Origin of the sequence: Flaviaesturariibacter aridisoli (genome assembly GCF_004343705.1) — a bacterium.
GTDB classification, from domain to species: domain Bacteria; phylum Bacteroidota; class Bacteroidia; order Chitinophagales; family Chitinophagaceae; genus Flavisolibacter; species Flavisolibacter aridisoli.
Map to the genome: position 1 here is coordinate 1 of NZ_SKFH01000013.1, position 57671 is coordinate 57671.

The following is a 57671-nucleotide window of genomic DNA, read 5'->3' on the forward strand; positions in this document are numbered from 1 at the left end:
CGTGAGCCGTGAGCCGTGAGGCGTGAGGCGTGAGGCGTGAGGCGTGAGGCGTGAGGCGTGAGGCGTGAGCCGTGAGCCGTGAGCCGTGAGCCGTGAGGCGTGAGGCGTGAGGCGTGAGGCGTGAGGCGTGAGGCGTGAGCCGTGAGGCGTGAGGCGTGAGGCGTGAGGCGTGAAGCGTCAGCGCTGACGTCTGGTAACGGAAGAACGGATGCCTTTGGCATCCGTTCTTCATTTCCGGGCATTGCGGGCTCACGGCTCACGCCTCACGCTCCGGCCGTGGCCTGCTCGCGCCGCTCCTGGTGCAGGGGCAGCACGATCACAAAGGTGCTGCCTTCGCCTTCTTTGCTGTGGGCGGTGATCACGCCGTTGTGGCGGTCGATGATTTTCTTGGTGATGGCAAGGCCGATGCCGGTACCCTCGTACTTCTCGCGCGAGTGGAGGCGCTGGAAGATGGTGAAGATCTTGTTGGCGTACTGGTCGTCGAAGCCGATACCGTTGTCGGAAATGATGAGGCGCAGGTAGGGCCCGTCTTCCACGGGTGGCGCGGCTACGTCCGGCATCGAAATGCGCTCGCAGCGCAGGCGGATATGTGGCGTCACGCCGGGGCGGGTGAATTTGAGGGCGTTGCTGATGATGTTCTGCAGTACCTGCCGCAGTTGGCCGGGCACGGCTTCCAGCAGGGGCATCCGGTCCACGTCTACCTGGGCGCCCTTTTCTTCGATGGACAGCTCGAGATCGCTGAGCACCTCTCCTACGATGGCGTTGAGGTCCACTTGTTCAAAAAAATGGTTCACTGACAGGCGGGAGTAGGCCAGCAGGTCGTTGATCAGCTTGGTCATCCGCGCCGAGGAGTTGATGATCCGGGTGATATAGTCCATGGCCCCTTCATCGGCGCCGCCGAGGTAACGGTCGCGGATGATGTTGCTGAAGATGTGGATCTTCCGCAGGGGTTCTTTCAGGTCGTGGGAGGCTACCGAGGCAAACTGGAGCAGCTCGGCGTTGGAGCTTTCAAGGTCGGCATTGCTGCGCGTCAGCTCCTGGGTGCGCTCGGCCACCTTTTGCTCGAGGATGTCGTGGAGGCGCTGCAGCTCGCGGTTCTTTTCGTGCAGCTGGCGTTCGGCTTCCTCGGCGTGGCTGACATCCACGAGCGCGCCTACCATGCGGTAGGGAACGCCGAACTCGTCGGAGATGACGGCGCCGCGACCCGAAATGCTGGCATACGACCCGTCTTCTTTCTGAAGGCGGAAGCGGGCAGTCCAGTTGCGGCCGGTGTTGATGGACTCGTGAATGCTGTGTTCCACCATCGTCTTGTCTTCCGGGTGGATGTAGTCCATCCAAAGCGTCGGACGCTGGATCTGGCCGTCGTGGAATTCCGCACCGATGAGGCGGTAGAATGTTTCGCTCCACCACATTTCATTCTGCACGAGGTTCCAGTCCCACACCATATCGTTGGTGCTGGCGGCGATGAGGCGGAAGCGTTCTTCACTGGAGGCCAGTTCGGCCGTGCGGTGCGTTACTTTTTCTTCAAGCGATGCGTTGAGCAACTTGAGGTTTTCCTTGGTGCGCACGAGCTCGTGGTAGTTGCGGCGCAGCTTTTCTTCCGCTTCTTTTTTCTCGGTGATGTCGGTCCAGCTGAGCACAAGGCCATCGGGCATGCGCACGCCCACTACTTCGTACCACACGGGATTACCAGCCTTTTGCAGCATCAACTCGGTGTGGAGGCTTTTGTCGGTTTCCACCACTTCCACGCATTTGCTGAAGAGTCCCGTGTGGGCGATCTCGGGGAGGTGGGCGCGGAGTGAGCCGTTGAGGTATTCGTAATTGCGCTTGCCCATGAGCGTGTCGGCGGCATGGTTGGCGGCTTTGCAGGTAAAATCGATGATATGCCCGTCGAGGTCGCGCACGGCGGAAAGGGCCAGCACGGCGCTGAGCGACGCATTGAATACACCCTTGATGATATGGTGCAGCTCGCGGGTGGCGGTGATGTCGAAAAAGGTGATCACCACGCCGTCCACAAGGTGGTCGCGGCGGATATAGGGCAGGATGCGCATCAACACCACGCGATCGCCATTGGTGTTGACTTCCTTTTCAATCTGCACCTGTTTTTCGAGCACACGCTTGACGTCCTCCATGAGGTTCTCGTCGCGCACGTTGGTCGAAATATGCTCGATGGGGCGGCCCACGTCGGAGTCGATCAGGTTGATGAGCTGCACGGCTGCCGGGTTGAATTTCCGGATACGGCCGTTGCGGTCTACAAACACCTGCCCGATCTCGGTGGAGCGGAAGTAGTTGTTGAGGTCGTCGTTGAGTTCCAGCAATTCCTTGATCCGGAGCTGGTGCTCGGTATTAAGTGTATGGAGTTCTTCGTTGAGCGATTGGAGCTCCTCGTTGGAAGACTGCAATTCTTCATTTGCCGAAAGCAATTCTTCGTTGCTCGACTGCAGCTCCTCGTTGGTGGTCTCGAGGCTTTCGACAGCCATCTGCAGGTTCATCCGCGTTTCTTTCAGCTCGTCTTCGAGCTCGGCCAGGTACCCCGCCGTTTCGGGGTCGCCGGGCACGGACACCTCGCCGTGGCTGCGAAACTGCACCGCTTCGTGGCCTTCCCCGAACACGATCATGATAAGGCCGTCGGGTTTTGCCGGCGGCTTGATGATCAGTTGCACGGGGCGGTCCTCGCTGTCCGGGCGCGGGCGCACCTGCAGCGCCACCTTGGTGCCCTCCTTCAGGGCCTTTCGCAGTCCCGAGTTGAGGGCGATGGCGAGCTCGGGGCCGACCATCTTCAATACGTTGAGCGTGACGATCTTTTTCGGCAGCGACAGGTAGTGCCGGAAATCGCCGAGGCCTTCCTTGATCTCGTAGTTGCGATCTACGTATACGGCGGCGTAGCGGTATTCGTCGGTCAGGATGTTCCGGAAGTCTTCGGCCAGCTCGCGGGCCGTGGTGTTTTCCTTTACGATATTGCTCACGCGGCTTTCGCGCAGCGGGCGCGACGTATCGTACACCTGCTGGGTGGGCTTTTCATTGCCGGTCTTCCGGTAGATCTTCCACTTGCTGCTCACTTCCTGCAGCGACGAGCTGATCGAGGCGGGGATCTCGCTGGGGCCGAGAAAGAGGATGCCGCCGGTATTGAGACCATATTGAAGGGTCGAAAAAACGCGGCGCTGCAACACGTTGTTCATATAGATCAGCATGTTGCGGCAGGTAACGATATCGTTCTTGATAAAAGGCGGATCCTTCAGGATGTTGTGGCGGGCAAAGACGATCTGCTTGCGCAGGGCGGCATTCACGTGGTAATGCGAGCCCTGCTTGGTGAAGTAACGCTCCAGCAGCTCGGGCTCGATGTCGGCGAGCAGTGGCGCCGGGTAGCTACCGCGCGCGGCGGTCTCCACCGCTTCGATGTCGATGTCGGTAGCGAAGATCTTGATCTCCAGGTCGCGGTCGATACGGCGGAGGTGCTCGTTGATGAGGATGCCGATGGAGTAAGCCTCCTGGCCGGTGCTGCAGGCCGTGACCCAAACCTTCAGCACATCGCCTTCGCCTTTGGATCGGATGATCTCCGGAAGCACTTCCCGGGCGAAGATGTCGAAGGCCGCGTGGTCGCGGAAGAACTTCGTGACGCCGATGAGAAATTCCTGTCCCAGCGCTTTGCATTCCTCGCCGTCGCGGCGCAGCTGGTCGAGGTATTCGGTGAAGTCCTTGATACCCACATGGTGCATGCGGCGGAGGATACGGCGCAGGATGGTGGGCGATTTATAGTTGTGAAAGTCGTAGCCGCAGCTTTTTTCGATAAGGGTCAGCACTTCGGGCAGCGAGGCCTCGTTGGGACGGCCTTCGTTGACGCGGCGGCCGGGTTTCTCGCGGGCGTGGTTCATAATTTCCTCGGGCATCTGCCCGGGGCTCAGCACAAAGTCGGCATAGCCGGCGGCGATCGCGCTGTTGGGCATTCCGTCGAACTTGGCGCTGTGGGGGTCCTGCACGATGATGAGGCCGCCGTGCTGCTGCACAGCTTCGATGCCCCGGGTGCCGTCGGTGCCGGTGCCCGAGAGGATGACGGCGATGGCCCGCTCGCCCTGGTCTTCGGCCATCGATTTCAAAAAGATGTCGATGGCGGTATTGATCGAATTGTCGAAATGCTTTTCGCTGAGCTGCAGGCGCCCGTCTTGCAGTTTCAGCAACTTGTCGTTCGGGATAACGTAGACGCTGTTCGGCTCGAGCTGGCGGTCGTGGACGGCTTCGTACACCTTCATTTTGGTGTGCTTCGACACCAGCTCCACAAGGAGGCTTTTATAATCCGGAGAAAGGTGCTGGATAATGACGAACGAGCAGTTCGAATCCGGCGGCATGTGGTCGAAAAACTCATGAATGGCTTCCAGTCCGCCTGCGGAGGCGCCGATCGCAACAACGAATTGTTCCTGTGTTTGCGTAGGGGGTATGATGGGCTCTCGATCCATTGCTAAGGGTGCACTAAATTAAGGTAATTGTTATACCTGTGCGGTTTTTAGCGTGTACTCCAGCAAAAACTGGCGAAAGGTTTCCGCAACCTGCTCTTCCGTATCGGTCCACTCGGGCGCCGTCCCGTTCACCGTCTGTTGCCACACCTGGAAGGAATGGCGTGGGTGGTATCGTCTTCCATCGCTCTCGAAACGGACCGTTTCGTTGGGATTGCCGCCCCAGTCGATACGGCGGACCGCTTCCTTGCGGAAGGCCAGGAGGTATTGACCGCGTTCCGCGCGAATGGGCAGGGCGAGCAGCCCCGATGCGGCTTCGGCAAACCGGTCGCCGCCATCGTACACGGCGGTGATGCTCGGCTGCTGGTACAGGCGGTTGATGCCGTGGGTCTGCAGCCAGTACACGAGGTCCTGCACATCGGCGGGCGCCGGCGTACTGCCCCAGGATTGCACCGAGCGTTGCTGCACCAGTGCCACCCCGTCGGCCTGCAGGAGGTCGAGGAGGGATTCGGATTGCTGACCGAGGCCATCGCCCAGGTTGCCGGCGGCAAATACCGATTCGGTCACGCGCGCGATACCCGCATGCCCTTCGGCCTTGCGGAAGGCAGACTGTGCATCTTCCACCGCGCCGATCTTAGCGGTGATAAAGGTCGATAGCATCTCAAACACCGAGCACTCCTGGTAGCTGAGGTAGCGCGGCGACCGGTGATGGCAGGCAATGAGGCCCCAGAGCTTCCCGTTTTTCAGGATACGGGTAGACATGGAAGCGGTCACCTGCATGTTGCGCAGGTACTCGATGTGCACCGAGGCCACGCTCCGCAGGTTGCTGTTCGAAAGGTCAGTGAAGGAATGCGTCAACGGGTTCAGTACCGGGTATAGCCGGATCGGTGTATAGTCTACGTTGGGAATAAGGCGGTAGGGATTTTTCCGGTACAGCTCGCGCGCCTGCTTCGGAATATCGGAGGCCGGGAAAAACTGGTACAGGTAGCTTTCCATACCGGCTTCCTTTTCCTCGGCGATCACCTCGCCGTTCCACTCTTTGTCGAAGCGGTAGATCATCACCTTGTCAAAGCCCGAGAAGGCTTTGAGCTCGCGGGCGATGATACGGCTGGCTTCCACCACGCCTTCGGCGCTTTCGATCGCTGCTATGGCGTATTTGAGCGGTTCGTACAGGTCAACGAAGGTGGCCTGCTCGTCTTCGAGCTTTTCCACTTCCATCAGCACGTAGCCGTCCACCGGCTCCACGATGAGCAGGCATTTATGCCCGTTTAGGGTGACGGTGAGCGGGAACTTCCCGTCGCGCACGGAAGCGAGGCGGGCGGCAAGGCGTTCGAGCTGCGCAGCGCTGATGCGGTCGTGCAGGGTGCTGCCGGCCAGTTCTTCGGGCTCGATACCCAGCAAGGTGGCGCTGTTCTCGCTGCATTGCAGGATGCGCCAGCTACCGGATTCGACTACCAGCAATACGCCGTGCGGCTGCACCAGGTTGGTCTGGTTCAGGGGCACGCGCCCGCAAAATTCAGAGTCGAAGTTCATGCCGTTGTTACGGGCGCCGGGAGGTGTTGTTGAAGCCAAAGGTCGAAGGATTGAAAGGTGAGGAATGCCGACTGCCGGATGTCGGAATAAGGCAGGCGGGCCGAAGCCTGCGCGAAGGCGGCGAGAAAGGCCGTCCAGTAGGGACCCGTTTGCGCGCCGTAGCCGGCAAAGAAGCGCAGCGGCGCGCCGGGAAGTTGCTTCTCGAGCATGCGGCAGATGATGCGGCCGCCGAGCGTGGAGCCTTCCAGCACATAGAGGGCGCCCCAGGCGGCAGCTTCGCCGTCGATGGGCGGCAGCTGGCCGGGAACATCCGCAAGGCCGGGCGCGGGCTCGCCCAGGGCGGCCAGGTCTTCGAGCAGCCAGGAGGCCTTCCGGCGGCCGCCGAGGTCGGGCAGCCGGGCCAAAGTCAGTTGCTCCGCGATGCGGGTTTCGAGCGGCTGGTAAAATCCATAGAAGGCACGCAGCAGACGCGCATACGCCTTGCCGTGAGTCAGGTTTTCCAGGATCGGGAGGAGGCGGGCTTCAAGGGCTTCATGTACTGCCCGTGTATCTTCCTTCAGTTGAAGGGCAACGGTGGATTGAGGGTCAGGGTGAACCATTCGATAAAAGTAAGTAATGGAGGGCAAAACGGCGGGTCAATCAATGTTAAATACAAAGCGGCCCGGGCGCCTATCTTTGCGCGGCACCTGTTAAATGCCCCTGCTGTATGGAAGAAAAAACGCCCGCGCCCCTGCGTGCACTCGTCGATAAAACGAACGCCCTGCTCGAAACCATTCATCTCGGCGGCGGCAAGAAAGCCATCGCCAAGCAAAAAGAAAAGAACAAGCTCACTGCCCGCGAGCGCATCGACTACCTCGTTGATAAAGGCCGTCCCTTTGTAGAGATCGGCGCCTTTGCCGGCTACGGCATGTACGAGGAGTACGGCGGCTGCCCGGCCGCCGGCACCGTGGCGGGCGTGGGTTACGTGAGCGGCCGCCAGTGCGTGATCGTGGCCAATGACCAGACCGTGAAGGCCGGCGCCTGGTTCCCGATCACCGGCAAGAAGAACCTCCGCCTCCAGGAGATCGCGATGCAGAATCACCTGCCCATCATTTACCTCGTAGACAGCGCCGGCGTATTCCTGCCGATGCAGGATGAGATCTTCCCCGACAAGGAACACTTCGGGCGCATCTTTTACAACAACGCGCAAATGAGCGCGGCCGGCATCGTGCAGATCGCCGCCGTCATGGGTGCCTGTGTGGCGGGTGGCGCATACCTGCCCATCATGAGCGATGAAACGCTGATGGTGGAAGGAGCCGGTTCCATCTTCCTCGCCGGTCCGTACCTCGTGAAGGCCGCTGTCGGCGAAGACATTGACGCCGAAACCCTCGGGGGCGCCGTTACGCACACCGAAATATCCGGCATCGCCGACTATAAGTTTCCCACCGAGCAGGAATGCCTGGACCAGGTGAAGAAGATCATCGACAAGCTCGGAGCCCAGAAGAACGCCGGCTTCGACCGCGCCGAAGCAAAGGCCCCTGCCCTGCCGGCTGAAGACCTGTACCGCCTCGTGGCGCCCGACAACAGCCGGCCCTACGATATGGTGGACGTGATCAAGCGGATCGTGGACGCATCGGAATTCGAGGAGTTTAAAAAAGATTACGGCAAAACGATCGTGTGCGGCTATGCACGCATCGACGGGTGGGCCGTGGGCATCGTGGCCAACCAACGCAAGATCGTCAAGAGCAAGAAGGGCGAGATGCAGATGGGCGGCGTGATCTACAACGACAGCGCCGACAAAGCCGCGCGCTTTATCCTCAACTGCAACCAGAAGCGGATCCCGCTGCTGTTCCTGCAGGACGTTACCGGCTTCATGGTCGGCTCGCGCTCCGAGCACAGCGGCATTATCAAGGACGGCGCCAAGCTGGTCAACGCCGTGGCCAATTCGGTGGTGCCCAAGATCACCATCGTGGTGGGCAACTCGTATGGCGCGGGCAACTACGCCATGTGCGGCAAGGCCTACGACCCGCGTTTCATCTATGCCTGGCCGGGCGCCAGGATCGCGGTGATGGGTGGCGAGCAGGCCGCCAAAACGCTGCTGCAGATCCAGGTGGCGAGCCTGAAGGCCAAGGGCGAAACGATCTCCCCCGAAGTGGAGTCTGAATTGCTGCAGCGCATCAAGGGACGGTACGAAGAGCAAACGACGCCGTATTACGCCGCGGCGCGTCTTTGGGTGGATGCGATCATCGACCCGGTGGACACGCGCCGCGTGGTTTCCGAAGCGATCCACGCCGCCCAGCAGGCGCCGGTAGAGAAGGAATTCCGCACCGGCGTTTTCCAGGTTTAAGCGGGCAACCGGGTGAGAAAAAGCACGTATCTCTTTTGAGGGGGTTTCTCTTTTTTTCTTATTTTCACGCCCAAACCTACTAACACGTTTATGAGAAAATTCACGATCTGGCATATGGGTCTGTATGCCTGTCTGAGCGTAGTGCTGCTGGCTTCCTGTAAGAACGACTCCGACATTGCCGCTATGCCTGCGGTTCCCGATCAGTCCTTTACGGAGGAATTCGACACACTCAGCGCGGCCCTGCACCGCGGATGGATGGTTTACAACGGCTCCTCGCCGGTCGGTTCGGCCGTGTGGCAGGATGGCGGCGACCTCCTCCCCTGGTTTCAGCCCTACTCCAACAACGGTTCCAACGCGGGCTTCGTAGGCGCCGGCTACCTCTCCACGTCGGGTGGCTCGACCATCATCGCCAACTGGCTCATCTCGCCCCCGGTGACCCTGCAGAACGGCGACTCCATCACCTTTTACACGCGCTCTTACGTAGACGATATCTCCACCGGCGGCCTCGTTGATTCCACCGACTGGGGCAACCACATGGAGCTCCTTGCTTCTACCAAAGGCGCCAACGCGCAGCCGGGTGCCGGCAACTCGTTCGGCGACTTCAACAAGGTGCTGGTTGACATCAACCCGTACTTCTACGACGCATCGCATACGGTTACCTACTACGACAACCACACGGATCCTTCGCTGTACAACCCGCTGGCGTATCCCATCCGCTGGACCCGCTTTGTGGGTGTGGTGCGCGACCTGGATAAGCCCACAACGGGCCGCTTCGCGTTCCGCTACCACCTGATCGGCGGCGGCAATGCCGGCTACGGCTCGGGCGTGGCTGTGGACAAAGTAGAATACAAAAGCGCATCCCGCGCCTCTAACTAACCAAACTAACAACGCGACATGAAAAAGAATATATTCCTGGGTACGGCCGCCTTTGCCGCATTGTGCACCCTGGCGATCTCCTGCGTGAAAGACCCCGTTCAAGCCGAAGCGGCGCTGCCCCAGGGCAACGTGGTTTGGGACCTGCACGAATCGTTCGACTCCGTTGGCAAACTTACTTCGAAAGGCTGGGTGATCAAAAACCTCAGCGAGCCGATGGGCTCCACCGGCTGGCGCCAGGGCCGCTACGAATCCGCCCAGGGGATGCAGTATAAATTCAACGGACCCGTTCCCTATATCGGCTTCCCCGCCTTCCGCGCCAACACGGCTCCCACCGACTTTATTTCGGTAGACGTATCGGCCGTCAACGGCACCGGCAACCTGAGCGCCTGGCTCATTTCGCCCCAGATCCCGATGAAGAACGGCGACACGCTGATCTTCTACACCCGCACTGCCGACGACGCCAATTATCCCGATTACACCCGCGACCGCCTGCAGGTGCTGGCCAACTTCACCGACGGCACCGCCAACGTAGGCAGCAGCTCCACCTCCACCGGTTCGTTCACGACCGTTCTGGCCGACATCAACCAGAACTACATCGAGAACTTCAACGGCGGCTACCCCGAGGTTTGGGCCCGCGCGCGCATCGTGATCAACAACATTCCGAACGGCGTTACCAGCACCGGCCGCTTTGCCTTCCGCTACGTCGGCAACGACGCCGGCCTGCAAGGCCCCAACTTCGCCTCGATCATCGGTATCGACGAACTGACCTACAAGCACAAGGGCGAATAAACGCCCCGGCAACATACCCGAAGGCCCCGGCATTCCCGCCGGGGCTTTTTTGTGCGCCGCTTTTTCTACCTTCGCCCGGCAACAATGAAAGCCACCCCGCTCCTCGCCTTTTTCTTCATTCTGACCGCCTGCGGCGGCGGCGACCGCGCGGTAACACCCGCCACTTCCGGGCCTGCACCCACCGTTGCCCCGGCAACTGCCGACCCGGTGCCCGCGCGCCTTGACAGCTTTCGCCGCCTGGCGCGTCCCGGCGACCTGGTTTTGCGCCTCGGCGAGGATATGGTGAGCTACTCGATCCGCTACCTGTCCGAACGCGATCCCTCCTACTCGCATGTTGGCCTCGTGCTGGAAAAAGACGGCGCCTTGCAGGTGGCGCATATAGGCCCCTACGCCGGTGGCCGCGATACGCTGCAAAGCGAGCCGATCGATTCCTTTCTCAGCCCCGCGCACAACCTGGCGGCCGGACTGTACCGCTTCCGCATCAGCGATGCCGAGCGGGCGCGCTTTCTGCGCAATGTCGCCGGCTACCGGCAACGACGTGTGCACTTCGATTACGCGTATGACCTCGCCACGAACGACAAACTCTATTGCTCCGAGCTCATAGCAAAATCGCTATCGCCCGCTACAGGTAACCGCCTGCAGTTTGCGGCACAACCTGTACCCCCCTCCATGAAGCGGCTTATCGGCGCGTACCTGGCCGGCACCATCGGCGACTCCGCGCGCATCGGCACGGGGCGCTACATTCCGCTCGACGAATTATACCGCAGCGCCGTCTGCGATTCCATCCTGAAAATCTCGCTGCGTTCCACCCCATGAACACTCCCCCCATTATTATGTATACCGACGGCTCTGCCCGCGGCAATCCCGGCCCCGGCGGCTACGGCGTAGTGCTGATGAGCGGCCCGCACCTCAAGGAGCTCGCGCAGGGCTACCGCCGCACGACGAACAACCGTATGGAACTGCTGGCCGTGATCAAGGGCCTGGAAGCGCTGAAGCGCCCCGGTCAGTCCGTGACCGTGTACTCCGACAGTCAGTATGTAGTGAAAGCGGTGGAGGAAGGCTGGCTGCGCAACTGGATCCGCATAGGCTTCAAGGGCAAGAAGAACGCCGACCTCTGGAAGCGCTACCACGAGTTGTCGCAACTGCACAGCGTCCGCTTCGTGTGGGTGAAAGGGCACGCCGACAACGCCTACAACAACCGCTGCGACGAGCTTGCCACGGCCGCTGCCGATGGCAAGGGCCTGCAGGTGGACCAGGGCTACGAATCCGGCGCGGCGGGGTAGCACACGGCATTGCGAGCGTAGCAGCCTGCCCGCCAATGGCGCGGAAGCAAACTCCACGACCGTAAGACCGTTTCCAACCTGACTTGTACCAATGAACCCACCTGGAATAGAGAAACACGCTGCGTAACGGAGGAGTTTGCTTCGCTACGCTCGCAATGAAAAAAGCCATCGCGTTGCGATGGCTTTTTTCATTTTATCTGCGTTATCTGCGCAATCTGCGTGCTAGAAGGCAACCTGCTGCTCCTTGCGGGTCATCAGGAACCAGCTGCCGAAAAACAGCGCCGAGAAGAAGGCGGTAGCTACGAGGCTCCAGCCGTAGAACGGCAGGCCGTCGGCGAAGCATTGCATCAGTCCGCCAAAGGTCTTCGGACGGCTGTAGCCGCCGCCTCCGATCCATACCTGGAAGTTGCTGAGCAGGAAGTAAGCCGTAGGTGCGGCGATCGAAGCACCGGCGATGCGGCCGACATTGAAGTTGCGGATGAAGAATCCGAAGACCGTCATCGACACGAAGAGTACATAATTGATGGATTGTCCTTCGTAAAAGCCCGGGATCTTCGAATAACCGCTTACATACAGCAATTGATAGACCGCATCGGACAGCAGCATGGAAGCCAGGGGCATGAGGAACGACCACTTCTTCTCGCGAATGACGGCGCCGCTGAAGAGAGCTATGGCGATCTGCGGCGCGAAGCCGAAGGGACGGCCATCCCACACACGGTACAGCGAGCAGGCCAGCACCAGCAGACCGAACGAAAGAAGGAGCGATGTATTGCGTTTCATCAAGGTCAAAATTAGGCGACAAAAATAGGGAACTCCGCGGATCGCTTCGCACAATTTATACACCGGGCACGAGGGCCGTGCACACGCTCAGGTCACCATCGGCCTGCAGCTGCAGCACGCCTTCGGAAGCCAGGAAGAACGCAGATCCGGGCCGCAGCACGTGCTTCGCCGAACCCTCGAAAGCGCTGCCGTTGCCTTCCAGCACCAGCAGGATCGACGGTGTGTCGGCGCACACGAAATGGCGGTCGCCGGAGCGGAGGCGGCAGTGCTCGAGGGCGAACTCCTTCACCGGGGCCGCGTAGTCGCCGCAGGTGCCGGCGGAGCGCCTCAGGATCCGCGGCTCGGTGGGCTCGAAGCGCACGAGGCGGAGCAATTCGGGCACATCGCGGTGCTTGGGTGTGAGGCCGGCGCGCAGCACGTTGTCGGAGTTGGCCATTACTTCCACGCACTGGCCTTCGAGGTAGGCATGCGGCACGCCCGCATCCTGGAAGATGCCGTCGCCGGCGTTGAGGCGCAGCAGGTTGAAGAGGTAGATGGAAAAAAGACCGGGGTCGAGATCGCCCTGCGGGCAAAATGTTTCCACCGCGCGTGCGGCCCAGAAGTCGGGCGAAAATTTCGACAGCGCGCCGGCCCGGTATTCGGGCAGGATGCGATCTACGAGCGGCTGCAGCAGGCGGTTCACCTCGGCTTGGGGCAGGCGCAGTACGCGCTCATACAGCCGGCGGTAGTCGCCGCCGAACCAGGATTGCAGCTCCGCCAGCTCGGGCGTTTCGGCAAACATCGCCCCCAGCGATGCTTCGTCGCGGAAGCCGTGTAGCAGCCAGAATTCGCTGAGCCCCATCATGATCTCGGGCTTGTGCTGCGCGTCTTTGTAATTGCGCTGCGGGGCATCGGCGGGAATACCGGCGGCGGCTTCGCGGGCGAATCCGGCGCGGGCTTGTTCCGCATCGGGATGCACCTGGATGGACAGCATCTGCGCCACGTCGAGCACTTTGAGGAGGAACGGGAGGCCCCCAAAGCGTTCGCGCACCGCATGACCGAGGTAGAACTCGGGTTCGTCCGCGATAAAGCGGTCGAGGGGCTGCGCGCCGGCTGACGTGTGCACCGTGGCCGGGCAGGCCGGGTGTACGCCCAGCCAGTATTCGGCCCAGGGCTTGTCGCCGGGTACTTCCCCCAGTAATCTGGGGAGAAAAACACGCCCGCCCCATGCGTAGTGCTGCACGATTCCGGTGATGGGAAAAACACGTTGGTCCAATTGCACGGCAATCCTAATTTGACCGCTAAAATTAAGGCATGGCGCTGCACAATGAACGCGGAAAAAATGCTGAAGTCCTGGCGGCTTCCTGGCTCGAACGCTCCGGCTACCGCATCCTCGATACCAACTGGCGCTACGGGCACCTCGAGATCGACGTCATCGCGCTCAAGGACGGCATCCCACACTTCGTGGAGGTGAAATACAAATCGGGCGGTCGCTTCGGGCCACCGGAGCTAAAGGTGAACAAGCAGAAGTTCCGCAACATTTCCAATGCCGCTTCCGCTTGGCTGCGCCGCAACCACCACTTCCGCGACATGCGGATCGATATCCTGGCCATTACCGAATTGCCGGGTAAAGAGCCCGAGTACTTTTTTATCAGGAACGTGTTTCTGTGACCTCAGAGCTTACCCACCTTTTCGATCAGCTTCTCCACGAACGTAAACGTGGCCGGGCAATACTGCACATTCTGGCGATGAATGTGGAGGTAGTCGCGGGCGGGCTTTTTGGCGAGGTGCGGGAAACCGGCACAGTCGGCGGGGCGGATCGCGTAGATGGAGCACATGTTCGTGCGGAGGTCGAGAAACTGGCAGGGCGTGCTGCGGTTCATCCACTCCCCTTTGCGGTCTTTGTAGAGCCACTTTTTCTTGAAGTCTTCCTCCGTCATGCCGAGGTGGGCGCAGATGCGCTTCAGGTCCTGCGCCGTATAGGTCGGCGTCATCACACGGCAGCAATTGGAGCAGGCCAGGCAATCCACCTCGGCCCAGGTTTCCCGGTCCGTTTCGGCCGTCAGCGCATCGAAGCGGCGAGGAATGTTCGCCTCCAGCTTCGTCAGAAAGCGGCGGAGACGCGGACGGTGGATGTTGACCTTTTCATTGAACTTGCGGCGATAGACGGACATGGCGTGAAGATAGAGAAACGATCAATATTCCATGTTCAATATTCCATGTTCCAAAACTTTCTCCCTGAAAATGGCGCATGGACCGTTGAGAATTGAGAATTATTCGTCCAACTTTACACCGTGTGGGAGCATTACAAAAAAGGATTCAAGGCCTACCTGCAGCTCGAGAAGTCGCTGTCGGGCCACTCCATTGAGGCGTACCTCCGCGACCTCGACAAGCTGACGGCCCACCTGGAGCTGGAAGGCCTGCGGCCGCAACCCTCCGACCTGAGCCTTGGCGATCTGCAGGGCTTTGTGAAGCGGATCGCGGAGCTGGGATTGACGCAGAGCTCGCAGGCCCGCGTCATCAGCGGCATCCGTGCCTTTTACAAATACTGCCTGCTGGAAGACATCACCCGCACCGACCCAACGACCCTGCTGGAGGCGCCCAAGCTGCGCCGGCAACTGCCCGATGTGCTGTCCGTGGGCGAGATCGATGCCATCCTGGCCCAGGTTGACCGCAGCAAGCCCGAGGGCGAGCGCAACTGGGCGCTGCTACACACGCTCTATAGCTGCGGCCTGCGGGTGAGCGAGCTGGTGAACCTGCGGCTGTCGCAGCTGTACTTCGATGTAGGCTTTGTGCGCGTCATCGGCAAGGGCAACAAGGAGCGCATCGTACCGATTGGCAGTGAGGCGATCAAGGCCATTCAAAACTACGTGCGGCACGTGCGGGTGCATACGGCCCCGCAAAAGGGCGAAGAGGACCTCCTGTTCCTGAACCGGCGCGGCAAGCGGCTTTCGCGCGTGATGGTGTTCCTGGTGATCAAAGAACTCGTGGCAAGGGCGGGCATCGAAAAATCCGTTTCGCCGCACACCTTCCGCCATTCTTTTGCCACGCACCTCGTGGAGGCCGGCGCCGACCTGCGGGCCGTTCAGGAAATGCTTGGCCACGAAAGTATCACCACCACCGAGATCTACACCCACCTCGACCGGGAGTTTCTGCGGCGCACCCTGCAGGAGTTTCACCCCGCGTTCAGGTAATGCGCTGATGTGCTGGTCTGCTAATGGGGTAGCTGGTTATCCGATTTTCAGACGCTTCCTACTAGCAGATTTGCCTAGTAGCAGACTAGCAGATGGTTTACATTTGTCCAAAACCAAAAAACTATGCTTAAAAGCGTATTCGTAACGATTGCTGCCGCCTGCCTGATGCTGACTGCTGATGCCCAGCAGCTCCGCACGCCGGCGCCGAGCCCGTCGCAGATGCTGCGCCAGGATTTCGGCATTTCTTCCGTTGAGCTGAACTACTCGCGCCCCTCTATGCGCGGCCGCAAGATCTTCGGAGACCTTGTGCCGTTCGGACAGGTTTGGCGCACCGGCGCCAACAGCGCCACGCGCCTTAAGTTCGCAGATGACGTGACCATTGGCGGTCAACCGCTCAAGGCCGGCGAATATGCCGTCTTTACCATCCCCGGCGAAAAAGAATGGGAGATCATCATCAATAAAGGAACGGCCAACTGGGGCACCGACTACAAGCAGGACCTCGACCTTTTCCGTTTCAAAGTGCCCAGCACGACAATGCCCATCCCGGTGGAAAATTTCACGATGCAGTTTGGCAACATAAAGAACAACGCTATGGACCTCCAGATCATGTGGGACCGCACCGCCGTTAACGTACCCATCACGATCGACAGCGACAAGAAGATCATGGGCCAGATCGACCAGTTGATGAACAAGGACAACCGGCCTTACTTCTCGGCTGCGATGTATTACATGGACAACAACAAGGACCTCAATCAGGCCCTCACCTGGTTCGACAAAGCCGTGGAGCAGAACCCGAATGCCTACTGGATCCAGTACCAGCGCGCCGTTGCGCTGTCGAAGCTGGGCCGCAAGCAGGAAGCTATGGCCGCCTCGCAAAAATCAATGCAGCTCGCCAAAGACCAAGGCAACCCCGACTACGTGAAGCTGAATGAAAAGCTGCAGGTAACATTGAAATAAAGTCGGCTGTGCTATCAGACGCCTGATAACCAAATAAAAAGAGACGCGCTGGGCGCGTCTCTTTTTTTATGCAGCAGCGGTCTGCTCAACCGAGTACGTGCTTTGCAAGCACTTTTTGCAGGTCATAGATGTTCACCTGCTTGTTGAATTTCTTGGTGATGCTCGGGTTTACCTCGCTGGAGATCCAGAGCTTCAGTTCGGCGTCGAGATCGAAGTGACCGGCGGTCTCGATGCTGAAGCGCGTGATGCTTTTGTAGGCCACGGACAAGTACTCGATCTTGCGGCCGGTGAGCCCCTGTTTGTCCACGAGGATCAGGCGTTTGTTGGTAAAAAGGAATACATCGCGCAGCAGCTTGAAGCCGATTTCCAGCTGCTCGTTTTCCGTCAGCAGGTTTCCGTATTCCTTGTTCATTTCGGCAGGGTCGGCTACGCCGGCATTACCCAGCAGCGACGAAAAAAATCCCATTGTGTTGGTTTTGATGAAAGAAAAAATAGTGTTTTTGACCCGAACGGGCAACGGGTTGCGCCGGGGCGTCAACGGGGCATGCGCCCCGTCTTCCGCGAAAAGAACAAAGCCTGCAGCAGCAGCGCCAGCAGCACGACGCCGAGGGCTCCAATGGCGTTGAGCCAGAGGAAGGATACGTCGGGCAGGAACGCAAGCCCGGGGATGTTTTCGTTGAAGAACAGGGCGATCACGAATACTTCCACCAGCAGGGCCGCCCCGAACACTGCCCGGCCGCCGATGCGCTTGCCGTAGAAGGCCACAAGGAAAATGCCCAGGATGACACCGTAGAACAGCGAGCCCAGGATGTTGACCGTTTCGATAAGGCTTTGCCCGAGGCGGTGCGCCGTTTGCGCCACCACGATCGAAAACAGGCCCCAGGCCAGCGTGTACGCCTTCGACAGCTTGTAGTCGTCCTCGCCACTGGCCGTAGGCCGCAGGCGCTTGTGGAAGTCTACCACCGTACTCGCCGCGAGCGCGTTGAGTGCCGCCGCGATGGAGCCCCAGGCCGCCAGGAAGATCACCGCGATCAGCAGCCCGCGGAGGCCGGCGGGAAGCCAGCTTTGCACAAAGGAGAGAAACACGTAGTTGGTATCGTTGTGATCGTTTCCCGTAAGCTCCTTGCTCCAGGCCTGGTAGCGGCTGCGGCCGGCGCGGGCCGCCTCCTGCCCCGATTTCAATTCCGCGCTGTAATAGCGGAAGGAGTCCGACCCGGGGCGTTCCGCCCAGCGCGTAAAGCCCAGCGCGTTCCGGCCCTGCTGCTCCTGGATCCGGGTATGCTGCTGCTCCAGCAGGCGCGCCGAATCGGCATAGCGCGAAGCGCGCAGGTCGTCGGTCAGCTGGCGGTCGAAGGTGAGCGGCGTTCCCTGGAACTGGTAGAAAACGAAGATCAGCACCCCGATCAGCAGGATGCCGAACTGCATCGGGATCTTTACAAGCCCGTTCATCAGGAGGCCCAGGCGGCTCTCGGTATTGTTCTGCGCCGTGAGGTAGCGGCCCACCTGGCTCTGGTCGGTGCCGAAGTACGAAAGGGCCAGGAAAAAGCCGCCGATGACGCCGCTCCACATGTTGTAGCGGTCGTTCCAGTTAAAGCCTTTTTCCGTAGTGCCGCTCGTGATGATGTTGAGGCGACCAAGCTTGCCGCCCACGTGCAGGGCGTCGGAAAACCCAACGCCCGGAGGCATCAGGTGCACCACCCAATAACCTACGAGCGCCATCCCGGCGAAGATGATGAACAGTTGCAGCTTTTGGGTGTAGGCCACGGCACGCGCGCCGCCAGCCACGGTGTAGATGATGAGCAGGCCGCCCATAAGGATGTTGGTCCAGAACACACTCCAGCCGAATAAAGTACACAGGATGATGGTAGGCGCATAGATGCTGATGCCGGTGGAAAGCCCGCGCTGCAGCAGGAAAAGGAAAGAAGTGAGCAGGCGCGTCCTTTCATCAAAGCGCTGCTCGAGGAATTCGTAGGCCGTGATCACGCGGCTGCGGTTGAACAGCGGCACGAAGGTGATGCAAATGACGATCATCGCCAGCGGCAGGCCGAAGTAGTATTGCACGAAGCGCATACCGTCGGCGAAGGCCTGCCCCGGCCCCGACAAGAACGTGATGGCCGAGGCCTGCGTGCCCATGATGCTGAGCAGCACGAGCCACCAGGGCGCGCTGCGGTTGCTCAGGAAGTAGCCCTCCAGGTTGCGGCTCGCACGACTCTTGTAAAGGCCGTACAGCACGATCCCCAGCAGGGTTAGCACCAGCACTGTCCAGTCGAGTCCGTTCATGCGTAGCGGCGGGTTAGGTACCAGAAAAAGACGATCAGCGCCAGCAGCACGACAAACACGAGCACGTACCAGGCAGTCCAGGATCGGAAAAGGGGCACTTTTTCCTTCATGATTGAATAATGTTTATTGAATAATATTTATTGAAAAGCAGAAGCTCCGGCAATCATACCCGCATGATACATTATTCAACAGATATTATTCAATATTCAATGCCCTAGTGCCGCTTAAGGCCACCGGCCAGCACTCCCAGCAGCAAGCCCATCACCAGTCCGAAGGTGACATTCTTGAAAATCCTTCCCAGCACCAGGGCCAGCACCAGTACGAGCACGATGCCCATCCGGCGGCGGGTGTTATTCGGGGGCCTGGTCATCAGAGCTCCTTCTTTTGGTTCAGGGCAAGGAGGTTGGCGAGCAGGCGATAGGCCCCGGGCACACCGGCGGGCAGCTCGCGGAAGAACACGAGTCCGGTGTAGCTGAAGAAGCCCTTGCCATAGGGTGCGATCACCAGCGCGCCATCGTCGGGTGCCTCTCCGGGGTCGGCCATGCGGAGTATCGGCTCAAAGTGTGCGTCGAGCCCCGCGGTGGCGGCATGGTAGATACTCCGCTCTTGTACCCAGCCCTTGAAATCGTCGGGACCGATCTTGTTGGGAAACAGCAGCACCGGGTGCTCCGGCTTCAGGAAGGTCACCACCGCATTTTCGTCGGTAATGCGGTTGCGGGTGATGTTGAAATCATAGGGAGCGATCCGGGCGCGCACCGGCCCGATCTGGTTGGAGGTGTTGTATTGCACGATGAGGTTGCCGCCGTCCTCCACGTACTTCATCAGCTTCGGATAGGCGGTGTTGAGCCACTCGGCCGTATTGTAGGCGCGCACACCGCTGATGATCGCGTCGAACTGCTTCAGGTTGTTGCGGGCGGTCTCCTTTTCCCCCAGCAGGGTCACCTCGTAACCCATTTGTTCGAGCGCCGCAGGCACTTTATCGCCGGCACCCACGATGTAGCCGATCTTTTTGCCGCGCGTTTTCAAGTCGATATCCAGCACCCGCACGCGGTCTTCGCGGAAATAGCGGATCGTGGGAATATGATTGTACGAAATGGTGCGCATATCGGAGCGCAGCGCTCCCTTTCCGTCCAGCTGCACCGACGCGGTGTAATCGCTCTGCCGGCTGGGGCCATCCTTTGTTCCCCTGATGGTAAACGTATACGCTTTTTCCGCGCCGCGCGCCAGTTCCAGGCGGTCGTTCGTTTCCATTTGCTGCGCACCCGCCTGGATACGCACCTGCGCTGCTTTTGCGAGCGCCTTGTTGGCCATCACGTGCACTTCCAGGTTTTGCGCTTCACCGGCACGCTCCTTCGCCAGCAGCAGCACACCGGGTTCCGCACGCACCGAAGCAGGCGGCACAATATCAAATGGCTGGTAGAGCTCCCCTTTCACGGGGTCGGTATAGCGGTAACGAACCGGGGCCTCAAAGCGAAGCGATACCCCGTAGATATTCACCCAGATGGTTCCGTAAAGCCCGTTGTTCAGCTGCGGACGCCCGATCATCTGCTGATCGGAAACCGTGAACATACCCTCGGTCATTTTTTCATCCAGCCAGTAAGGCTGTGTAGTGGACGCATATACGCTGTCCACAACTTCGGCGAGGACTCCGCTCAGGTTCAAATTGCGTTGCAGTACCCGGTTGCGGATGCTGTCCGCGGCGTTTCCCACCGAGATGCCATTCAGCGTCATGGGTACGCCCAGCCGGTTGTTCACGAGGTAGTTGATGCGGGCCGTGTCACCGGAAACGACGAAAGGTTCATTCGCCCAAGCATCGAACCAGAGACCGCTGGCTGCCTGGATCAACTGCCGCAGCTCCTCCATCTTTTGATCGCGCCAGAAGCCTGCTTCGCCGCTGGCCGGAACGTTTCCGCGGATGTACTTATACAGTTCCACCAGCCCTTCTACGGAAGCCTCCGGGTGCATGAAATCAAACCTGCCGATCACGGCATCCACGCGGGTCCGGACGGAGTCGCCGTAAATGCGGTCCCAGCCTGTTTTCACGCCATCCATCAGGTCGCCCTGCATGGCTTCACCGCCCGTTTGCCTGAAATATTCCAGCGCTTCGCCGCGCTGGCGCGGTACACCAAAGCCCTGGCTTTTGTGCTGGCTGCGGCTCTCCGCCGCGATCTCCCCGTAGCTCTTGCCCAGGATCGGGTTGTAGCCGCCCACGTCGAAGTGGTACTGATCGTTGCTGGTAGTGTTGGTGCTGCCGAAGTTGAAGGTGTTCCACAAAATGCGCTTGGCCGCCCAGGGCTTCACCCACTGGAGCTGCTCGGGAAAGCGCTTCGGGTCGGCAGCTGCGGTGAAGGCCTCGTTGGCAAGAATTGCCGAAGCCGTATGGTGGCCATGACCGCCTTCGCCGGTGGTGGGGAAGCGGGTAATGATGACATCAGGCTGGAATTTGCGGATCACCCACACTACGTCGGAGAGGATCTTTTCGCGGTCCCACTTCGTGAAGGTCTCCACGGGCGTTTTGGAAAAGCCAAAGTCGAAGGCGCGGGAAAAGAACTGCTCGGCGCCGTCGATGCGGCGGGCCGCAAGCAGTTCCTGGGTACGGATGAGGCCCAGCTCAACGCCCTGCTCATCGCCGATGAGGTTCTGACCACCGTCGCCGCGGGTGAGCGACAGGTAACCCGTGCGATACATCCGGTCTTTGGCGAAGTAGGTCAGCAGGCGCGTGTTCTCGTCGTCGGGGTGCGCGGCGATGTAGAGCACCGAACCCAGCACGTTGAGCTTGCGCAGGCCGAGGTAAATATCGGCGGACGTTTTAAAAGCGGGCTCCTGCCCTTTTGCCGCCAGCGTAAACAGTAGAAATACAGTCAGCAATCTTTTCATATCGTGAGTCGTCAATCGTGAATCGTGAAAAACTCAGGTGGAATCGTATTTGTCAGCCTGAGCGTAGCCGAAGGTGCGTTCTTTCATTTATTGTCCTACAAGGAACACCGCATTCGCCATCAGCAGCTTGCCGTTTTCCCAGAAGGATCGAAAGAGCACATCATCGGTAAAATAAATTACCTGCCCGGCCCCGAGTTCCTGAACGCCCAGGATGAGGGCGTCCTGCAGGCGCGGCTGGAGGCGGTTGCCCACGAAGCCGGCCAGGGGTCGGTCTTTTTTCACCACGCCCACGTTCCAGCCGCCTTCGCTGAGAAACTCGTAACTCCGGTCATCCTGCCGCAGCGTGTAATAAGTACCGGGATATCCGAAGGCAAGCGGGTGGGTGTTATCGAGCTCCACGCGGTAGATCGAACCGGGGGTGAAGTTCGGGATCTCGTCGCGCTCGCGGTCTTCGTAGCGGCGCAGGTTGGCGTAGGTGTTCTTCACGTCGCCTTCCTCCGCTTTCTTTTGCTTGAGGCCCCAATCGAGGCCGGCGAGCTGGGCCACCGCGCCTTCGAGGGCAATGAGGCGGCCGCCCTTCGACACCCAGCTGCGCAGGGCGTCGGTATTGACTTTTTCCGACAGGAAGCGATAATTGCCATTGGGTAAAATCACCACTTGAAATTGGCTCCAATCGGTGCGACCGAAGTCGGTGCTGTTGATCAGCGACACGGGGTAATCGAGCTCCTGCTCGAAGAAGTGCCACACCTCGCCCACCGCATTGTTGTTGCTGCCTTCGCCGGCAATAAGGGCCACGTGCGGGGCGGCGAGCGGGCGCACGGAGGAAGAGCCGAAGTCGAGGCCGCGCTCCACGAGGCCGGAAGAGACTTCACTCCATTTCAATTTATTCTCCTGCACCAGGCTCCGTACTGTTTCGGCAAAACCTTCGGGCTGGCCATTCCGCAGCAGGATGAGGCTTCCGCGGCGAAAGTCCTTTCCGTTGCTGGTAAAATCTTTTTGCGCAAAGCGGATCCGGTAGCCCTGTTGCAGCAACTTGCCGGCAAAGCGCGCCGACGCCACGCCATCCCAGGCGACAACGTATCCGAAAGGCGGCGCGCTGCCCGGTACCGCTTCTTTGCTTACCTCGCGGTCCATCAGCACCCGCGCGATTCCGCCGCTGATGTTGTTGTTGGTTGCGTAGGCCTGAAGACCATACACGTAGGGCAGCGCCCAGGCCGTGATGTCATAAGTGACCGAATCCGAAAGTTTCGGGTTCGGCTCGAAAAGCACCCGCAACAACGAGCCTTGGGCCTGGTGCGCCGGGATGATCATATCCATGGGTGTTACCCGGAAAGCTTCCTGGCGCCCGTTCGAATAATTGAACCCACGCATACTTCCGCTGAGACCGGTGCGCCACTGGATGTTATTCTTTTGCAGTAATGCACGAAGCGAAAGAATGCGTGCTTCGTCCAGGTCGTTGTGCTTGATGATGTAATTGGCGTACTCGCTGTAGCCTCCGTTCGACGCCTTCGTAAAATAATCCTGGAAGTTCTTCACCAAATCGGCGGCGTACTTCGAGGCCGTTTCGATCGTGCTCATGCCCGTGGTAAAATGGTGCTCGATGCGGTCGGTCAGCTTCAGCGTGTCGCCGGTATTGGTCACGGCGGCGAGGCCGCCGGCGGGGCCGCCGCCCTGCTCGTAGGTCATGCCGATGGCGCCGTTGTAAAGCGGGTAGGTGTCCCCGTACGCCGGGTAAAACAGGTCGAATACTTCACGCGTAAAGTAGAGCCAGCCCTGCTGGTCGAAGTACTTCGCATGGTTCCGGCCGATGACCTCCTGGAAGCGGCGCTGCCAGGGCGTGATCACCTCGTGGTAGGGCTCCGCGGCCGGCGCGAAATAATAGGGGTTATTGATGCCCTGCTCGTGGAAGTCTACATGCACCTGCGGCATCCATTCCTGGTACACCTTCAGGCGGGCCTGCGATTCCACCTGTGTTTGCCAGGCCCAGTCGCGGTTCAGGTCGAAGTAATAGTGATTGACGCGGCCGCCGGGCCAGGGCTCGCGGTGCTCGCGGGCGCTGAGGGTAGCGTCGTAGCCTTTGCCCACCACGGAGTTGAACCAGTTCACATAGCGGTCGCGGCCGTCGGGGTTGAGGCAGGGGTCGATCAGCACGACGGTATTTTTCAGCCACTCCTGCGCGTTGCCGTTACCGCGGCTCAGCAGCGTGTAAAGCGTCTTGAGCGCCGCCTCCGAAGAGGAGGGCTCGTTGCCGTGCACGTTGTAGGAAAGCCACACGACCACCGGCGCGCCGGCGGCGCTGCCGCTGCCTTCACCGGTGCGCGACAGGGCGCGGTTGTTGGCGCGGATGGCATCGAGGCGCGCGATGTTCTCCGCCGACGACACCGCGGCCAGCAGCAGCGGTCGGCCTTCGTTGGTGCTTCCGTACTGTACGAGCCGCATCTGCGCCGGTGCAGCCTGCGCCGCAGCCTGGAAGTAGCTCACGATGCGGTGGTGCGGAGTGTAGCGGGTACCGAGCGGGTAACCGAGGAACGCATCGGGCGACTGCAGCTGAGCCTGTACGTGAAACACCAGCAACGAGCAAAGAAAAACAAGTAGGAAAGAGCGACGCATGTGCCGTTATTTTGTGCGGCAAGTTACGCCGGAGCGTGAATTGGCCTGCTTTTCGCGGAAACCAGTTAACCACGCACAACCGCCCCCACTGGGGATAACTTGAACCTGCCCGCAATCAGAGGAAGCATTACTTTGTCGAATCAGAATAGTTTTCAGCGTATGACGAAAAAAGCGATTGGTGCGGGAGAGTTCAGTGAACTAAGCGCGGAGCAACAACTTCGCCTGCTGCACCGGGAAGGAGTATACATCGGAAAGCGAAAGCTGGAAGAACGGATGATCGTCCTGTTTCAACTATACGGATTTTACGTAGAAGTCTACTACCGGCACTACCGGCGCGTGGTGGCGCACCTGCACGTGACCACCGACGCCGACGTGCTGCTGCCCTACCTGAGCCAGGTCAACGTGCGCGACCTGGACGGGAAAGACGGCCCCGGAAGCGTCGGGAACGACGGACGATAAACCTGCGCTGCTTACCAAAGAACCAAAACTGCCATGACCCAATCACTGCCGCCCAAAAGCCTGATCCTGTACGCCGACGACGACCCGGATGACCGCCAGCTGCTCACCGAGGTTTTCGCCGACTATGGCAGCATCCTCGAGCTCCTGACCTTCCCCGACGGAGACCGGCTGCTCGCATACGTGGAGGGCCTCCGGCCGCTGCAGCCGCAGCCCGGCCTTATCATCCTCGACCTGAACATGCCCGTGCTCGACGGCATCGCCACGCTGCGCCACCTCCGCAACCTGGCGCACTACGACGAGGTGCCCATCGTGCTGTTCACCACCTCCACGCAGCCCCACGATGCGCTCCGCGCCCGCCAGTACGGCGCCGGCTTCGTGACGAAGCCGCTCACCTTTGCGCAGGTGCACCAGATCGTGGACCAGATGCTGGAACACTGCCCGAAGGAACTGCAGGAAAAAGTAGCGCGCCTCCGGGGCAAATAAAAAGCCCCCCGCTTGCGCGGAGGGCTATGTTGCCAGGCCGGACGGGTTTCGGTACGCGCTACTGACAACAGGTCGTTCGTGGTGCAAGGACACTCCAAAAATAATTTTTATTCTCCATCTATCAAAGCCTCCGGACAGTAACTGAGTCCACGGCGATGTCGAGGCTTTCCGACCCCGACCAAAGCCGGAAGCCGATGTTGCTCCCGTACAGCGCCTGCGCCCGCACGATCCCGGCCCGCTTCCCGTTGATGATCAGGGTAAAATACCCGTTTTGCTTGCGGAGTACCACCGTATTCTCGCTGTTGCCGCGCTTTACGAAGTCGTTAGTCTCGCTGCGGATGATATCCGCCGGCTCCGCTCCCTTGTTGGCCAACACAAAGTCGCCGTTGCCGGTGATGCCGGCAAAATGAAAGTAGCCGCTTTTCGGGTCGAGGCCGGCGCAGAGACCGAAATAATAGGCATCCGTACCCGAAAGCTTACGCACGGTAAAGCTGATCTCCACGTCTCCCGAACCGGGCAGGTCGATGGGAATGGTGGCAAACCAGCTGCCGCCGCCCGAGTGGATGTAATATTTTCCTTCCGCAACCGCAAACGAATACTGGTTCGTCTTTTCGTGCAGCCAGCCATTCTGGTTGCTGCTGAAGTCCTCCTGCAAGAGCACTCGGGAGCTTTGAGCGTTTAGTTGAAGGGCGCCTGCGAGCAGCGCTGCGGCGAGCAAGAAACGACGTTTCATAAAGGAGCGGTTTATTTTTAGCTTTGGCCGGATAACCCGGAATCGTCACGGGTCCTTCAATAAAATTAAATGAATCCTTTGAACCTGCGGAACCTGCTCCTGCTCCCCTTCCTGACCCTGCTCGCCTGTACCCCGGCGCGAAAACTGGCCGTCTACCCTTTTCAGTACTCGGTGCAGAAAAAAGCGGAAGCCACGCACGGGGCCGTCGTCTCCGCCCATCCCCTCGCGTCGCAGGTGGGCCTGGCCATCCTGAAAAAGGGCGGTAATGCCTTTGATGCGGCCATCGCCACGCAGCTGACCCTCGCAGTGGTGTACCCCGGTGCCGGCAACATCGGCGGCGGAGGCTTCCTCGTGGGCCAGACGGCCGCCGGCAAAACGCTGGCCCTCGACTTCCGCGAAACCGCCCCGGCGGCCGCCCACCGCGACCTCTACCTCGACGCACAAGGCGCGGTGCACCCCACCAAAAGCATCAGCGGGCACCTTTCCGGCGGCGTGCCGGGCACGGTGGCAGGCCTGTTCGAAACGCACCGCTACGCCCGGCTTCCCTTCCGCGACCTGATCGCCCCGGCCATCGAGCTGGCCGAAGGCGGCTTCGCCATCACGGAACACGAGGCCGCGGGCCTGAATCATTTTCGCGACTCCTTTCTGAAATACAACAGCCGCCCCACCGCCTTCGTGCGCGCAACACCCTGGAAGGCGGGCGACACCCTGCGCCAGACCGAGCTGGCCGCCACCCTCCGCCGCATCCGCGACGAAGGGCTCCCGGGCTTTTACGGCGGCGAGACGGCCCGCCTCGTGGTGGAAGAAATGCAACGTGGCGGCGGTATCATCAGCGCCGCCGACCTGTCGGCTTATACCGCCAAGTGGCGCGAGCCGCTGCGGTTTGCCTATAAAGGATACGAGGTTGTTTCGATGCCCATGCCCAGCAGCGGCGGCACCCTGCTGGCGCAAATGCTGCGGATGACCGAAGGCTACCCGCTGGCCGCTTACGGGCACAACAGCGCAGCCGCCGTGCAGCTCATGACCGAAGTGGAGCGCCGCGCCTTCGCCGACCGCGCCGAGCATATGGGCGACGCCGATTTCTACCCGGTGCCGCAGGCCGGCCTGCTCGACTCCGCCTACCTGCGCGCCCGCATGCGCGACTACGTGCCCGGCCGCGCCGGCAGCAGCACGCTTACCGGCCCCGGCGCGCCCCGCAAAGTGAGCGAGCAAACCACGCACCTGAGTGTGCTTGATGCCGATGGCAATGCCGTGTCGGTAACCACCACGCTCAACAACAGTTATGGGAGCAAGACCGTCATCGGCGGCGCGGGCTTCCTGCTCAACGACGAGATGGACGACTTCAGCGCCAAGCCGGGCGTTCCGAATTTATACGGCGCCGTCGGCGGCGAGGCCAACGCGATCGCGCCCGGCAAGCGGATGCTTTCGAGCATGACACCCAGCATCGTGCTGCAAAACGGCCGCCCCTGGGCCGTGGTAGGTACGCCGGGAGGCACCACCATTCCCACCTCGGTGTTCCAGTCGATCGTAAACCTGGTCGACTTCCGGCTCGATCCCGAGGCGGCGGTCAACCGGCCCAAGTTTCACCACCAGTGGCTCCCCGACGTGGTGTACGTGGAAAAAGGCTTTCCCGTAGAAGTACGGCAGCAGCTGGAAGCCATGGGCTACAAGCTGGAAGAACGCCCGCAGATCGGCCGCACCGAGCTCATTCAGGTACTACCCGGCGGACGGATGGTCGCCATCGGCGACGGTCGCGGCGATGACGCAGCCGCCGGCTACTGAATTTTCTACCCTTCCCTTTGGGGAGGGGTTGGGGGCAGCCTTCGCTAAAGCTATGGCTACCGGCGGATGGGGCAAAAACCGTATCTTGTCCGCCCAATTCATCTAAACGCACGCTGCCTTCCGCATGCCTTTCTACCGACACAGCTTTGGCGCCCTGGCCGCCGCCCTTTTCAGCCTGACGGCTTCGGCCCAAAAAACCGAGTTCGGCGCCATCGCCGGTCCGCAATACACGACCGCGAATTATTTCCTGCATGGGAAGGAAATGGCCACCACGGGAAAGGTCGGTCTTCATGCCGGCGTCGTAGCGAAAATTCCTTTCGAAGGACGGCTGTTCTTCTCCCCTTCGCTCACGTATAGCCTTAAAGGTTTTTCCGTGGCCCTCACCGACACCTCGAGCAACCCAGGCATCGATGCGGTGGCCAACGACCTGCGCCTGCACACCGCCGAACTGGCGCCCCTGTTCACTATCTACATGGGCAAGACCAAAGACCGGGGCGCCTACGTGCAATTCGGTCCCTCGCTCGACCTGAACCTGAAGGGCAACGAAAAGGTAACGGTCAAAAGCGGGAACGTCGTCGACCGCGACATGAAATTCGGGGGCCAGGGCTACAGCCGCCTGACGCCTTCGGTGATCGTGCGCTTCGGCGTAGAGAGCGCCAAAGGCCTTTTCTTCAACGCCCACTTCCAGCAGGGCATCGGCTCGCTCAACAACAACGACTTCGGCCCGGCCATCCGCCACCGGATCGTGGGCGTCAGCGTCGGCAAGATCTTTTACCGGAAATAACGGGGAAATGTGGTGGTTTTCTACCCGCTCCGCATGCGGCGGCAGACTACAAAAATCGTTTTGGATGCGTTCCGCATACGGCGGAAGGGTAAAATCCTGGCAAACAACTGGTTAGCGTTTTCGCAAAACGGAAAGCGATTCGGAAACTTCCGGAACCGCCTTCCGCAATACGGCATAGGACTGGCTCCGAAAAGCCCGGGCAAGCCGCCTGAATCCCATCCCGTAGGTAGGGACGCGCTCCGGAAGTCGGGCAGCATCCCGCCCGGAATGCGTGCATACCTACGGCATGCGGACGTATCATCCATTATCCCATTCCCTCCCGGTCTTAGTCTTTGTAAATCTTCACCACGCCTTTTCCATCCGGGCCGATATAACCGCGGTACATGCCGGGGGTATTGAACGACATGGTGAAATTCCCGTTTTTATCCAGGGCGATGAGGCCGCCGTCGCCGCCGAGGGCAGGCACTTTTTTCTGGATCAACTCGTCGGCGGCCTTTTGCACCGTCCAGCCTTTGTATTCCATCAGGTCGCTCACCGAGCGGGCCACAGACAGGCGGATGAAAAACTCGCCCCAGCCCGTGCAACTGATGGCGCAAGTGGCGTTGGAGGCGAAGGTGCCCGCGCCGATGATGGGGGCATCGCCCACGCGGCCGAATTTCTTGTTGGTCATGCCACCGGTAGAGGTGGCGGCGGCAAGGTTGCCTGCCTTGTCGAGCGCCACGGCGCCAACCGTACCGTATTTATTATCGCGGTTGCCCGGCTGCCGGAGCAGCGCTTCCTGCTTCGGGTTGCCGGCGCCTTCCCTTTGCTGCACCTGTGCCGAGTCGAGCGCTTTGGCCCGCTGCAGGGCGCGCCAGGCGCGGGCCGTGTAGAAATAAGACGGGTCCACGATGTCGAGCCCTTGCTGCTGTGCGAACTTCTCGGCGCCCGGCCCGATCAGCATTACGTGCTCCGTTTTTTCCATCACGGCGCGGGCAGCGGTGACGGGGTTGCGGATCGTAGTGACCGAAGCTACCGAGCCGGCCTTCAACGTGGCGCCGTCCATGATGGCGGCATCTAGCTCGTTGCGGCCTTCATTGGTGAACACCGCGCCGCGCCCGGCGTTGAAGAGCGAGTCGTCTTCCAGCACCCGCACGGTGGCCTCCACCGCGTCGAGCGCGGTGCCACCACGCTCCAGCACGGCATAGCCCGCCTGCAGGGCGGATTGAAGCCCGCGCTGGTACGCGGCTTCCAACTCCGGGGTCATGTTCTTTTTGAGGATGTTGCCCGCGCCGCCGTGGATCACGAGCATGAAGTCGGGGCGCTTCGCGGACTTCTTCGTTATTTTCTGGGCACCTGCACACAGGGACAGCAGGAAGGCAAGGGCGACAAGGATTCGTTTCATGGCAAAAGTATTGCAGGGCTGTAAGATACAGTGGATTCCTGCGACCGCCCTGGCACACCGCCATCGTTCGCCGGCAAACCCGCTGTGAATTTTCACATCTCTTTGTTACCGACAGGCCATTTTGAACGGGGCTAAGGAGTGCAAAAGGCTATTTTTACACATACTAAACGGAACTACGACTGAAACGAGCGGCTAAAATACTAGGTGCGGTCCTGCTTTCCCTGCTCATACTGATCTGCCTTACGCTGGCATTCGTGCAAACCGAATGGGGCCAGAACTGGCTGGTGCACAAGGTAACGGCCCGCCTGTCGCGCGAGCTGCAGAGCCGCGTGCATATCGAACACGTGTCGATCGGCTTCTTCAACAAGCTCAACATGGAAGGCGTGCTGCTGGAAGACCGCCACAAAGACACGCTGCTGGCGGCCGGCCTGCTGCAGGTGCGGATCACCGACTGGTTTTTCCTGAAAGACAAGGCCGAGCTCGAATACATCGGTCTTAAAGACGCCACCGTCAAGCTGCAGCGCAGCGACTCGCTCTGGAATTACCAGTACCTCATCGACTATTTCAGCTCCCCTTCCACCGGGAAGAAAAAAGAATCGGGCATCGACTTCGCCTTGAAAAAGGTGAAGATCCAGAACCTGCACTTCCAGGAAAAAGACGGCTGGCGCGGCGCCGACCTCTATGCGAACGTCGGCTGGCTCGACCTCGACGCAAAGGAACTCAGCCTGACCAAAAACATCGTCGACATCGACCGCCTCCTCCTTGAAGATGCGACCTACCACGAATTCGGTTACCCGGGCACCCGGACGGCGGCCTCCAAAGCCTGGGCGAAGGCACAGCCGCAGAAGGCCGGCACCGCCACGCTGCGCTGGAACCCCGGGCGCCTCTGGATCCGCGTGGCCGACCTGCAGTTGAAGAACGCCCGCTTCCGTTCCGACAAGGACGGTGTGCTGGGCAGCACCAAGCCCTATTTCGACGCGCGCCATATCGACTTCCAGGGCATCACGGGCACCCTGAAGAATGTTCGCTTCGTACAAGACACCGTCACGGCCCGCGCCGACCTCGTGGCCCATGAGCGCGGCGGACTTCAGGTAAAGACCCTCCGCGCCGACCTGCGCTTTCACCCCGAGCTGATGGAATTCGACAAGCTGCTGATCCGCACCAACAGCAGCACGCTCCGCAACTATTTCGCCATGCGCTTCGCTTCTTTTGACGACATGAGCGACTTCGTAGACAAGGTCAAGATGGAAGGCCACTTCGACAACTCGTATGTGACCTCCGACGATATCGCACTGTTCGCACCCGCCCTCAAAAGCTGGAAACGGAGCTTTGCCATCAGCGGGCGCGTGAAGGGCCTCGTGGACGACTTCACCGGCAAGGGCGTGCAGCTCCGCTCCGGACAGACGGCCCTCAACGGCGACTTCTCCGTACAGGGGCTCACCGACCCGGAGCATGCCTTTCTCAACGTCGACGCCCGCGACCTCGTAACGAGCTACAACGATGCGGTGGCCTTCGTGCCGGCACTGCGCCGCGTAACGATGCCCAACCTGCGCAAGCTCGGCACGATCCGCTTCGCGGGCACCTACACGGGCTTCTTCGGAGACTTCGTCACCTACGGCACCCTCCACACCGCCCTGGGCTCGCTGCGCACCGACCTCAACATGAAGCTGCCCCGCGGCGGCGCACCGGTGTATTCGGGCAGTATTTCTACGGAATCGTTCAACCTCGGCCAATTCTTCAACAACACTGACCTCGGCATCGTAGACTTCCACGGCAACGTGAAGGGCCGCGGCTTTACGCGCAGCCAGCTGGATATGGACGTTAATGGCCTCATCCACCGCATACAGTTTCGCGGCTACACCTACCGCAACGTCACGGCCAAAGGCCACCTGAACAGCAACAGCTTCAACGGCGATTTCGGCATCAACGACCCCAACGTGGAGGCGACGCTCAAAGGACTAATCACTTTCGGTGGCAACGAGCCCACCTTCGACGCCACGGCCAACATCGTACGCGGCAACCTGAAAGCCCTCGGGCTGTCGAAGGAGGAACTTGCGCTCAACGGAACGTTCAAACTGAAACTGAAAGGCCGCTCGCTTTCCGACTTCACGGGCACGGCGGCCATTACCGACGCGATCCTCCTGCAGAACGGGCGACGCCTTTCGTTCGACTCGCTCTATGTATCCTCGCTGGTGACCGGCGGCGTGCGCACGCTCAGCGTGCGCTCCAACGAGCTCGACGCCGAAGTGCGCGGGCAATTCGACCTCGCCTCGATGCCCGATGCGTTCATGCTGTTCCTGAACCGCTACTACCCTGCCTACATCCGCGCCCCGCGGCACAGCAACCTGCCGCGGCAGTCTTTTACCTTCCACATCCGAACGGGCGTTATTGAAGACTACCTGAAGCTGCTCGACCCGCGTCTCAGCGGCGGCAACAACGCCGAAGTCAGCGGCGCCCTCGACCTTGCCTCCAACACGCTCACGCTCGATGCCGACGTACCGCAGTTTGGCTTTTCCCAATACGCCTTCACGGGTATCGGCGTTAATGCGCGCGGCAACCTCGACAGCCTCGTGCTCAACGGCGCCGTGGGCAATACCGTGATCAACGACAGCATCCAGCTGCCCGAAACCCGCTTCACCGTCCGGGCCAGCCACGACGTGTCGGACTTCGATATCAGCACCAATTCCAACCAGGTGGTGAACCAGGCCAGCCTCTCGGCGCGCGTCAACACGTTCGCCGACGGCCTGAGCATCCTCTTCCGGCCGTCCTCTTTTGTACTCAACGGAAAAACCTGGACGATCGACCAGGGCGGCACGCTCGACTTCCGTAGAAATACGGTAACCGAGGGCAACGTGGTGCTGCGCGAGTCGAACCAGGAGATCCGCCTCAGTACCGTGCCTGCGGAGGGCGGCGGCAATAACCTCAACGACCTGCACATCGCGTTGAAAAACCTGAACCTCGGCGACATCTCCCCCTTCCTCGTACGCAAGAACCGCATCGAAGGCCTGCTCAACGGCGAGGTGCGCATCGAGGATCCGCAGAACCTGTTTTACGTGACGGCCGATATCCAGACCGAGCAGTTGCGGGTAGACAACGATTCGGTAGGCCAGCTGCAGGCGCACCTCAATTACAACAAGCGCACCGGCGCACTGCGGGCTACCGGCAACACGATCGACGCGGCGCACCAGCTGAAGTTCAACGTGGATATGGACGTGGACGACAGCAGCAATACCCACGAAGACCGCATCGTATTGCAGGCCATCGACTACCCGGTGACCTACCTGGAAAACTTCGTCGGCAACCTGTTCAGCGACCTGCGCGGCTTTGTAACCGGCGAGCTGGCCATCATAGGTGAAGGCGCCAACCGGCGCTACGTGGGCAAGCCGCGCCTCCGCGACGCCTCGATGAAGGTGAAGTTTACGCAGGTGCGCTATTGGCTTTACGATACCGAGATCGACCTGCAGGAGCACGCCATCCGCCTGGACCACCTGCGTCTCCGCGATGATTCGGTGGCCTCCGTTGCTGAACGCCAGGGACGCACGGCCACCATTAATGGCAGTATTGCACACGATGGCTTCCAGAACATGGTATTCGACCTCGTGGCGAAAACCGACAACGGGCCCATAACACTGATCAACACGACGTACAACGACAACCAGACCTTCTACGGGCGCGCCAAAGGCACCGGCACCTTCTCGCTGCAGGGACCGCAGGAGAATATGAACATGAACATCGACGTGCGCGCCTCCGACCGCGACTCGTCGTGGATCACGCTGCCGCCCTCGAAGAACCGCGAGTCGGGCGCTGCCGACTTCCTGGTGGAGCGCAAATACGGCACGGAGATGACGCCCACGAACCTGTCGACGGGCGCCTCCAACGTGCACTACAACGTGAACCTGACGGCCAACCCACTGGTGAACATCGAGGTGATCCTCGACGACCTCACGGGCGACGCCATCCGCGGCCACGGCAACGGCGACCTCACCATCCGCTCGGGCACTAACGAGCCCCTGTCGATCAACGGTACCTACTTCATTACCGACGGTAATTACCTGTTTACGTTCCAGTCGTTCTTCAAAAAGCCCTTTACACTGAAACCCAACGCCAACAACTATATCCGTTGGAACGGCGATCCCTACAACGCGCAGGTGAGCATCCAGGCGGTATACAATGCCGAGAACGTGCGCTTTGGTCCGTTGGTGCAAAGCCTCGCCCTCAACGACACCCGCCTGGAGCGCGCGCGCGGCGATGTGTTTGTGGCGGTGGAACTGACCGGCGCGCTCTTCCAGCCGAAATTCAAGTTTAACCTCGACTTCCCCGAATCGAGCCCCGTTCGCTCCAATCCGTCCTTCGCCTATGGCCTGCAGCAGATCGAAAACAATCCCAACGAGATCACCAAGCAGGTGACCTACCTGATCGTCTTCAACTCTTTTGCACCCTATCAAACCGGTGAAGGCCAGGGCAGCGGCGTCATCAACGACTTTACGTTCAGCACGCTCTCGGGACTTCTCTTCAGCCAGGTCAACAAGCTGTTGAACCAGGTGCTGGGCCGGGTGCTGGCCAACAACAAAGTGACGCTCAACTTCTCCGGCTCCCTGTATAACCGCGATCTCATCACCCAGACCAACCGCGGTTTTGGTGTTAATACCAGCTCCCTGAACGTCAGCCTGAGCGCACCCGCCGGCGACCGTGTACAGATCACGCTGGGAGGCACCTTCGACGTACCGATACCCGGTAACAACAATGATATCAACCAGCGGATCTACCTCTACCCCGACGTCAGTGTCGATGTACTCATCAACCGTTCGGGCTCCATCCGCGCTACCTTCTTCTACACCCAATCGCCCGACCTGCTGGTAAGTGGGACCCAAACCAAGACAATCAACAACCAGCGTGCGGGGGCCAAACTGTCGTACCGCAAAGAGTTCAGCTCGTTCAAGGACCTGTTCCGCCGCCGCAAAAAGCAGGAGCCCGCGCCCGACAGTACCCGCGCAAACGCCGAGGCAAACGATCCCACGAAGCGATAGACAAAAACGCAGATCCCGTAAGCGGGATACGCAGATGGTTATGATTTAATGTGATTCGATTCGTAGTAACAATAGCTGCCGCGAATCATAAAAATCAAATAGCAGCTGCGTTAGTTCCCTCAATGCCGATTCCCGATTGCCGAGCCCGCTCCTGCCGTACTTTTACCCAAATGCGCTCCATGGCTTCCGAACCATACATCCTGATGCTGGGACAAGACCGCGACGACCAGCAACTCACCATTGATATATTGAACGACCTGGGCCTCGACCTGCCCCTGCGTTTCGTGCCCGGCTCGGCGCGGTTGTATGCCGCGCTGGAAGAGCAGGTGCCGATCCTGGTGCTGCTTGATTTCAACCTGAAGCCCGAAACGGGCCTCGACATCCTGGAAGCGATCCGTGCGCGGCCCGAATGGCGCGCCATTCCCGTGGTGTTGCTCGGCGACAGCCGCGACGCGGCCTTTGTTGGACGCTGCTACGCCGCCGGTGCCAACAGCTACGTAGTCAAGCCGTCGTCGCTGGAAGGCACGCGCCGCGTCATTGGCGGCTTTTTCACCTATTGGCTGCAGGTGGCCGAAACGCCGATGCATTCCGCCGAACCAAATCCCATTGCCCGATGAAGAAAATTGCTGTAGCCATAACCGGCGCCAGCGGCGCCATCTACGCGCGCCTCCTGCTCCAGAAACTGGAGCAGCTGCAGGCGCAATGCTCGGAGGTATCGGTGGTGCTGAGCGACAACGCGAAGTACAACTGGGAAATGGAGCTCGGGGAAAAAGACTACGAGCGCTTTCCCTTCCGCTACTTTTCGAAGAACGACTTCATGGCACCTTTTGCCTCCGGCTCGGCGCGCTACGATGCCCTCATCGTGGCGCCCTGCTCGATGGGCACGCTGGGCCGCATCGCAGGTGGCATCTCCAACGACCTCATCACCCGCGGCGCCGACGTGATGCTCAAGGAACGCAAAAAGCTGATCCTCGTGCTGCGCGATACGCCCTACAACCTGGTGCACATCCGCAACATGGAAACCATAACGCTCGCCGGCGGCATCATCTGCCCGGCAACGCCGTCATTCTATTCAAAGCCCAGGACGATCGAAGAAGCTGCACTCACGGTGGTGGACCGGGTGATCGACCTTGCCGGGCTCGAGAATGAATCCTTTCGCTGGGGAGGTTGACGGCGCCAGCCGTCATTGCGCGCGCAGCGTCCCGAAGCCTCGGGGCAAACTCCCCGACCTTAAGACAGTCCGCAATAGAAACCGAGCCTCGCATAGTCAAAGCAGGAAACCTACTTTTTTCAATCTGCCTGCGTAGCGGTGTAGTTTGCTTCGCTACGCTCGCAATGACAAAGGCCCTTCGCTATGCGAAGGGCCTTTGTTCTATTCCGTGATTTCCGTGTATTCCGTCAGCCTTACGCGCTCGCGAACTGCTTGCGGATCAGGTTCAGTGCCGAACCGGCCTTGAACCACTCGATCTGCTGCTGGTTGTACGTGTGGTTCACTTTGACCTTGTCGGAAGTGCCGTCCTGGTGGTTGAACACGAGGGTCAGCTGCTTGCCGGGCGCGAAGTCGGTGAGCCCGATGATGTCGATCGTATCGTCTTCCTGGATCTTGTCGTAGTCGGCCTTGTCGGCGAAGGTGAGGGCCAGCATACCCTGCTTCTTCAGGTTCGTTTCGTGGATGCGGGCGAAGCTCTTCACGAGGATGGCGCGCACACCGAGGTGGCGGGGTTCCATGGCGGCGTGCTCGCGGGAGGAGCCTTCACCATAGTTCTCGTCGCCAACCACTACCGAGCCGAGGCGGGCGGCCTTGTAGGCACGCTGCGTGGCCGGCACGGGACCGTATTCACCGGTCAGGCCGTTTTTCACCTTGTCGGTTTCGTTGTTGAAGAAGTTGACCGCCCCGATCAGCATGTTGTTGGAGATGTTGTCGAGGTGACCGCGGTACTTCAGCCAGGGACCGGCCATCGAGATGTGGTCGGTGGTGCACTTACCGCGCACCTTGATGAGGAGGCGAAGGCCTTTCAGGTCAGTGCCTTCCCAGGCCGGGAACGGCTCCAGGAGCTGCAGGCGCGTGCTGTCGCCGGCAACGAGCACGTGTACGTTCGAGCCGTCGGCGGCCGGACCCTGGTAGCCCGGGTCTTCTACCTTGAAGCCGGTGGGCGGCAGCTCGTAGCCCTTGGGCTCGTCGAGGAGCACCTGCTCGCCTTTCTCGTTGGTCAGCTTGTCGGTGAGGGGGTTGAACGACAGGCGGCCGGCGATGGCGAAGGCCGTTACCAGTTCGGGCGATGCCACGAAAGCATGGGTGGAGGCAAAGCCGTCGTTGCGCTTGGCGAAGTTGCGGTTGAAGGAGGTCACGATCGTATTCTTACGGGTCGGATCGTCCATATGACGGGCCCACTGACCAATGCAGGGACCGCAGGCGTTGGCCAGAACGATACCGCCGATCTCGCCGAAGGTATTGAGGTAGCCGTCCTTTTCAATGGTATAGCGCACCACTTCCGAACCGGGGGTGATGGTGAACTCGGAAGCCACCTTCAGCCCTTTCGTTTTGGCCTGCGCGGCCACGGAGGCGGAGCGGGAAATGTCTTCGTAGGAGGAGTTGGTGCAGGATCCGATGAGGGCTACTTCCACCGTGTCGGGCCAGCCGTTGGCGGCTACCGCTTCGGCCATTTTGGAAATGGGCGTAGCCAGGTCGGGTGTAAAGGGACCGTTGACGTACGGCTCCAGCGTGCTGAGATCAAGCTCGAGCACCTGGTCGTAAAATTTGGCGGGGTTGGCATATACCTCGGGATCGGGGCGCAGGTGCTGGCGAACGCCGTCGGCGCAATCAGCCACTTCTTCGCGGCCGGTAGCACGGAGGTAGGCGGCCATTTTCTCGTCGTAGCCGAACACGGAGCAGGTAGCGCCGATCTCGGCACCCATGTTACAGATGGTGGCTTTGCCGGTGCAGCTCAGGCTGTCGGCGCCGTCGCCGAAATATTCCACGATGGCACCGGTGCCGCCTTTCACGGTCAGCTGTCCCGCTACCCAGAGGATGACGTCTTTGGCCGAGGTCCAGCCGTTCATCTTGCCGGTCAGCTTTACGCCGATCAGCTTGGGCATTTTGAGTTCCCAGGGGAGGCCCGCCATCACGTCTACGGCGTCGGCGCCACCCACTCCGATGGCCACCATACCGAGGCCGCCCGCGTTGGGGGTATGGGAGTCGGTGCCGATCATCATACCTCCGGGGAAGGCGTAGTTTTCGAGCACTACCTGGTGAATGATACCGGCGCCGGGCTTCCAGAAGCCGATCCCGTACTTATTGGAAATGGACGACAGGAAGTCGTACACCTCGCGGTTGATGTCGATGGCCTTGTCCAGGTCCTGCTTGGCGCCTACCTGGGCCTGGATCAGGTGATCGCAGTGCACCGTGGAGGGTACGGCTACGCGGCTGCGGCCGCAGGTATCGAACTGGAGCAGGGCCATCTGGGCCGTGGCATCCTGCATGGCCACGCGGTCGGGCGCGAAGTCGACATAGTCCTTGCCGCGCTCCAGCACACGCGCTGCCGGGGTGAACGTATGGGAATAAAGAATCTTTTCAGCCAGGGTCAGGGGCCGTCCTACCAGCTTGCGGGCTGCGGCCACCTTCAGGGGGAGCTCAGTGTACACCTTCCGGATCAGTTCGAGATCGAATAACATGGGCGCTCTGTTTTTTAAGGCCCGAGTGCAAACTCAGGCACTGTGTTTGTAGAAGAGTTATCTGTAAAGTGGTGCAAATTTATGGCAAAACCCGGTACGAAAGCGGGGCTGCTCCTTCGGTAAAAAGGAAGGAAAACGATACATTCGCAATATGAACCGGCTTAAGGATTTTATCGAGTGGCAGGCCTTCGGCGTCTGCACCGCTATCGGCGAGCGGATGGGGATCGCCACCTCGCGCATCCGCATGTGGTTCATCTACGTATCGCTCCTCTCCTTCGGCTCGCCCGTCATCATTTACATGGTCCTTGCTTTCTGGATGAACATGAAGCGCTATATGGGCGCCGCACGGCGGAACCCCTGGTGGAACCTGTAAAGAACCGGTTAGTCCATTAACTGGTTGATTTTTTAATAGAGGCTTGAAATAACTAGATAAGAAAAAGAAATGGCGCTCCTGGGGAGCGCCATTTCTTTTTAGCAGATTACCCGGTTAATGGATTACCCGGTTACACCAACTCTTTCAGCGTATCCACCACCCGATCGATTTCTTCTTTGTTATTGAACCGGCTGAAGGAAAACCGGATCGTCACCCAGTCGCTGGCTTTGTTGAGGGCCTTCATGACGTGCGAACCGATATCGGCACCCGAGGAACAGGCCGAGCCGCCCGACACGCAGATGTGGCGCATGTCGAGGTTCATCAGCAGGAACTCGGTCTTTTCGCTTCTCGGGAAGCAGACACTCAGCACCGTGTACAGCGACTGCGGGCTGCAGTTGAACGACACACCCGGGATCTCCGCATCGATGCGGGTGCGCATGTGGGCGCGCAGCTCCTGGATGTAGCGGCTGTCTTCGGGGTAGCGGCTCATGGCCAGTTCCAGTGCCTTGGCGAAGCCAACGATGCCATATACGTTCTCCGTGCCGGCGCGCATGTTGCGCTCCTGGCCGCCGCCGAGGATCATGGGCTTGATGTTGATCTCCTCGCTGACATACAAGATGCCCGTGCCTTTGGGGCCGTGGAACTTATGACCGGCACCCGAAATAAAGTGCACGTGCAGGTCGTCGAGGTGGAGGGGATAATGACCGACGGTCTGGACGCAGTCGGAATGAAAGATGGCGTCGTGCTGCTTGCACAGCTCGCCCACCTTTTTGATCGGGAGCAGCACGCCGATCTCGTTGTTGGTGTGCATCAGCGACACGAGGCAGCGAACGCCCTTTTCGCGCTGGGCGGCCAGCTGCCGGTCGAGGTCTTCGAGGTCCACGCTGCCGTCTTCGTGCAGGGCCACAAAGCTGTGGGTCACTTCGTTGCCGCTGCCCCAGTATTCCACGGTGTGCAGCACGGCGTGGTGCTCGATGGGCGAGGTAATGATATGGGTGCAGCCGAGGTCGCGCACGGACGCCGCAATGGCGGTATTGTTGCTTTCGGTGCCACCCGACGTAAAGAAAATGGCGCCGGGGCGGGTGCCGAGCAGCTTCGCGACCGTCTTCCGCGCCGTTTCAATGGCCAGGCGGGTTTCCCGTCCGTAAGAATAGATCGAGGAAGGGTTGCCGAAATGCGACTGCATATAAGGAAGCATCGCCGCCAGCACCTCGGGGTCGAGGGCCGTGGTCGCGGCATTGTCTAAATAAATGCGGTTGTCGGTCATAGGGCTGGCCGGGGGGGCGGTCTGCGTGCGGGTTTGTTCCATAGTGCGGGCCTTCTTTACGGCCGCAAAGGTACAATTCAAGTTTGTAGTTTGTCGTTTATAGTTTGTGGTTTCCCCGCCAGGGGCGGGCGGCAAACCTGATCACCGGCGCAAACGGGCGCCAGCCAACCACAAACTATAAACTACAAACTGTTAAAAACCCGAACTCAGCTCCCGGATGTCGTTCATCAGCTTCCGGGCGATGTTATTGGCGGTCGTTTCGAAGTTGCTTTCGGCGTAGATGCGGATGATCGGCTCCGTATTCGACGTGCGCAGGTGCACCCAGTCGGTGTCGAACTCGATCTTGAGGCCGTCTTCGGTGTTGATCGGGTTGTTCTTGTATTTTTTCTTGATCTGATCGAAGATGTTGCTCACATCCAGGTCCTTTTCGAGCTCGATCTTGTTTTTCGAGATAAAATAGTCGGGGTAGTTGGCGCGGAACGACTTCAGGCTCGTTTTCTTCGACGCCGCGAAGTGCGACAGGAAGAGGGAGATGCCGATGAGGGCATCGCGGCCGTAGTGGAAGTCGGGCACGATGATGCCGCCGTTGCCTTCGCCGCCGATGACGGCCTGCTGGTCCTTCATCTTCTGCACCACGTTCACCTCGCCCACCGCCGAGGGGAAATACTGGCCGCCGCGCTTCAGGGTGATCTCCTTGAGGGCCTTGGTGGAGCTCATGTTGCTCACCGTGTTGCCGGGGCACTTGCTCAGCACGTAGTCGGCCACGGCCACCAGCGTGTATTCTTCGCCGAACATGGAGCCATCCTCGCATACAAAGCACAGGCGGTCAACGTCGGGGTCGACGGCGATACCGAAGTGGGCGTTCTGTTTCACCACCTCGTTGCTCAGCTGCGTGAGGTGCTCGGGCAGCGGCTCGGGGTTGTGGGCAAAGCGGCCCGTCACCTCCCCGTTGAGGAGGATTACCTCGCTCACACCGAGGGCAGTGAGGAGCTGCGGGATCACCAGGGCGCCGGTGGAGTTGACGCAGTCGACCACCACTTTGAATGCGCGCTTCTCGATGGCTTTTTTGTTGGTCAGGGCGTAATCGAGCACGAGGTCGATGTGCTTTTGCATCCAGGAATCGTCGCGGGATACGGAGCCGAGCTTTTCCACGCCGGGAAAGGTGATCGACTCCTGGGCGGCGCGCTCGAGCACCTGGGCGCCGAGTGCACCGGAGATGAATTCGCCTTCGCCGTTGAGCAGCTTCAGGGCGTTCCACTCCTTCGGGTTGTGCGAGGCGGTGATGATGATGCCGCCGCTGGCGCCTTCGGCCTTCGTGGCCAGCTCCACGGTGGGGGTCGTAGACAGGCCGAGGTCGATCACCTGGATACCGAGGCCCACCAGGGTGTTGATGACCAGCCCGCTGACGAGCTCACCGCTCATGCGGCCGTCGCGGCCCACCACGATCTTCACCGGGGCGGTTTTGTCGGCACCCTCAAGAATGAGGGAGCCATAGGCTGCGGTAAACTTCACTACATCGATCGGTGTCAGGTTTTCCCCCGGCTTGCCGCCGATGGTGCCCCGGATACCGGAGATACTCTTAATTAATGCCACGTACGTTCCGTTTTTGGGCGCCAAAAATACGGCAAAACAACCAGGGTTCTTAAGGTTCTTGGGGTTCTGAGGGTTTTGGGGGTTGTTCGGGTGGTGCTGGTTGGTACGGTTTTCAGGAGGGCGACGTGGAACCTTTAGAACCTTAAAAACCCTGAGAACCTTTTCCACCCCTAGTTTTGTGGCATGGCTGCAACGATCGACCGCGAATGGTACACGAGCTGGTTTAATTCCGATTATTACCACAAGCTCTATTTTGACCGCGACGAGCGGGAGGCCGAGGCCTTCCTGGGCCGCCTCATCGGGCACCTGCAGCCCGCCCCCGGCAGCCGCGCCCTCGACGTAGCCTGCGGCAAGGGCCGCCACAGCCGCTTTCTCGCCGCCCAGGGCTTCGACGTCACGGGCATCGACATCTCCCCCGAAAGCATCGCCTATGCCAGCCAATACGAATCGGAGCAGCTCCACTTCGCCGTGCACGACATGCGCCTCCCCTTCTGGGTCAATTACTTCGACTACACCTTTAACTTCTTTACCTCCTTCGGTTACTTCGCCACCCGCCGCGAGCACGACGACGCGCTCCGCACCATGGCCCTGTCGGTGCGCCCCGGCGGCACCGTGCTCATCGACTACCTCAACGTTCACTACGTGGAAGACCGCCTCGTGCACCACGACGAAAAGATCATCGGCGACACCCGTTACGAGATCCACCGCTGGCACGACAACGACCATTTCTTCAAAAAGATCATCGTCACCGACCCGGCCCTCGACGGCGGACTGACGCACACCGAAAAGGTGGCCAAGTTCAGCCTCGGCGACTTTACCGACATGCTCGCCTTCCAGGGACTGCAGGTGCAGGAAGTGTTCGGCGACTACAACCTGGGGCAATACGACGTGCGGAAATGCCCGCGCCTGATCGTGCTGGCACGGAAGCCGTGAGGCGGGAGGCGTGAAGCGTGAGGCGGGAGGCGTGAGCCCGCGATGCGCGGCGACGAAGAAGAACCAGTTCTTTGTTCACGCCTCACGCTTCACGCCCCTGAACTTTCCGCCCCTTTTTTGCGTACATAGGATATGACATTCCTGAAAGCAATCCTCGGCCTGGGGCTTCTCCTGTCGGGCTGCAGCAAAAAGCCCGCAGCCCTGGTTGCACCGCCGGCGCCCACTCCTGCATTGCCCGCCCCGGCACCGCCGGCTCCCGGCCTGGCCTACCTCGCGCTGGGCGATTCGTATACGATCGGCCAAAGCGTAGGCGAGACCGAACGCTTTCCCTACCTGCTCACCAGCCGGCTGGCCGACTCGGGCCTGCGGGTGGGTAACCTGCGCTACATCGCCCGCACCGGCTGGACCACCGACGAGCTGCAGGCGGCCATCGCCGCCGGTGCACCCACCGGCAACTGGGACCTGGTGACACTGCTGATCGGGGTAAACGACCAGTACCGCGGCCGCGATACGGCTTCCTATGCCCCGCGCTTTACCCAACTGCTCCAGACCGCCATCAGCCTGGCCGGCGGCCGGCCCACCCATGTATTTGTGCTGTCTATTCCTGACTATAGCGCCACACCCTTTGTGTCCGCCGCCAACAAAGCCCGTGTGAGCCGCGCCATCGACGATTTCAATGCCGTCAACCGGCGTATTACGGAAGCGTATGGCGTGCGTTACACCGACATTACACCCGAAAGCCGCCTCGCCGCCGGCGACCCCGGGCTGCTGGCGGCCGACAACCTCCACTACTCGGCAAGGGAGCACGCGATCTGGGCGGAAAAACTGCTGCCAAAAGTGACGGCGGTGCTGAGGTAGGCTTCGGAACGGGTTGGGCCGGGACCAAACACCGATGTTTGACCCCGGATCAGGGTTGATTTGGCGCCAAACAACGTTGTTTGGTGCCGGAACGGGTTGATTTTCCTCCAAACAACGTTGTTTGAAGGAAAATCAGGTCTGATTTACTCCCAAACAAAAGGAATGGACCCAAATCAGGGTTGATTTACCTCCAAACACCAGTTTGGTCTCAACCAAAAGCTGAATTGGAAGTTCGAAGTCGGAAGTCGGAAATGACAACCCCTGAAGATGGGGCGAGGCCAAACTGCCGGAGGCGCGCACGCCTCACGCTTCACGCTTCACGCCTCACGCTTCACGCTTCACGCCTGACGCCTCACGCTTCACGCCTCCCGCCTCACGCCTCACGATTTTGGTGCGATGTTAGTAGTCGTTACCTACTAAAAATCAGAGCTATGGACATTATCATTCAGTCGCTGGGCTTCAAGCACAGCAGTGAGCTGGAAGGCTATATTCGGGAGAAACTGGACAAGCTGAAACCCAATGACCGCATCATCCGCGCCAACGTGACCCTGTTCCAGGGCCCCGACCGCACTACTCCCGAGGATTATTGCGAGATCCGCCTCGAAGTACCCGGCCCGGACCTGTTTGTAAAGGAGCGCGCGCTTTCCTTCGAGCAATCGGTGGATTCCTGCGTGAACGTGCTGGCCACCCAGCTGAAGCGGGCCCGCGAAAAGCAGATCGGCCACAGCCAGCGCAACGCGCCCAACGATATCCTCACCGATCAGCTGCTGGCGGCGGACGAAGATGAAGACGAAGCCCTCAGTTAAGCGATGGCGTAATTATTGACAGGTTGAGCTACACAGATGATCTTTAAAAACGACAGACGTATGAAAACAAGAAACATCGCGCAAGGCGCCCGCTCGCTGGGCCTGACCCTGGCGCTGGCTACCGTGAACCTGGCCGTTTGGGCGCAGGACGGCGGTTCCTCCACCGGTGGCGGAGGCAGTTCCTCTTCCACATCGAGCACAAGCACGAGTACGCATTCGGTAAGCCTTACCGACGGCGGCTCCAACTGGTACAACTCGCCCTGGGTTTGGGTGATCGGCGCCGCGGTATTCATCCTGCTGCTGGTAGCCCTGCTCGGCGGCAGCCGCTCGCGGAGCCGCACCACTACCACAACGACCACCGATGCCGGCGACCGTGTAACGACTGTTCGCCGCGACGACGTGGACGAAGTGTAAGCGTGAACCGTGAAGCGTGAGGCGTGAACTGCATGGGTTCACGGCTCACGCCTCACGCCTCACGTTTTGGGTGGACGTACTTATCTTGCCGTTTTTTCGTTTGAACTGAAAACGCCCACCCTCATGGACGAACAAGCTTTCCTGCAGCGTCTTTCCGAAAAGGCCGACAAACTGCACATCAACCCGTTTCTGCTGCTTTCCGGACTCGAAGGCCTTTATACCTTCCGTGAAGTTCCGCTCAACGCCCTGAATATGGACTACCTCGACAGCCTCGTGCTGTCACTCTTCGCCCTGCGCATCGGCGACCAGTTTCACGCGCTTGCCGAGGCCGGGCTACAGGGGGGAACCGAGGCGGCGCAGGCGGCCGCCCGGCGCGAGCTGGAGCCCATTTCCGGCGAAGAGCTGGAAACCACTTCCAACGAATACCTCCGATCCTTTGCCGGCATCCTGCAGGGCAGCACGCCCCTGCGCCGGTACCACGAAAAGGCCCTGGAGGCCGCCGCCCTCGAGGTGAGCGCCGTACAGCAGCGCTATGGCAGTCCGAGCATCGGCAGCATCCTGATCCATGTGTGCAAGACCGAGCTCGGTGACGTGCTTCCCCTGGGCTCCCTGTTTTCCGCCTGAGCCGTGGTACTTTCGCGCATTTGCCTACTTTTGTCGCACCCTTAACGAACCCCTAATCCTACGAATATGCAAAAACGGAATTACCGGATTTTGCTTGTGGAAGACGATGCGGATGACCGCTACATCATGCAGCAAGCCTTCAATGAACTTTCTGCCGCCGACGACGTGCGGATGTTCTGCTCCGGCGACGAGTTGAACACCTACCTCCAGGAGCTTCCCGATGCCTCCCTCCCCGAGCTTTTTGTGCTGGATTACAATATGCCCGCGATCAACGGGGCCGAGCTGGCGCTCCACCTGATGGGCAAGGAACGCTTCCGCCAGATACCCGTAGTGCTCTACTCTACCGGCATGAGCCCCAAAATGCAGCAGGACCTGTTGCAGAAGGGTGTGTTGCGTTGTTTTGAAAAAGGAATGGAATACGCCGAAGTGCTGGGCCTGGCCCGCATCCTGTTGCAATTGCTCCCCGGCGGGCCCGAAAATGCCGGCGCCCGAAATGGCACTCTGTTTGAACTGGGTTAAGGGAACGCTAACCTGACACCCATGACAAAAATCAACTTCAGCGCCCGTACGTCGGGCGAGCAACGCCGCATCCTGCTCGAGGAGGGCGCGTATCTCGGTCACCGCAAAGACAGTCCCTGGTCGGTGCTTCTTTACCAACTCCGTGATTTCTATGTAGAAGTGTTCTTCTCGATGGAGAACCTGGACATCCGGCATATCGAAGCCTTCGACGACACGGACCGCCTCGACCCCTATCTGGAAAATATTTCCCTGGAGGTGCTCACCGAAGGCTGGTAAAAACCTGTAGAAAACGCCCACCGTTTTCCCCGAAAAAAGCGAAACAGTCCGCCCGTAGCGTAGAATAGTAGGGGCAATGCCCCAAACCCGCGCCCGGCGGCCCGTTGAGGGGCGGTGAGGCACAGTTTTTTTGAGTACAGCAGCCGACAGGTGGAACACCCTTTACCATTTACCAACGCACTAAACGTTTATCTATGAACGAGAACAGAATCAACGGAGACAACCAGGGCCAAAGAGAGCAAAGCAACGGCGCTGAACGCAAGCGTTCCAACCGCGGTTTTGCTGCCATGAGTCCGGAACGCCAGCGCGAGATCGCTTCCAAAGGTGGTCGTGCCGCCCACGAGCAGGGAGTGGCGCACCAGTGGACCAGCGAAGAAGCGCGCGAGGCCGGTCGCAAAGGCGGCATGAACTCCCGCGGCGGACGCCGCCAGCAAAGCCGCGGCCAGGAAGGCCCGGCCCTCTAGGCCCAAAAGCAAAAAGCTTTGTAAAGCCCGGTGTAGTCCGGGCTTTTTCGTGCGCATGCCAGTAGTGCATTCAACTACAAACTCCAAACTATAAACTACAAACTCACAACGCCAGCAGGCTGCAACCACGCACGTCGGTATGATCCATGCGTCCCAGCACCTCGAACCGATTGCCTTCCTGCATGCGTGCGATGTCTTCTGTCGCAATAAAACTACAGGAGTAGTAGTTGGCAAGGTCCATCACACAGAGGCGCCCTGTGCGCCCCGGAGCGCTGCTCCAAGCGGCCGGATCGTCTTCCTCCGCCACAAAGGCCCGCAGCCAGGATGGCGTTTCAAATACTCCCTCCGCGCGGGCATAGGCCTGCGACAGCAATTCCGTCATCCCGTATTCCGAATGCACCGCCGGCAGGTCAAAGGCTTGGCGCAGGGCCGCATGTACTTCGCTGCGCAGCAGCTCGCGCCGGCGCCCCTTCATTCCGCCGGTTTCCATCACGATCGTATGGGACAGCGGCATCGGGTGGGCGGCCGCAAAATCGAGCAGGGCGTAGGTCACCCCAATGAGCAGGGTGCGCTCCCCGGCCGCTTCACCGGCACGCAGCGATGCGGCAAGGGCCTCGTGGTCGTGCAGGAAAAAACCGCTGCCCGGGTGGCTGCTGCGGTCCATAAAGCGCTGCACCATGTGCACCAGCGAGCTTTGCCCGCGCTCGAGGTACGAAGGCAGCAGGGCGAGGATCCGCAATCCTTTCAAAGGACCATACAGCCGCTCGAAGGCCGTGAAGGCGGCCGTGTCGTAAAGAGCTGCATCCTTCACATAGTGGCGACTAGTGGCGGCGCCGGTGGTACCGCTACTTTCAAACACGAGGGCCGGCTCGAAGGCACCGCAAACGACACGTTCGGTTTTGAAAAAAGAGATCGGCAGAAAGGGGATCTGCCCGAAAGCGGCAACACCATCCGGGCGCACGAGGTCGCAGAACCGGCGGTATAGCGGGTTGTGGGCATGCTGGAACCGGAACACGTCCAGGGCTGCTGCCCCGAAACCCGCTTCGGTTAAGTGAAATATTTTAGAGAGGGGCGCAACGTAGCTCAAAATATACCTGTCAAACGATTAAATTTGTTTCGATCAACCCCGCATGATGAAGAACTACCTCCTAGCCTTTTCGTTCCTGGCCCTGCTTGCGGGGTGCAACAAAGATAAATTCCAGACGGCGCCCCAGCTCACCTTATTGGAAGCCGGCAACCTCGAGGTGCCCTACGGCGGCGCGCTGCGCCTCCGCCTGGAGTTTACCGACAAGGAAGGCGACGTGGACGACACCCTCTTTATCCGCCGCGTGCGCATCAACCAGCGCAGCACGCCCACGGTGCGCGACAGCCTCAAGATCAAGGTGCCCGACTTCCCCGACCGCAACAAGGGCGAGATCGTGCTGGACCTCACCTACCAGAATTACCTCATTTCTTCCGCCGCGCCGCTCAATGTGCCCAACACCAACCCGCCCGTCAAGGAGTCGGACTCGCTCATCTATAAGTTCGTGCTGAAAGACAAGGCCGGCAACAAGAGCGACACCCTGGTGGTTAATGGCATCGTGGTGCAACGCCGCTAACCTGTGCGTTTCCTCCGCTCCCTGTACGACTGGGCACTTTTCACCAGCTTTTTTATCGCCGTCTGCGCCGTGATCATGACGGCCCAGGCCTCGTATTTCTACGGGTTGCCGCCGCAGCCGTCCCTGCTGGCCTTCGTGTTTACCGGAACGCTGTGCAGCTACAACTTTCACTGGATGCTCACGCCGGCGCTTTACGGCGAGAGTGTCAAGGCCGCCTGGTCGTACCGGCACAAAAAACTCCATGCGGCCCTTTTTGGCATCAGCGCCCTGGCTTCGGCCTGGCTCACGTGGCAGCTGCGCTACGAATGGCCCTGGCTGCTGCTGACCGCCTTTATTACCTTCCTCTATTCAGCGCCCAAGATCCCCTTCGCCCCCTTCACCTGGCTGCGGCAGGTGGCGGTGGGAAAAACGGCTTTCCTGGCCCTGGCCTGGACGCATATCCCCTTTATCCTTCCCCTGGTGCTCAGCGGGGCCGCCTGGCGGATGCAGGACTACCTCTTCGTCTTCAACCGCTTTTACCTCATCTACCCCATCTGCATCCTGTTCGACTGGCGCGACCGCGAATCTGACCGCCGCGAAGGCATCCGCAGCCTCGTTACACAGCTTCCTGAAGCGGGTATCCGGCGCCTGTTTGCCGGCTCGCTGGCCGTTTTCTTTGCGAGCCTGCTGGCGATGGGCTTTTACGGCGTAGGGCTCGCCACGTTGCTCTGGCTGGCCCTCCCGGGCGTACTGCTGGCCTTCCTATACCGGCGCGCGCACCGGCCCCGGTCCGATTATTTTTACTATTTCGTGCTCGATGGCCTCATGGCCCTGTCGAGCCTGGGCCTGCTGATGGCTCACTTTACCTAAATTTGCTCCCTAATCAACGCGGTATATGGCGAAAGCGACGAAAGCGAAAAGCACGACTCCGAAATCGGTCATCAGCAACGATGCCATGACCTTCCTGGTCGACTACATCAATAACCCTTCGCCCGTGGGTTTCGAATCGAGCGGCCAGCGCCTCTGGCTCGACTACATCAGCGCGTTCGTGGATGAAACCTTCACCGATCCCTACGGAACGGCGGTGGGCGTGATCAACCCGGGACAGCCATTCAAAGTGGTGATCGAAGCACACGCCGACGAGATCAGCTGGTTTGTGAACTATATAACGGCGGACGGACTCATTTACCTGAAGCGCAACGGCGGTGTAGACCACCAGATCGCGCCCAGCCAGCGCGTGTGGATCCATGGCAAGAACGGCCCGGTGAAAGCCGTTTTCGGGTGGCCCGCCATCCATACCCGCCTCGGTGGCGGTGAAAAGGAAACGCAGCCCAAGACCGAAAACCTGTGGCTCGACTGCGGCGCCCGCTCCAAGCAGGAAGTGGCGGACCTCGGCATTCACATCGGCGCCGTGGTGACCTACCAGGATGGCTTCGACGAGCTGGCCAACGGCTACTTTATCGGCCGGGCATTCGACAACCGCATCGGCGGCTTCATGATCGCCCAGGTGGCTCGGATGCTGCGCGAGAACCGTAAGAAGCTGCCCTTCAGCCTCTACGTGGTCAACGCGGTACAGGAGGAGATCGGCCTGCGCGGCGCCGAGATGATCGCCCGCCGCATCAAGCCCGACGTGGCCATCATTACCGACGTAACACACGACACTTCCACCCCGATGATCAACAAGATGATCGAAGGGGAAACCTTCTGCGGCAAAGGGCCTTCACTGTCTTTCGGACCCGCGGTGCACAACAAGCTGCTGCAGCTGGTGCAGGATGTGGCGGAAAGCGCTGAAATCCCCGTACAGCTCCGCGCCGTGTCGCGCAGCACCGGCACCGACACCGACTCGTTTGCCTACGCCAACGACGGCTGCCCGTCGGTACTGATCTCGATCCCGCTGCGCTACATGCACACCACCGTGGAAATGCTGCACCGCACCGACATCGAGCAGACCATCCGCCTGATGTACGAAACCCTGCTGACCCTGACCCCTAAAACGAACCTGAGCTACTTCGCATGAGTCATACACTGCTTTATATCGAACCGGGGAGCGGCTCCTACCTGTTGCAGGTAGTGATTGCCGCGGTGATGGGTGCCGGCTTTGTCGTGAAAACCTACTGGTGGCGCTTCAAGAGCTTCTTCCACCGCAAAAAGGACGACGAGCATCAGGACAGCAATCCTTCCAAATAAGCGACCCCTTCGCGTTTCTGCGACGGACCGTATACAGTGGCAGCCTCCAGGGCTGCCATTTTTTTGTCCCAGCTACCCGCGTCGGCCATCAGGGCGCGCGCCGCTGCGGGCACTTCCCCCAGGTTGCCCGCTGCAACGGAACGACCGAGCTCGGGCCGCAGGCGGTCTTCGACGGGCTCGATGCCCAGGGCCGTATAATTACGGTTGTAGATCTTCGGGGGCGTGTCGATGAACAGCACCGGGCGCTTGCAGGCAAAAGCATATTCGAGCGCGATTCCCGAGCGGTCGGTGACCAGGAGCCTGGTTGAAGCCAGCCGGTTGTACACATCCGGGCTCGTGTCGAGGTGCAGCAACGCCTGCTTTTTTACAAGCATTTCGAGTGATTTCATTTTCTTCGGCTCCCGCTTGCGGAACTCGGGATGGGGCCGGATGAAAACGGGAAGACCAAGGGGGAGCAACTGCCCGAGCAGCGCTTCGATGCACGTGCTGAGAATCCCCTCCGGGTGCCAGCTCGGTGCCACCAGGATGCATTCGTCGTGGCCCTTCAAGGCTCGCTCCGAAGAAATGCGCTCCAGCAGCGGGTAGCCGTACGGCACCAGGTCGCGGGGCTTCAGGCCGCGAAGCGCTTCCGCCCTGCGCGCCTCCTGCTCGTGGTAGGGCCCGCAGCAAAACAGTGCATCGTAATGATCGAAAGCTTGCTCGTGGTATTGCTGGTGCGTGCTCACGAGGGCATGAAAAAGGTATACGTATTTTCCTACATCCGGCGAGCGCTTGTAGCCGTGCAGGTCCAGGTTGGGCATGGTCATCAGCAGCGCCCGGGCACGTAGCCGCGGGAAGACAAACATCAGGGTGGCTTTCAGGAAGTAGGCTTCGAGTCCTTCGGCGCTGCGCTGAAGCACCGGGTCTTTCGCATCCGAAGTAAGGTAGCAGATCCGGTAGCGCCTTGCCGCCAGCAGAGATTCGAAAACGTCGGCCATGTATTGGTGGTACGGGGCGCCTTCGGAATAAAAGATGAAATCATATTCCGTAGCGACAACCTTATGGCTGTTGCGGTATTCCTGTAAAAAGCCGATCATGACGTAAATAGGGTTTGACGCAGCAGCGCAGCGAGCCGTTCCGGCTCCAACGCCACCGGGTTGTTGGCAAAGCGTTCGTTGTTGATGTGAAGCAGCCAGTCGGGCACTATGTCTGCACCCAGGCCGAGCCCGGAAAGCGTCGTTTCGAGCCCGAGGCCCGACACATATTCCTGCCAGCGCGCAGCGGCACCGGCGCCGGCGCCGCTTCCGGCATCCAGCAATTGAAGCACAGCAGCAAAGCCATCCGGCTCCTGCGCTTCGGCGTTGTATTGTAGAAATACGGGGAGCAGCAGCGCCACGGCGTGTCCGTGCTCGATGCCGTGTACGGCGGTCAGGTAATAAGACAACGCATGTGCGCCGGTGGTCCGGCTGGTATTGATGGCGCGGCCCGAATAGTGCGCGGCGTAGAGGGCGCCGAGACCCAGCTCGCTTGTGGGCGCCGCTACAAATCGGGGCAGGTGACGCCGTAGCCAGCCGCCTGCTTCCCAGGCCAGGGCCCGTGATGCCGGGGTAGCCTTCCGGCTCCAGAGCGATTCCACGCACTGCACAAGCGCGTCCAGCCCCGACACGGCGCGTTGGCGCGCCGAAAGTCCCTGCAGCAGGGTCTCGTCCCATACCACCACACCTGGAAGCAGGGCGGGGTGCTCGAGCGAGTGCTTTTGAAGGCCCTCATAGATCACCGCGAAGGAGGTAGCATCGGAACCGCTGCCTGCCGTAGTGGGGACGGCTGCGAAAAAGTCGGTCCGGGCGGTGCTGTAATAAAGCAAGGCTTTGGCGTAATCGATCGTGCGTCCGCCACCGATGGCAATAATACCGTCGATCCCCTCCGGCAGCGCTGCGGCGTCGCGGTGGGCGACATCCACCTGCAACAAGCCCTCCGGCGTTTCGCGGATGGTATTAATGACCCCTTCTAATACATGCTGCAGCTCCGTTCCGGCCGGACTGCGCAGGAAATGGCCGCCGGCAACCAGCAGGATCCGGTTGCGTCCCTGTTGCCGGAGCAGCGCCGGCAATTGACCGGCTAGAGCGTCCGTACCCACGAGTAGACGCGGGGCCGTCATGCGTCTTTTTGAAAGGATGAGCGAAAGCGGACGCCCGCCTCAGCCGGCGACCCGGCCGGGCGGGGAAGGTCAGCGGCCACGCGCGTGTTGATCCGTATTTCTACAAACGAACCCTCCACCGGCTTAGCCGCCCATTGGCGCAACTCTTCTTCGGTGGTCAGCTGCACCGCCGCCGTGAAGCCGCAGGCCTTCGCGATGGCGCAGAAGTCGACCGCGAAGCCGAGCGTCGGCTGGCGACCCACGGACTCGTGTGCGCCGTTATTAAGCAGTATGTAATTCAGGTTCCGGAGCTTCAGGGAACCGATAAGTCCCAGCGCCCCGAGATGCATCAGCAGGGCGCCATCGCCGTCGAGCAACCAGGTGCGCTGTTTCCCATGCAGGGCCAGGGCCGCGGCCAGGCTGCCCGTGTGCCCCATGGCGCCCACGTTGAGAAAAGCGTCCACGATGTTTCCTTGGCGCTCGTTCCAGGCATAGAAAGCGCGCCCGATCTTGCCGGTGCTGCACAGCACCTTGTCGCCGGGCCGGAACGCGGCCGAGAGCAGGCCGATAGCGGCCGCCGAGCTGAGCGGATAGTCCTCCTGCTGCGGCAGGCTCATTTCCGAGAGCGCCCCTTTCTCCACGATCAGCGCCACGGGCGCCGAGCGGTCGCGGGCGGCAACGCACAACGTGCGCAGCAGCGCAGGCACATCGGCTTCGTCTTTACGCAGGTACCACAGCGGCACGCCCATCGCTTCCAGCAAAGGTGTAGTGACCGCGCCCATCTTCGCATGCTGCGGCTCGTCTTTCGTGCCAGGCTGCCCCCGCCAGCCCACCAGTAGAACTACGGGAAGGCGGTATACCGTTTCATCTACAAGCGACGTCAGCGGGTTGACGAGGTTGCCCAGGCCAGAATTCTGCAGGTAAACAAGCGGCAGTCCGCCGGTGGCCAGGGTATAACCCGCGGCCAGCGCCAGCGCGGCGCCTTCGTTGGCGGCAATGAGGTGCTGCTCGCGCGGCAGGTCCTGCAGCACGGCACTGAAGCTCGAAAGCAGGGAGTCGGGCACGCCCGTGAAGAAGCCGACACCGGCTTCCTCCCACGCTCTTACAAAGGGCAGCGCATCGATCATTGACCGGGTATGAGTTTAAACAGGTTCTTGATAGAGATCAGGTCTTCCTCTGCACCGGCGGCCATCCCTTCCACCAACAGGCGTTGCGCGGTGCGCTGCATCGCCGGGTAGGCGCTGCGCAGCAGGTGGTTGGCATAGATCACGAGGCTGAAGCCGGCTTCCTGCAGCGTACCGATGCTCACCGTGGGATAGGTGCTCGGAACGGCAATGAGCGGCACGTCGGGGTGGGCAGGACGAAAACGTTTGGCGAATTCGAGCACGTCGGCGCCCGAGCTTTCCTTGCTGTGGATCATGATGCCGCCGGCACCCGCCGCCACGTAGGCTTCGGAGCGTTGCCAGGCATCTTCCATGCCTTTGCCGAGAATGAGGCTCTCAATGCGGGCGATGATCCGGAAGTCGGCGGTCACGCGGCTGTTGTTGCCCGCGCGGATCTTTTCGCAGAAGTCGACGATGCTGTCCTGCTCGTGCACCGAGCTTTCCTCAAGCAACGAGTTGCGCTTGGCGCCCACCTTGTCTTCAATGATGATGGCCGACACACCGAGGCGCTCAAGGGTACGTACCATGAAGGGAAACTGGTCGATGCGGCCGCCGGTGTCGCCGTCGAAGATGATCGGCTTGGTGGTCACTTCGAGGATCTCGTTGACCGTTTGCAGGCGCGAGGTGAAATCGACCGCTTCGATATCGGGTTTGCCTTTGGCCGTGGAATCGGTGAGGCTGCTGAGCCAGATGCCGTCGAACTCCACGGGTCGGCCGTTGGCGTCGGTGGCGGTACTGCCTTCCACGATCATGGCGCTGAGGCCGTTGTGGGCTTCCAGTACGCGGAGAATGGGCTTCACCGAAAGGAGGCGACCGAGGCGCTTGCGGCGGTTTTCCGGTGTGACCCCGATCTCGCGCAGCGACTGCTGGATGGCCGTGGACGAGATGCCCTGCGTGTACGGCACTTCCACGAGCTCACCGCCCCATTCGGACAGCACCTCGATCACGCGGGCCCGCGTGGCGCTCTGCACGCCGCTGCGCCAGTCGTCGCCGTGCACCACGTAGCGTGGACGCAACGCGCGCAGGTTGGCGCTGTAGTCGAGCGTGGATTGCGGCACCACTTCGCTCACGTCCCGGAGGCCGCTCACGATGGCGCTGCGCTGCTCGAAGCTCAGAAGGGGCACGCGCTTATAACCCGCAATGGCTTCGTCGGTAAGCAGGCCGATCACCACACGACCCAGCTCGCGTCCTTTACGGATGATGTTGAGATGGCCCGGGTGGATCAGGTCGGCGCTCATGCCGATGTAAACAAGGTCTTCAGTCATGCGGAAAAAATAAACGGTAAAGAGGCGTACTTTTGAACGGACGCCCGCGCCAAAAATAGCCAATGCACGGCAATGGGTCCGGTTTCGCTTTCCCCACGCCACCATGACTGCTCCCCGTAGAAATCCGTTTCGCCAGCCCGCGTTCTTCCTCTTCCTGCTGCCGGTGTTTTTTGTAGGACACGGCATCCTCGATCAGCATCCTTCTGTCCGCGCGGGCGATGTGCTGGGGCTCCTGCCTGGATACTGGCTGGCCGCGGCAGTCCTCACCGTACTGGCCTGGCTCCCGCTGCGCCGCTGGACCCACGCGGCTCTTTTTGCCTTTGCGGTGCTCTGCGTACATTTCTTCTTCGGCGGCTTCCACGACTTCCTCAAATCACTGTGGGGCGACCGGCTGCCGGCGCGCTATACGTTCGTACTTCCCCTGCTCGCCCTGCTATTAGGGGGCTGGCTCCTGTTCCTGAAAAGAACCCGCGCAACGCTCGGCAACGTGGTGCTGTACCTCAACCTGTTGCTGTTGCTGCTCCTCGTCGTGGACGGGTTGCGCTGGAGCGGGCGCAGGCACCATGCGCAACAGGCACCCGCCCCGGCGCCGCTTGCCGGGCTGACCGGCTGCCCTGCCTGCGCGAAGCCGGACATCTACCTGATCATCGCCGACGGTTACGCGGGTGCCGGTGAACTGCGTTCGCACCTGAACTTCGACAATCGTGCGTTCCTGGAGGCGCTCCGCCAGCGGGGCTTTTACGTGGCCGACAGCAGCCGCAGCAATTACAACTACACCCCCTTTTCGATGGCGTCGATGCTGAACCTGCAATACCTGGGAGGCGTCGGCGCCCGGTACACGCTTGGTGCCGAGAAGAGCATCTGCTACCCGCTTATCGGGGAAAACCGCTTCTGCCGCTACCTGCGCGACACGCAGGGCTACACGTTGCGCAACCTGTCGATCTTCCCGGTAACCGGCCAGCGGCCGCCGGTCTATTCGCCCTTCTTTCGCAACGGGCGCGAGCTCCTTACGGCGCAAACCTTTCTAAGCCGCTTCAACCGCGATGTGCGCTTTAACCTGGTCACCCGCTTCGGCTGGCGGTCGGAGCTGAAGCGCTACGCGCGCTACGTGGTGCGCGATGCCAACGCCGACCTGCTGAAACGCACACTGGCGGAAAGCCGGGTTGCCAGCACTGCGCCGCGGTTCATCTATACCCACCTCGAAATGCCGCATGACCCGTATTTCTACCGGAAAGACGGCAGGGAGAACCCCGTGGAAGTTCTGGCCGACTACAGCAACCCGCGGCCGGAGTTGTACGTGGAATACCTGCAGTGGTGCAACGCCCGCCTGCTGGAGCTCGTGGACGGCATCCGCCGCAATAGCAGTCGCCCGCCGGTGATCCTGCTTATGAGCGACCACGGCTTCCGCACCGGCACAACGGCGATCCCGCCCGAAGCGCAACTCCTGAACCTCAACGCGGTGCTGCTGCCCGCGGGCGATTACAGCCGCTGGTACCCGGGCATCAGCAACGTGAACCAGCTCCGGGTCTTTCTCAACACGCAATTCGGCCAGCACCTGCCGCTCCTGCGCGACTCCACCTCCTACCTGGTGGAATAGAGCAGTTGGTTCCGAATCACTATTTTTAGCGCCCAACACACCATGCAAGAACCCGGATCTTTTTTGTCGTCATACCGCAGGCAGTGGGCTTTTTGCGCCGGTGTTACAGCGCTTTACTTTCTCTCGATCGCCTCCTTCCTGGCGCCGCAATACGGAACGGTGGAAGACCTGTTTGTGCTTTACCAGCTATCCGGCGGCTTCGGCACGGCGCCAACCGAGCTGCTCCATTACAACCACATCGTCAACCCGATCATCGGCTGGCCGCTGAAGATCGCATTCACCTGGATGCCTTCCGTGAACTGGTATACACTGACGTTGCTGGCGGCCCAGTTCGTTGCCTGCACCCTCATTTTCCAGCGCCTGCTCCGGCGCAACACACTGCTGCAGGCGCTCGCCTTTTACACCTTTTTCTTCCTCGTTTTCGAGACCGGCTATTTTTCCGCGCTCAATTTTACCAGCACCTCGATCGTGCTCGGAATGGCGGGCCTGCTGCGGCTTTCGCTACCGCCGGTGCCGGGCGCGACGGACAAGCCTTACAAAGGTGCAACCCTGTATGCTTCGGCCTCCCTGCTCCGGGTGCATTCCCTGCTGCCCCTCCTGCCGCTGGCACTCCCCTTTTGGATCCTGACACCCGGGTGGAAGCCGCGCCTCCGCAAAGCGCTCTGGCTGCTGGCCGCCCTCGCTGCGATCGGGGCACTGCACCTCTTTCACCGCAACTATTACGAAAAACGCATCCCCGGGTGGCAACGCGAAGAGGCGTACCGGCAGCAGGTATACGCATTTTACAACCACCGCAACATGACCCGCTACGCGCCCGGTGATCCCGGTTATTTCGAGCGGCGCATCATCGGGCAAAAGCCGTTACTCGACACGCAGATCATGACCCTCCCGATCATGGCGGCGAAGTTCAAGGCCACCTACAAGCCGGGGTTCCGGATGTCGGGGGAGATCCTGCGCTGGTTTTTCGTCAACAACCGGCTGTACTTCCTGTCGCTGCTCTGCGCCTTCCTGTTTTTGCGGCGGCGCGCCGAGTGGCTGGCGCTGGGCGCAAGCATCGCGATCGCGGTGGCGATGTGGTTCGCGCTCAACTACACGTATGCCAAGTTCCCCGACTACCTGCTGATGGCCTTTCTCTGCTTCCCGGTGTTGCTCGCGCTGTCCACACGTACGCCGCCCGCCCGGCCGGTGCGCCCGTGGCTGCTGCTGGCGCCGTTGCTGCTCGCCGGCTGGGGATTCTGGATCCGTGTAAAGCAGGGAAGAAGCAATGCCGCCGTCACCCGCACCTTTGTCGCCGCCTGGCGCGACTTTGCCGCGCACCGCGACACGCTCTTTTTTGTGGGCATGGACCAACTGCCTTTTTATGCCTACCCCGTGTGGGCACCG

Annotated in this window: 51 protein-coding genes (1 of these 51 running past the window's edge); 30 read left to right on the forward strand and 21 right to left on the reverse strand. The window is 60.4% G+C overall.

What is annotated here, in order from left to right:
* Positions 1–263 precede the first annotated feature (263 nt).
* Genes E0486_RS09760 through E0486_RS09770 form a run of 3 tightly spaced genes read right to left on the reverse strand, consistent with a single transcriptional unit; the run spans position 264 to position 6580 of the window.
* Positions 264–4451 (reverse strand): chemotaxis protein CheB, encoded by a 4188-nt coding sequence (locus E0486_RS09760; RefSeq protein WP_131851982.1) that lies wholly within the window; start codon positions 4449–4451, stop codon positions 264–266.
* Between the two features lie 30 nt (positions 4452–4481).
* Positions 4482–5981, reverse strand: a complete 1500-nt coding sequence (locus E0486_RS09765) for a GAF domain-containing protein (protein ID WP_131851983.1) — start codon at positions 5979–5981, stop codon at positions 4482–4484.
* Positions 5978–6580 (reverse strand): biliverdin-producing heme oxygenase, encoded by a 603-nt coding sequence (locus E0486_RS09770; RefSeq protein WP_131851984.1) that lies wholly within the window; start codon positions 6578–6580, stop codon positions 5978–5980. Before E0486_RS09770 ends, E0486_RS09765 begins: the two co-directional genes overlap by 4 nt.
* A 107-nt stretch (positions 6581–6687) precedes the next feature.
* Between E0486_RS09770 and E0486_RS09775 the strand changes: the two genes are divergently transcribed.
* The 5 genes from E0486_RS09775 (at position 6688) to rnhA (ending at position 11255) form a co-directional block, all read left to right on the forward strand.
* On the forward strand, positions 6688–8307 hold the full coding sequence (locus tag E0486_RS09775) for an acyl-CoA carboxylase subunit beta (RefSeq protein WP_131851985.1): 1620 nt from the start codon (positions 6688–6690) through the stop codon (positions 8305–8307).
* A gap of 90 nt (positions 8308–8397) precedes the next feature.
* The gene (locus tag E0486_RS09780; protein ID WP_131851986.1) at positions 8398–9183 is read left to right on the forward strand and encodes a choice-of-anchor J domain-containing protein; all 786 of its coding nucleotides are present in this window, start codon (positions 8398–8400) and stop codon (positions 9181–9183) included.
* An 18-nt stretch (positions 9184–9201) separates the two neighbouring features.
* Positions 9202–9972: a choice-of-anchor J domain-containing protein gene (locus E0486_RS09785; RefSeq protein ID WP_131851987.1), complete on the forward strand. Its 771-nt coding sequence runs from the start codon at positions 9202–9204 to the stop codon at positions 9970–9972.
* Positions 9973–10056: 84 nt separating this feature from the next.
* On the forward strand, positions 10057–10788 hold the full coding sequence (locus E0486_RS09790; RefSeq protein ID WP_131851988.1) for a C40 family peptidase: 732 nt from the start codon (positions 10057–10059) through the stop codon (positions 10786–10788).
* On the forward strand, positions 10785–11255 hold the full coding sequence (gene rnhA, locus E0486_RS09795) for a ribonuclease HI (RefSeq protein WP_207906238.1): 471 nt from the start codon (positions 10785–10787) through the stop codon (positions 11253–11255). The genes E0486_RS09790 and rnhA overlap by 4 nt, the downstream gene beginning before the upstream one ends.
* Before the next feature lie 222 nt (positions 11256–11477).
* Here rnhA and E0486_RS09800 read toward each other — a convergent pair whose 3' ends face one another.
* Complete coding sequence (locus E0486_RS09800; protein WP_131851989.1) at positions 11478–12035, reverse strand: DUF6580 family putative transport protein; 558 nt, start codon at positions 12033–12035, stop codon at positions 11478–11480.
* A 55-nt stretch (positions 12036–12090) separates the two neighbouring features.
* Positions 12091–13290, reverse strand: coding sequence for a mannose-6-phosphate isomerase, class I (gene manA, locus E0486_RS09805; RefSeq protein WP_165917272.1), 1200 nt, complete (start codon positions 13288–13290; stop codon positions 12091–12093).
* Positions 13291–13328: 38 nt separating this feature from the next.
* Here manA and E0486_RS09810 point away from each other — a divergent pair, with 38 nt between their 5' ends.
* A complete protein-coding gene (locus tag E0486_RS09810) occupies positions 13329–13685 on the forward strand; it encodes a YraN family protein (RefSeq protein ID WP_131851991.1) in 357 nt (118 codons plus the stop codon).
* Positions 13686–13687: 2 nt separating this feature from the next.
* Here E0486_RS09810 and E0486_RS09815 read toward each other — a convergent pair whose 3' ends face one another.
* Entirely contained in the window at positions 13688–14188 is a 501-nt protein-coding gene (locus tag E0486_RS09815) for a YkgJ family cysteine cluster protein (RefSeq protein ID WP_131851992.1), read from the reverse strand.
* Positions 14189–14308: 120 nt separating this feature from the next.
* Here E0486_RS09815 and xerD point away from each other — a divergent pair, with 120 nt between their 5' ends.
* Entirely contained in the window at positions 14309–15208 is a 900-nt protein-coding gene (gene xerD, locus E0486_RS09820; RefSeq protein WP_131851993.1) for a site-specific tyrosine recombinase XerD, read from the forward strand.
* Between the two features lie 123 nt (positions 15209–15331).
* Entirely contained in the window at positions 15332–16165 is an 834-nt protein-coding gene (locus E0486_RS09825; protein ID WP_131851994.1) for a DUF2911 domain-containing protein, read from the forward strand.
* Between the two features lie 85 nt (positions 16166–16250).
* Here the strand turns inward: E0486_RS09825 and E0486_RS09830 are convergent, their stop codons facing one another.
* The 5 genes from E0486_RS09830 to E0486_RS09845 form a co-directional block, all read right to left on the reverse strand.
* Positions 16251–16631 carry a PH domain-containing protein gene (locus tag E0486_RS09830; RefSeq protein ID WP_131851995.1) on the reverse strand — a complete coding sequence of 127 codons (381 nt, stop codon included), beginning with the start codon at positions 16629–16631 and terminating at the stop codon, positions 16251–16253.
* 68 nt (positions 16632–16699) lie between these two features.
* Positions 16700–18445, reverse strand: coding sequence for a sodium:solute symporter family protein (locus E0486_RS09835; protein ID WP_131851996.1), 1746 nt, complete (start codon positions 18443–18445; stop codon positions 16700–16702).
* A gap of 214 nt (positions 18446–18659) precedes the next feature.
* A complete protein-coding gene (locus tag E0486_RS18845; protein WP_165917273.1) occupies positions 18660–18815 on the reverse strand; it encodes a hypothetical protein in 156 nt (51 codons plus the stop codon).
* The gene (locus E0486_RS09840) at positions 18815–21322 is read right to left on the reverse strand and encodes a PIG-L family deacetylase (RefSeq protein WP_131851997.1); all 2508 of its coding nucleotides are present in this window, start codon (positions 21320–21322) and stop codon (positions 18815–18817) included. The genes E0486_RS18845 and E0486_RS09840 overlap by 1 nt, the downstream gene beginning before the upstream one ends.
* Before the next feature lie 87 nt (positions 21323–21409).
* Entirely contained in the window at positions 21410–23932 is a 2523-nt protein-coding gene (locus tag E0486_RS09845; RefSeq protein ID WP_131851998.1) for a M14 family metallopeptidase, read from the reverse strand.
* Positions 23933–24091: 159 nt separating this feature from the next.
* Here E0486_RS09845 and E0486_RS09850 point away from each other — a divergent pair, with 159 nt between their 5' ends.
* Positions 24092–24391 carry a hypothetical protein gene (locus E0486_RS09850; RefSeq protein WP_131851999.1) on the forward strand — a complete coding sequence of 100 codons (300 nt, stop codon included), beginning with the start codon at positions 24092–24094 and terminating at the stop codon, positions 24389–24391.
* A 33-nt stretch (positions 24392–24424) separates the two neighbouring features.
* Entirely contained in the window at positions 24425–24874 is a 450-nt protein-coding gene (locus E0486_RS09855; protein ID WP_131852000.1) for a response regulator, read from the forward strand.
* A gap of 121 nt (positions 24875–24995) precedes the next feature.
* Here E0486_RS09855 and E0486_RS09860 read toward each other — a convergent pair whose 3' ends face one another.
* The gene (locus E0486_RS09860; RefSeq protein WP_131852001.1) at positions 24996–25607 is read right to left on the reverse strand and encodes a hypothetical protein; all 612 of its coding nucleotides are present in this window, start codon (positions 25605–25607) and stop codon (positions 24996–24998) included.
* A gap of 78 nt (positions 25608–25685) precedes the next feature.
* Between E0486_RS09860 and ggt the strand changes: the two genes are divergently transcribed.
* Both ggt and E0486_RS09870 read left to right on the forward strand, forming a co-directional pair.
* Positions 25686–27389 (forward strand): gamma-glutamyltransferase, encoded by a 1704-nt coding sequence (ggt, locus tag E0486_RS09865; RefSeq protein ID WP_243697414.1) that lies wholly within the window; start codon positions 25686–25688, stop codon positions 27387–27389.
* A gap of 124 nt (positions 27390–27513) precedes the next feature.
* On the forward strand, positions 27514–28173 hold the full coding sequence (locus tag E0486_RS09870) for a porin family protein (protein ID WP_131852003.1): 660 nt from the start codon (positions 27514–27516) through the stop codon (positions 28171–28173).
* Positions 28174–28498: 325 nt separating this feature from the next.
* Here E0486_RS09870 and E0486_RS09875 read toward each other — a convergent pair whose 3' ends face one another.
* Positions 28499–29557 (reverse strand): isoaspartyl peptidase/L-asparaginase family protein, encoded by a 1059-nt coding sequence (locus E0486_RS09875; RefSeq protein ID WP_131852004.1) that lies wholly within the window; start codon positions 29555–29557, stop codon positions 28499–28501.
* 254 nt (positions 29558–29811) lie between these two features.
* Here E0486_RS09875 and E0486_RS09880 point away from each other — a divergent pair, with 254 nt between their 5' ends.
* The 3 genes from E0486_RS09880 to E0486_RS09890 all read left to right on the forward strand — a co-directional run bounded on the left by E0486_RS09880 (position 29812) and on the right by E0486_RS09890 (position 35755).
* A complete protein-coding gene (locus tag E0486_RS09880; protein ID WP_131852005.1) occupies positions 29812–34584 on the forward strand; it encodes a translocation/assembly module TamB domain-containing protein in 4773 nt (1590 codons plus the stop codon).
* Between the two features lie 179 nt (positions 34585–34763).
* The gene (locus tag E0486_RS09885; RefSeq protein ID WP_165917274.1) at positions 34764–35201 is read left to right on the forward strand and encodes a response regulator; all 438 of its coding nucleotides are present in this window, start codon (positions 34764–34766) and stop codon (positions 35199–35201) included.
* Positions 35198–35755 (forward strand): UbiX family flavin prenyltransferase, encoded by a 558-nt coding sequence (locus E0486_RS09890; protein WP_131852007.1) that lies wholly within the window; start codon positions 35198–35200, stop codon positions 35753–35755. The genes E0486_RS09885 and E0486_RS09890 overlap by 4 nt, the downstream gene beginning before the upstream one ends.
* Positions 35756–35988: 233 nt before the next feature.
* Here the strand turns inward: E0486_RS09890 and E0486_RS09895 are convergent, their stop codons facing one another.
* Positions 35989–38256 carry an aconitate hydratase gene (locus E0486_RS09895; protein ID WP_131852008.1) on the reverse strand — a complete coding sequence of 756 codons (2268 nt, stop codon included), beginning with the start codon at positions 38254–38256 and terminating at the stop codon, positions 35989–35991.
* A 151-nt stretch (positions 38257–38407) separates the two neighbouring features.
* Here E0486_RS09895 and E0486_RS09900 point away from each other — a divergent pair, with 151 nt between their 5' ends.
* Entirely contained in the window at positions 38408–38629 is a 222-nt protein-coding gene (locus E0486_RS09900; RefSeq protein WP_131852009.1) for a PspC domain-containing protein, read from the forward strand.
* A gap of 130 nt (positions 38630–38759) precedes the next feature.
* Here the strand turns inward: E0486_RS09900 and E0486_RS09905 are convergent, their stop codons facing one another.
* On the reverse strand, positions 38760–39938 hold the full coding sequence (locus E0486_RS09905; RefSeq protein WP_243697415.1) for a cysteine desulfurase family protein: 1179 nt from the start codon (positions 39936–39938) through the stop codon (positions 38760–38762).
* Positions 39939–40088: 150 nt separating this feature from the next.
* The gene (gene glmM / locus E0486_RS09910) at positions 40089–41489 is read right to left on the reverse strand and encodes a phosphoglucosamine mutase (protein ID WP_131852010.1); all 1401 of its coding nucleotides are present in this window, start codon (positions 41487–41489) and stop codon (positions 40089–40091) included.
* 183 nt (positions 41490–41672) lie between these two features.
* Here glmM and E0486_RS09915 point away from each other — a divergent pair, with 183 nt between their 5' ends.
* The 8 genes from E0486_RS09915 to E0486_RS09950 all read left to right on the forward strand — a co-directional run bounded on the left by E0486_RS09915 (position 41673) and on the right by E0486_RS09950 (position 46383).
* Entirely contained in the window at positions 41673–42422 is a 750-nt protein-coding gene (locus E0486_RS09915; protein ID WP_131852011.1) for a class I SAM-dependent methyltransferase, read from the forward strand.
* Positions 42423–42554: 132 nt separating this feature from the next.
* Positions 42555–43280 carry an SGNH/GDSL hydrolase family protein gene (locus tag E0486_RS09920; protein WP_131852012.1) on the forward strand — a complete coding sequence of 242 codons (726 nt, stop codon included), beginning with the start codon at positions 42555–42557 and terminating at the stop codon, positions 43278–43280.
* Between the two features lie 431 nt (positions 43281–43711).
* Positions 43712–44086: an HPF/RaiA family ribosome-associated protein gene (locus tag E0486_RS18850; protein WP_165917275.1), complete on the forward strand. Its 375-nt coding sequence runs from the start codon at positions 43712–43714 to the stop codon at positions 44084–44086.
* A 60-nt stretch (positions 44087–44146) separates the two neighbouring features.
* Positions 44147–44500: a hypothetical protein gene (locus tag E0486_RS09930; RefSeq protein ID WP_131852013.1), complete on the forward strand. Its 354-nt coding sequence runs from the start codon at positions 44147–44149 to the stop codon at positions 44498–44500.
* A gap of 123 nt (positions 44501–44623) precedes the next feature.
* On the forward strand, positions 44624–45124 hold the full coding sequence (locus E0486_RS09935; protein ID WP_131852014.1) for a hypothetical protein: 501 nt from the start codon (positions 44624–44626) through the stop codon (positions 45122–45124).
* A 66-nt stretch (positions 45125–45190) separates the two neighbouring features.
* Entirely contained in the window at positions 45191–45643 is a 453-nt protein-coding gene (locus E0486_RS09940; RefSeq protein WP_131852015.1) for a response regulator, read from the forward strand.
* Between the two features lie 21 nt (positions 45644–45664).
* Positions 45665–45919 (forward strand): hypothetical protein, encoded by a 255-nt coding sequence (locus tag E0486_RS09945; RefSeq protein WP_131852016.1) that lies wholly within the window; start codon positions 45665–45667, stop codon positions 45917–45919.
* Positions 45920–46113: 194 nt separating this feature from the next.
* Entirely contained in the window at positions 46114–46383 is a 270-nt protein-coding gene (locus tag E0486_RS09950; protein ID WP_131852017.1) for a KGG domain-containing protein, read from the forward strand.
* 103 nt (positions 46384–46486) lie between these two features.
* Here the strand turns inward: E0486_RS09950 and E0486_RS09955 are convergent, their stop codons facing one another.
* Positions 46487–47470, reverse strand: coding sequence for a long-chain-fatty-acid--protein ligase (locus E0486_RS09955; protein ID WP_243697416.1), 984 nt, complete (start codon positions 47468–47470; stop codon positions 46487–46489).
* 46 nt (positions 47471–47516) lie between these two features.
* On the opposite strand from E0486_RS09955, the gene E0486_RS09960 reads away from it, so the two are divergent.
* Genes E0486_RS09960 through E0486_RS18855 form a run of 4 tightly spaced genes read left to right on the forward strand, consistent with a single transcriptional unit; the run spans position 47517 to position 50147 of the window.
* On the forward strand, positions 47517–47981 hold the full coding sequence (locus E0486_RS09960) for a hypothetical protein (RefSeq protein WP_131852018.1): 465 nt from the start codon (positions 47517–47519) through the stop codon (positions 47979–47981).
* 3 nt (positions 47982–47984) lie between these two features.
* Complete coding sequence (locus E0486_RS09965) at positions 47985–48830, forward strand: UbiA family prenyltransferase (protein ID WP_131852019.1); 846 nt, start codon at positions 47985–47987, stop codon at positions 48828–48830.
* 25 nt (positions 48831–48855) lie between these two features.
* Positions 48856–49977 carry a M42 family metallopeptidase gene (locus tag E0486_RS09970; RefSeq protein ID WP_131852020.1) on the forward strand — a complete coding sequence of 374 codons (1122 nt, stop codon included), beginning with the start codon at positions 48856–48858 and terminating at the stop codon, positions 49975–49977.
* Positions 49974–50147 (forward strand): hypothetical protein, encoded by a 174-nt coding sequence (locus E0486_RS18855; protein ID WP_165917276.1) that lies wholly within the window; start codon positions 49974–49976, stop codon positions 50145–50147. The genes E0486_RS09970 and E0486_RS18855 overlap by 4 nt, the downstream gene beginning before the upstream one ends.
* On the opposite strand, the gene E0486_RS09975 is transcribed toward E0486_RS18855, so the two are convergent.
* The 4 genes from E0486_RS09975 to aepX are packed head-to-tail and all read right to left on the reverse strand — an operon-like array spanning position 50123 to position 54691.
* Positions 50123–51223, reverse strand: coding sequence for a hypothetical protein (locus tag E0486_RS09975; RefSeq protein WP_131852021.1), 1101 nt, complete (start codon positions 51221–51223; stop codon positions 50123–50125). The two genes, E0486_RS18855 and E0486_RS09975, sit on opposite strands and share 25 nt — an antisense overlap.
* Positions 51220–52284 (reverse strand): iron-containing alcohol dehydrogenase, encoded by a 1065-nt coding sequence (locus tag E0486_RS09980; RefSeq protein WP_131852022.1) that lies wholly within the window; start codon positions 52282–52284, stop codon positions 51220–51222. The genes E0486_RS09975 and E0486_RS09980 overlap by 4 nt, the downstream gene beginning before the upstream one ends.
* Complete coding sequence (aepY, locus tag E0486_RS09985) at positions 52281–53390, reverse strand: phosphonopyruvate decarboxylase (protein ID WP_131852023.1); 1110 nt, start codon at positions 53388–53390, stop codon at positions 52281–52283. The genes E0486_RS09980 and aepY overlap by 4 nt, the downstream gene beginning before the upstream one ends.
* Complete coding sequence (aepX, locus tag E0486_RS09990; RefSeq protein WP_131852024.1) at positions 53387–54691, reverse strand: phosphoenolpyruvate mutase; 1305 nt, start codon at positions 54689–54691, stop codon at positions 53387–53389. The genes aepY and aepX overlap by 4 nt, the downstream gene beginning before the upstream one ends.
* Before the next feature lie 103 nt (positions 54692–54794).
* Here aepX and E0486_RS09995 point away from each other — a divergent pair, with 103 nt between their 5' ends.
* Both E0486_RS09995 and E0486_RS10000 read left to right on the forward strand, forming a co-directional pair.
* Positions 54795–56288 carry a hypothetical protein gene (locus E0486_RS09995; RefSeq protein WP_131852025.1) on the forward strand — a complete coding sequence of 498 codons (1494 nt, stop codon included), beginning with the start codon at positions 54795–54797 and terminating at the stop codon, positions 56286–56288.
* Between the two features lie 42 nt (positions 56289–56330).
* On the forward strand, positions 56331–57671 hold the 5' portion of the coding sequence (locus tag E0486_RS10000) for a hypothetical protein (protein WP_131852026.1). 264 nt of this gene lie beyond the right edge of the window; the window shows 1341 of its 1605 coding nt (coding positions 1–1341); it begins with the start codon at positions 56331–56333; the stop codon falls past the right edge of the window.

What these genes read in the sequence shown, in the direction of transcription:
- E0486_RS09760 (WP_131851982.1), bottom strand. Translation starts at nt 4,451, where the DNA reads ATGGATCGAGAGCCCATCATACCCCCTACGCAAACACAGGAACAATTC.
- E0486_RS09935 (WP_131852014.1), top strand. Translation starts at nt 44,624, where the DNA reads ATGGACGAACAAGCTTTCCTGCAGCGTCTTTCCGAAAAGGCCGACAAA.
- E0486_RS09810 (WP_131851991.1), top strand. Translation starts at nt 13,329, where the DNA reads ATGGCGCTGCACAATGAACGCGGAAAAAATGCTGAAGTCCTGGCGGCT.
- E0486_RS18850 (WP_165917275.1), top strand. Translation starts at nt 43,712, where the DNA reads ATGGACATTATCATTCAGTCGCTGGGCTTCAAGCACAGCAGTGAGCTG.
- E0486_RS09875 (WP_131852004.1), bottom strand. Translation starts at nt 29,557, where the DNA reads ATGAAACGAATCCTTGTCGCCCTTGCCTTCCTGCTGTCCCTGTGTGCA.
- E0486_RS09920 (WP_131852012.1), top strand. Translation starts at nt 42,555, where the DNA reads ATGACATTCCTGAAAGCAATCCTCGGCCTGGGGCTTCTCCTGTCGGGC.
- E0486_RS09960 (WP_131852018.1), top strand. Translation starts at nt 47,517, where the DNA reads ATGAAGAACTACCTCCTAGCCTTTTCGTTCCTGGCCCTGCTTGCGGGG.
- E0486_RS09850 (WP_131851999.1), top strand. Translation starts at nt 24,092, where the DNA reads ATGACGAAAAAAGCGATTGGTGCGGGAGAGTTCAGTGAACTAAGCGCG.
- E0486_RS09825 (WP_131851994.1), top strand. Translation starts at nt 15,332, where the DNA reads ATGCTTAAAAGCGTATTCGTAACGATTGCTGCCGCCTGCCTGATGCTG.
- E0486_RS09845 (WP_131851998.1), bottom strand. Translation starts at nt 23,932, where the DNA reads ATGCGTCGCTCTTTCCTACTTGTTTTTCTTTGCTCGTTGCTGGTGTTT.
- E0486_RS09860 (WP_131852001.1), bottom strand. Translation starts at nt 25,607, where the DNA reads ATGAAACGTCGTTTCTTGCTCGCCGCAGCGCTGCTCGCAGGCGCCCTT.
- aepX (WP_131852024.1), bottom strand. Translation starts at nt 54,691, where the DNA reads ATGACTGAAGACCTTGTTTACATCGGCATGAGCGCCGACCTGATCCAC.
- E0486_RS09800 (WP_131851989.1), bottom strand. Translation starts at nt 12,035, where the DNA reads ATGAAACGCAATACATCGCTCCTTCTTTCGTTCGGTCTGCTGGTGCTG.
- E0486_RS18845 (WP_165917273.1), bottom strand. Translation starts at nt 18,815, where the DNA reads ATGACCAGGCCCCCGAATAACACCCGCCGCCGGATGGGCATCGTGCTC.
- E0486_RS09790 (WP_131851988.1), top strand. Translation starts at nt 10,057, where the DNA reads ATGAAAGCCACCCCGCTCCTCGCCTTTTTCTTCATTCTGACCGCCTGC.
- E0486_RS09785 (WP_131851987.1), top strand. Translation starts at nt 9,202, where the DNA reads ATGAAAAAGAATATATTCCTGGGTACGGCCGCCTTTGCCGCATTGTGC.
- E0486_RS09870 (WP_131852003.1), top strand. Translation starts at nt 27,514, where the DNA reads ATGCCTTTCTACCGACACAGCTTTGGCGCCCTGGCCGCCGCCCTTTTC.
- E0486_RS09840 (WP_131851997.1), bottom strand. Translation starts at nt 21,322, where the DNA reads ATGAAAAGATTGCTGACTGTATTTCTACTGTTTACGCTGGCGGCAAAA.
- E0486_RS09905 (WP_243697415.1), bottom strand. Translation starts at nt 39,938, where the DNA reads ATGGAACAAACCCGCACGCAGACCGCCCCCCCGGCCAGCCCTATGACC.
- E0486_RS09890 (WP_131852007.1), top strand. Translation starts at nt 35,198, where the DNA reads ATGAAGAAAATTGCTGTAGCCATAACCGGCGCCAGCGGCGCCATCTAC.
- E0486_RS09830 (WP_131851995.1), bottom strand. Translation starts at nt 16,631, where the DNA reads ATGGGATTTTTTTCGTCGCTGCTGGGTAATGCCGGCGTAGCCGACCCT.
- E0486_RS09900 (WP_131852009.1), top strand. Translation starts at nt 38,408, where the DNA reads ATGAACCGGCTTAAGGATTTTATCGAGTGGCAGGCCTTCGGCGTCTGC.
- E0486_RS09970 (WP_131852020.1), top strand. Translation starts at nt 48,856, where the DNA reads ATGGCGAAAGCGACGAAAGCGAAAAGCACGACTCCGAAATCGGTCATC.
- rnhA (WP_207906238.1), top strand. Translation starts at nt 10,785, where the DNA reads ATGAACACTCCCCCCATTATTATGTATACCGACGGCTCTGCCCGCGGC.
- E0486_RS18855 (WP_165917276.1), top strand. Translation starts at nt 49,974, where the DNA reads ATGAGTCATACACTGCTTTATATCGAACCGGGGAGCGGCTCCTACCTG.
- E0486_RS09835 (WP_131851996.1), bottom strand. Translation starts at nt 18,445, where the DNA reads ATGAACGGACTCGACTGGACAGTGCTGGTGCTAACCCTGCTGGGGATC.
- E0486_RS09770 (WP_131851984.1), bottom strand. Translation starts at nt 6,580, where the DNA reads ATGGTTCACCCTGACCCTCAATCCACCGTTGCCCTTCAACTGAAGGAA.
- E0486_RS09945 (WP_131852016.1), top strand. Translation starts at nt 45,665, where the DNA reads ATGACAAAAATCAACTTCAGCGCCCGTACGTCGGGCGAGCAACGCCGC.
- aepY (WP_131852023.1), bottom strand. Translation starts at nt 53,390, where the DNA reads ATGATCGATGCGCTGCCCTTTGTAAGAGCGTGGGAGGAAGCCGGTGTC.
- E0486_RS09780 (WP_131851986.1), top strand. Translation starts at nt 8,398, where the DNA reads ATGAGAAAATTCACGATCTGGCATATGGGTCTGTATGCCTGTCTGAGC.
- E0486_RS09775 (WP_131851985.1), top strand. Translation starts at nt 6,688, where the DNA reads ATGGAAGAAAAAACGCCCGCGCCCCTGCGTGCACTCGTCGATAAAACG.
- E0486_RS09855 (WP_131852000.1), top strand. Translation starts at nt 24,425, where the DNA reads ATGACCCAATCACTGCCGCCCAAAAGCCTGATCCTGTACGCCGACGAC.
- E0486_RS09885 (WP_165917274.1), top strand. Translation starts at nt 34,764, where the DNA reads ATGGCTTCCGAACCATACATCCTGATGCTGGGACAAGACCGCGACGAC.
- E0486_RS09915 (WP_131852011.1), top strand. Translation starts at nt 41,673, where the DNA reads ATGGCTGCAACGATCGACCGCGAATGGTACACGAGCTGGTTTAATTCC.
- E0486_RS09940 (WP_131852015.1), top strand. Translation starts at nt 45,191, where the DNA reads ATGCAAAAACGGAATTACCGGATTTTGCTTGTGGAAGACGATGCGGAT.
- E0486_RS09765 (WP_131851983.1), bottom strand. Translation starts at nt 5,981, where the DNA reads ATGAACTTCGACTCTGAATTTTGCGGGCGCGTGCCCCTGAACCAGACC.
- E0486_RS09930 (WP_131852013.1), top strand. Translation starts at nt 44,147, where the DNA reads ATGAAAACAAGAAACATCGCGCAAGGCGCCCGCTCGCTGGGCCTGACC.
- E0486_RS09995 (WP_131852025.1), top strand. Translation starts at nt 54,795, where the DNA reads ATGACTGCTCCCCGTAGAAATCCGTTTCGCCAGCCCGCGTTCTTCCTC.
- E0486_RS09950 (WP_131852017.1), top strand. Translation starts at nt 46,114, where the DNA reads ATGAACGAGAACAGAATCAACGGAGACAACCAGGGCCAAAGAGAGCAA.
- E0486_RS09975 (WP_131852021.1), bottom strand. Translation starts at nt 51,223, where the DNA reads ATGATCGGCTTTTTACAGGAATACCGCAACAGCCATAAGGTTGTCGCT.
- E0486_RS09980 (WP_131852022.1), bottom strand. Translation starts at nt 52,284, where the DNA reads ATGACGGCCCCGCGTCTACTCGTGGGTACGGACGCTCTAGCCGGTCAA.
- E0486_RS09895 (WP_131852008.1), bottom strand. Translation starts at nt 38,256, where the DNA reads ATGTTATTCGATCTCGAACTGATCCGGAAGGTGTACACTGAGCTCCCC.
- E0486_RS09815 (WP_131851992.1), bottom strand. Translation starts at nt 14,188, where the DNA reads ATGTCCGTCTATCGCCGCAAGTTCAATGAAAAGGTCAACATCCACCGT.